Annotated in this window: 66 protein-coding genes (2 of these 66 only partly in view); 59 read left to right on the top strand and 7 right to left on the bottom strand. The window is 41.3% G+C overall.

Features of this window, described 5'->3' with window-relative positions; genetic code table 11:
- The 23 genes from HMPREF9965_RS06305 to HMPREF9965_RS06190 all read left to right on the top strand — a co-directional run.
- A protein-coding gene (locus tag HMPREF9965_RS06305) for a PBSX family phage terminase large subunit (RefSeq protein WP_000084408.1) crosses the window boundary here: on the top strand, positions 1–1,008 show its 3' portion. Its footprint begins 291 nt before the window's first position; only the last 1,008 of its 1,299 coding nucleotides appear in the window; its start codon lies beyond the left edge, outside the window; its stop codon occupies positions 1,006–1,008.
- An 11-nt stretch (positions 1,009–1,019) separates the two neighbouring features.
- Complete coding sequence (locus tag HMPREF9965_RS06300) at positions 1,020–2,432, top strand: phage portal protein (RefSeq protein ID WP_000284344.1); 1,413 nt, start codon at positions 1,020–1,022, stop codon at positions 2,430–2,432.
- Positions 2,395–4,410, top strand: a complete 2,016-nt coding sequence (locus tag HMPREF9965_RS06295; protein ID WP_000795725.1) for a minor capsid protein — start codon at positions 2,395–2,397, stop codon at positions 4,408–4,410. The genes HMPREF9965_RS06300 and HMPREF9965_RS06295 overlap by 38 nt, the downstream gene beginning before the upstream one ends.
- Before the next feature lie 10 nt (positions 4,411–4,420).
- Positions 4,421–4,636 (top strand): hypothetical protein, encoded by a 216-nt coding sequence (locus HMPREF9965_RS06290; protein ID WP_000466474.1) that lies wholly within the window; start codon positions 4,421–4,423, stop codon positions 4,634–4,636.
- 170 nt (positions 4,637–4,806) lie between these two features.
- A complete protein-coding gene (locus HMPREF9965_RS06285) occupies positions 4,807–5,121 on the top strand; it encodes a hypothetical protein (RefSeq protein ID WP_001078078.1) in 315 nt (104 codons plus the stop codon).
- Between the two features lie 295 nt (positions 5,122–5,416).
- The gene (locus HMPREF9965_RS06280; protein WP_001001560.1) at positions 5,417–5,929 is read left to right on the top strand and encodes a DUF4355 domain-containing protein; all 513 of its coding nucleotides are present in this window, start codon (positions 5,417–5,419) and stop codon (positions 5,927–5,929) included.
- A 26-nt stretch (positions 5,930–5,955) separates the two neighbouring features.
- Positions 5,956–6,972 carry a carbohydrate-binding protein gene (locus HMPREF9965_RS06275; RefSeq protein ID WP_000863376.1) on the top strand — a complete coding sequence of 339 codons (1,017 nt, stop codon included), beginning with the start codon at positions 5,956–5,958 and terminating at the stop codon, positions 6,970–6,972.
- Positions 6,973–6,982: 10 nt separating this feature from the next.
- On the top strand, positions 6,983–7,186 hold the full coding sequence (locus tag HMPREF9965_RS06270) for a hypothetical protein (RefSeq protein WP_000868431.1): 204 nt from the start codon (positions 6,983–6,985) through the stop codon (positions 7,184–7,186).
- A gap of 8 nt (positions 7,187–7,194) precedes the next feature.
- A complete protein-coding gene (locus tag HMPREF9965_RS06265; protein WP_000418186.1) occupies positions 7,195–7,506 on the top strand; it encodes a phage head-tail connector protein in 312 nt (103 codons plus the stop codon).
- Positions 7,487–7,825: a hypothetical protein gene (locus HMPREF9965_RS06260; RefSeq protein WP_000478874.1), complete on the top strand. Its 339-nt coding sequence runs from the start codon at positions 7,487–7,489 to the stop codon at positions 7,823–7,825. Before HMPREF9965_RS06265 ends, HMPREF9965_RS06260 begins: the two co-directional genes overlap by 20 nt.
- A complete protein-coding gene (locus HMPREF9965_RS06255; RefSeq protein ID WP_000015945.1) occupies positions 7,800–8,312 on the top strand; it encodes an HK97-gp10 family putative phage morphogenesis protein in 513 nt (170 codons plus the stop codon). Before HMPREF9965_RS06260 ends, HMPREF9965_RS06255 begins: the two co-directional genes overlap by 26 nt.
- Positions 8,309–8,677, top strand: coding sequence for a hypothetical protein (locus HMPREF9965_RS06250; RefSeq protein ID WP_000608231.1), 369 nt, complete (start codon positions 8,309–8,311; stop codon positions 8,675–8,677). Before HMPREF9965_RS06255 ends, HMPREF9965_RS06250 begins: the two co-directional genes overlap by 4 nt.
- Before the next feature lie 3 nt (positions 8,678–8,680).
- A complete protein-coding gene (locus HMPREF9965_RS06245) occupies positions 8,681–9,094 on the top strand; it encodes a phage tail tube protein (protein WP_000880673.1) in 414 nt (137 codons plus the stop codon).
- A 3-nt stretch (positions 9,095–9,097) separates the two neighbouring features.
- On the top strand, positions 9,098–9,487 hold the full coding sequence (locus HMPREF9965_RS06240; RefSeq protein WP_001207821.1) for a DUF6096 family protein: 390 nt from the start codon (positions 9,098–9,100) through the stop codon (positions 9,485–9,487).
- Between the two features lie 50 nt (positions 9,488–9,537).
- Positions 9,538–9,879, top strand: coding sequence for a hypothetical protein (locus HMPREF9965_RS06235; protein WP_000478004.1), 342 nt, complete (start codon positions 9,538–9,540; stop codon positions 9,877–9,879).
- Positions 9,880–13,128, top strand: a complete 3,249-nt coding sequence (locus HMPREF9965_RS06230) for a phage tail protein (protein ID WP_000539236.1) — start codon at positions 9,880–9,882, stop codon at positions 13,126–13,128.
- 11 nt (positions 13,129–13,139) lie between these two features.
- Complete coding sequence (locus tag HMPREF9965_RS06225; RefSeq protein WP_000113176.1) at positions 13,140–13,490, top strand: DUF6711 family protein; 351 nt, start codon at positions 13,140–13,142, stop codon at positions 13,488–13,490.
- Between the two features lie 11 nt (positions 13,491–13,501).
- On the top strand, positions 13,502–17,656 hold the full coding sequence (locus HMPREF9965_RS13340; protein ID WP_255264844.1) for a tail fiber domain-containing protein: 4,155 nt from the start codon (positions 13,502–13,504) through the stop codon (positions 17,654–17,656).
- Positions 17,653–17,862, top strand: a complete 210-nt coding sequence (locus HMPREF9965_RS06210) for a hypothetical protein (protein ID WP_001005194.1) — start codon at positions 17,653–17,655, stop codon at positions 17,860–17,862. The genes HMPREF9965_RS13340 and HMPREF9965_RS06210 overlap by 4 nt, the downstream gene beginning before the upstream one ends.
- A complete protein-coding gene (locus HMPREF9965_RS06205) occupies positions 17,852–18,460 on the top strand; it encodes a hypothetical protein (RefSeq protein ID WP_000996834.1) in 609 nt (202 codons plus the stop codon). Before HMPREF9965_RS06210 ends, HMPREF9965_RS06205 begins: the two co-directional genes overlap by 11 nt.
- A gap of 11 nt (positions 18,461–18,471) precedes the next feature.
- A complete protein-coding gene (locus tag HMPREF9965_RS06200; RefSeq protein ID WP_001153630.1) occupies positions 18,472–18,924 on the top strand; it encodes a phage holin family protein in 453 nt (150 codons plus the stop codon).
- Complete coding sequence (locus HMPREF9965_RS06195; protein ID WP_001186134.1) at positions 18,908–19,240, top strand: phage holin; 333 nt, start codon at positions 18,908–18,910, stop codon at positions 19,238–19,240. Before HMPREF9965_RS06200 ends, HMPREF9965_RS06195 begins: the two co-directional genes overlap by 17 nt.
- Before the next feature lie 4 nt (positions 19,241–19,244).
- Positions 19,245–20,246: a GH25 family lysozyme gene (locus tag HMPREF9965_RS06190; protein WP_000739157.1), complete on the top strand. Its 1,002-nt coding sequence runs from the start codon at positions 19,245–19,247 to the stop codon at positions 20,244–20,246.
- A gap of 99 nt (positions 20,247–20,345) precedes the next feature.
- On the opposite strand, the gene HMPREF9965_RS06185 is transcribed toward HMPREF9965_RS06190, so the two are convergent.
- Both HMPREF9965_RS06185 and HMPREF9965_RS13160 read right to left on the bottom strand, forming a co-directional pair.
- Entirely contained in the window at positions 20,346–20,525 is a 180-nt protein-coding gene (locus HMPREF9965_RS06185; protein WP_001233348.1) for a hypothetical protein, read from the bottom strand.
- Positions 20,526–20,666: 141 nt separating this feature from the next.
- The gene (locus HMPREF9965_RS13160) at positions 20,667–20,816 is read right to left on the bottom strand and encodes a hypothetical protein (protein ID WP_001030862.1); all 150 of its coding nucleotides are present in this window, start codon (positions 20,814–20,816) and stop codon (positions 20,667–20,669) included.
- Between the two features lie 392 nt (positions 20,817–21,208).
- Here HMPREF9965_RS13160 and HMPREF9965_RS06180 point away from each other — a divergent pair, with 392 nt between their 5' ends.
- From HMPREF9965_RS06180 to HMPREF9965_RS06155, 6 genes are read left to right on the top strand one after another with little or no spacing between them, the layout of a single operon-like run.
- Positions 21,209–21,583, top strand: a complete 375-nt coding sequence (locus tag HMPREF9965_RS06180) for a DUF1310 family protein (RefSeq protein WP_029745829.1) — start codon at positions 21,209–21,211, stop codon at positions 21,581–21,583.
- Complete coding sequence (locus HMPREF9965_RS06175; RefSeq protein ID WP_000193303.1) at positions 21,580–21,804, top strand: hypothetical protein; 225 nt, start codon at positions 21,580–21,582, stop codon at positions 21,802–21,804. Before HMPREF9965_RS06180 ends, HMPREF9965_RS06175 begins: the two co-directional genes overlap by 4 nt.
- Before the next feature lie 47 nt (positions 21,805–21,851).
- Entirely contained in the window at positions 21,852–22,250 is a 399-nt protein-coding gene (locus HMPREF9965_RS06170) for a DUF1310 family protein (RefSeq protein ID WP_000748673.1), read from the top strand.
- Positions 22,243–23,493, top strand: a complete 1,251-nt coding sequence (locus HMPREF9965_RS06165) for an Mbeg1-like protein (RefSeq protein ID WP_000588719.1) — start codon at positions 22,243–22,245, stop codon at positions 23,491–23,493. The genes HMPREF9965_RS06170 and HMPREF9965_RS06165 overlap by 8 nt, the downstream gene beginning before the upstream one ends.
- Entirely contained in the window at positions 23,475–23,879 is a 405-nt protein-coding gene (locus HMPREF9965_RS06160; RefSeq protein ID WP_000410985.1) for a hypothetical protein, read from the top strand. Before HMPREF9965_RS06165 ends, HMPREF9965_RS06160 begins: the two co-directional genes overlap by 19 nt.
- 5 nt (positions 23,880–23,884) lie before the next feature.
- A complete protein-coding gene (locus HMPREF9965_RS06155; RefSeq protein WP_000362940.1) occupies positions 23,885–24,187 on the top strand; it encodes a hypothetical protein in 303 nt (100 codons plus the stop codon).
- A gap of 47 nt (positions 24,188–24,234) precedes the next feature.
- Here HMPREF9965_RS06155 and HMPREF9965_RS06150 read toward each other — a convergent pair whose 3' ends face one another.
- Positions 24,235–25,203, bottom strand: coding sequence for an NAD(P)/FAD-dependent oxidoreductase (locus tag HMPREF9965_RS06150; protein WP_000081026.1), 969 nt, complete (start codon positions 25,201–25,203; stop codon positions 24,235–24,237).
- A 136-nt stretch (positions 25,204–25,339) separates the two neighbouring features.
- Between HMPREF9965_RS06150 and cdaA the strand changes: the two genes are divergently transcribed.
- From cdaA to HMPREF9965_RS06105, 8 genes are all read left to right on the top strand, one after another.
- The gene (gene cdaA / locus HMPREF9965_RS06140; protein WP_001010979.1) at positions 25,340–26,197 is read left to right on the top strand and encodes a diadenylate cyclase CdaA; all 858 of its coding nucleotides are present in this window, start codon (positions 25,340–25,342) and stop codon (positions 26,195–26,197) included.
- The gene (locus HMPREF9965_RS06135) at positions 26,184–26,969 is read left to right on the top strand and encodes a CdaR family protein (RefSeq protein ID WP_001230927.1); all 786 of its coding nucleotides are present in this window, start codon (positions 26,184–26,186) and stop codon (positions 26,967–26,969) included. Before cdaA ends, HMPREF9965_RS06135 begins: the two co-directional genes overlap by 14 nt.
- 30 nt (positions 26,970–26,999) lie before the next feature.
- On the top strand, positions 27,000–28,352 hold the full coding sequence (gene glmM, locus HMPREF9965_RS06130) for a phosphoglucosamine mutase (protein ID WP_000521453.1): 1,353 nt from the start codon (positions 27,000–27,002) through the stop codon (positions 28,350–28,352).
- A gap of 73 nt (positions 28,353–28,425) precedes the next feature.
- Positions 28,426–28,800, top strand: coding sequence for a DUF1149 family protein (locus HMPREF9965_RS06125; RefSeq protein WP_001050090.1), 375 nt, complete (start codon positions 28,426–28,428; stop codon positions 28,798–28,800).
- A 2-nt stretch (positions 28,801–28,802) separates the two neighbouring features.
- Positions 28,803–29,651: a DegV family protein gene (locus tag HMPREF9965_RS06120; RefSeq protein ID WP_000762153.1), complete on the top strand. Its 849-nt coding sequence runs from the start codon at positions 28,803–28,805 to the stop codon at positions 29,649–29,651.
- A gap of 39 nt (positions 29,652–29,690) precedes the next feature.
- On the top strand, positions 29,691–30,458 hold the full coding sequence (gene dapB / locus HMPREF9965_RS06115) for a 4-hydroxy-tetrahydrodipicolinate reductase (protein WP_000027883.1): 768 nt from the start codon (positions 29,691–29,693) through the stop codon (positions 30,456–30,458).
- Entirely contained in the window at positions 30,455–31,654 is a 1,200-nt protein-coding gene (locus tag HMPREF9965_RS06110; protein ID WP_080566871.1) for a CCA tRNA nucleotidyltransferase, read from the top strand. The genes dapB and HMPREF9965_RS06110 overlap by 4 nt, the downstream gene beginning before the upstream one ends.
- Positions 31,651–33,522: an ABC-F family ATP-binding cassette domain-containing protein gene (locus HMPREF9965_RS06105; RefSeq protein ID WP_001279086.1), complete on the top strand. Its 1,872-nt coding sequence runs from the start codon at positions 31,651–31,653 to the stop codon at positions 33,520–33,522. The genes HMPREF9965_RS06110 and HMPREF9965_RS06105 overlap by 4 nt, the downstream gene beginning before the upstream one ends.
- Before the next feature lie 36 nt (positions 33,523–33,558).
- On the opposite strand, the gene mntE is transcribed toward HMPREF9965_RS06105, so the two are convergent.
- Positions 33,559–34,743: a CDF family manganese efflux transporter MntE gene (gene mntE / locus HMPREF9965_RS06100; protein WP_001076583.1), complete on the bottom strand. Its 1,185-nt coding sequence runs from the start codon at positions 34,741–34,743 to the stop codon at positions 33,559–33,561.
- A gap of 377 nt (positions 34,744–35,120) precedes the next feature.
- On the opposite strand from mntE, the gene HMPREF9965_RS06095 reads away from it, so the two are divergent.
- The 7 genes from HMPREF9965_RS06095 (at position 35,121) to yaaA (ending at position 44,354) form a co-directional block, all read left to right on the top strand.
- Positions 35,121–36,509 (top strand): hypothetical protein, encoded by a 1,389-nt coding sequence (locus HMPREF9965_RS06095; protein ID WP_255264843.1) that lies wholly within the window; start codon positions 35,121–35,123, stop codon positions 36,507–36,509.
- Between the two features lies 1 nt (position 36,510).
- Positions 36,511–37,542, top strand: coding sequence for an acyltransferase family protein (locus HMPREF9965_RS06090; protein ID WP_000797215.1), 1,032 nt, complete (start codon positions 36,511–36,513; stop codon positions 37,540–37,542).
- Positions 37,535–38,521 carry a glycosyltransferase family 2 protein gene (locus tag HMPREF9965_RS06085; RefSeq protein WP_000086439.1) on the top strand — a complete coding sequence of 329 codons (987 nt, stop codon included), beginning with the start codon at positions 37,535–37,537 and terminating at the stop codon, positions 38,519–38,521. The genes HMPREF9965_RS06090 and HMPREF9965_RS06085 overlap by 8 nt, the downstream gene beginning before the upstream one ends.
- 210 nt (positions 38,522–38,731) lie before the next feature.
- Entirely contained in the window at positions 38,732–41,428 is a 2,697-nt protein-coding gene (locus HMPREF9965_RS06080) for a cation-translocating P-type ATPase (RefSeq protein WP_000032437.1), read from the top strand.
- 103 nt (positions 41,429–41,531) lie between these two features.
- Positions 41,532–41,942, top strand: coding sequence for a peptide deformylase (locus HMPREF9965_RS06075; RefSeq protein WP_000412249.1), 411 nt, complete (start codon positions 41,532–41,534; stop codon positions 41,940–41,942).
- An 11-nt stretch (positions 41,943–41,953) separates the two neighbouring features.
- A complete protein-coding gene (locus HMPREF9965_RS06070) occupies positions 41,954–43,549 on the top strand; it encodes a hypothetical protein (RefSeq protein WP_000821462.1) in 1,596 nt (531 codons plus the stop codon).
- 76 nt (positions 43,550–43,625) lie between these two features.
- Positions 43,626–44,354 carry a peroxide stress protein YaaA gene (yaaA, locus tag HMPREF9965_RS06065; protein ID WP_000697801.1) on the top strand — a complete coding sequence of 243 codons (729 nt, stop codon included), beginning with the start codon at positions 43,626–43,628 and terminating at the stop codon, positions 44,352–44,354.
- A gap of 31 nt (positions 44,355–44,385) precedes the next feature.
- Here the strand turns inward: yaaA and HMPREF9965_RS06060 are convergent, their stop codons facing one another.
- Both HMPREF9965_RS06060 and HMPREF9965_RS06055 read right to left on the bottom strand, forming a co-directional pair.
- Positions 44,386–44,934, bottom strand: a complete 549-nt coding sequence (locus HMPREF9965_RS06060) for an NADPH-dependent FMN reductase (protein ID WP_000039650.1) — start codon at positions 44,932–44,934, stop codon at positions 44,386–44,388.
- Positions 44,935–45,025: 91 nt separating this feature from the next.
- Positions 45,026–45,472: a MarR family winged helix-turn-helix transcriptional regulator gene (locus tag HMPREF9965_RS06055; RefSeq protein WP_000809184.1), complete on the bottom strand. Its 447-nt coding sequence runs from the start codon at positions 45,470–45,472 to the stop codon at positions 45,026–45,028.
- Between the two features lie 118 nt (positions 45,473–45,590).
- Between HMPREF9965_RS06055 and HMPREF9965_RS06050 the strand changes: the two genes are divergently transcribed.
- From HMPREF9965_RS06050 to HMPREF9965_RS05980, 15 genes are all read left to right on the top strand, one after another.
- Positions 45,591–46,067, top strand: a complete 477-nt coding sequence (locus HMPREF9965_RS06050; RefSeq protein ID WP_000776852.1) for a DUF5590 domain-containing protein — start codon at positions 45,591–45,593, stop codon at positions 46,065–46,067.
- A gap of 9 nt (positions 46,068–46,076) precedes the next feature.
- Positions 46,077–47,255, top strand: coding sequence for a pyridoxal phosphate-dependent aminotransferase (locus HMPREF9965_RS06045; RefSeq protein ID WP_000777444.1), 1,179 nt, complete (start codon positions 46,077–46,079; stop codon positions 47,253–47,255).
- Positions 47,256–47,407: 152 nt separating this feature from the next.
- Positions 47,408–48,751, top strand: a complete 1,344-nt coding sequence (gene asnS, locus HMPREF9965_RS06040) for an asparagine--tRNA ligase (protein WP_000167167.1) — start codon at positions 47,408–47,410, stop codon at positions 48,749–48,751.
- 148 nt (positions 48,752–48,899) lie between these two features.
- The gene (gene rpsF / locus HMPREF9965_RS06035; protein ID WP_001151782.1) at positions 48,900–49,190 is read left to right on the top strand and encodes a 30S ribosomal protein S6; all 291 of its coding nucleotides are present in this window, start codon (positions 48,900–48,902) and stop codon (positions 49,188–49,190) included.
- An 11-nt stretch (positions 49,191–49,201) separates the two neighbouring features.
- Positions 49,202–49,672 carry a single-stranded DNA-binding protein SsbA gene (gene ssbA / locus HMPREF9965_RS06030; RefSeq protein ID WP_000609596.1) on the top strand — a complete coding sequence of 157 codons (471 nt, stop codon included), beginning with the start codon at positions 49,202–49,204 and terminating at the stop codon, positions 49,670–49,672.
- A 31-nt stretch (positions 49,673–49,703) separates the two neighbouring features.
- A complete protein-coding gene (gene rpsR / locus HMPREF9965_RS06025) occupies positions 49,704–49,943 on the top strand; it encodes a 30S ribosomal protein S18 (protein WP_000068664.1) in 240 nt (79 codons plus the stop codon).
- 238 nt (positions 49,944–50,181) lie between these two features.
- Complete coding sequence (locus HMPREF9965_RS06020; protein ID WP_000858585.1) at positions 50,182–50,691, top strand: GNAT family N-acetyltransferase; 510 nt, start codon at positions 50,182–50,184, stop codon at positions 50,689–50,691.
- An 82-nt stretch (positions 50,692–50,773) separates the two neighbouring features.
- Positions 50,774–52,174, top strand: a complete 1,401-nt coding sequence (locus tag HMPREF9965_RS06015; RefSeq protein WP_000338996.1) for a bifunctional Cof-type HAD-IIB family hydrolase/peptidylprolyl isomerase — start codon at positions 50,774–50,776, stop codon at positions 52,172–52,174.
- Position 52,175: 1 nt separating this feature from the next.
- Entirely contained in the window at positions 52,176–52,535 is a 360-nt protein-coding gene (locus HMPREF9965_RS06010) for a S1 RNA-binding domain-containing protein (protein ID WP_000689588.1), read from the top strand.
- A 32-nt stretch (positions 52,536–52,567) separates the two neighbouring features.
- Positions 52,568–53,314, top strand: a complete 747-nt coding sequence (locus tag HMPREF9965_RS06005; RefSeq protein WP_000392506.1) for a tRNA1(Val) (adenine(37)-N6)-methyltransferase — start codon at positions 52,568–52,570, stop codon at positions 53,312–53,314.
- Positions 53,304–53,588 carry a GIY-YIG nuclease family protein gene (locus HMPREF9965_RS06000; protein WP_000349630.1) on the top strand — a complete coding sequence of 95 codons (285 nt, stop codon included), beginning with the start codon at positions 53,304–53,306 and terminating at the stop codon, positions 53,586–53,588. The genes HMPREF9965_RS06005 and HMPREF9965_RS06000 overlap by 11 nt, the downstream gene beginning before the upstream one ends.
- An 85-nt stretch (positions 53,589–53,673) precedes the next feature.
- Positions 53,674–54,609, top strand: a complete 936-nt coding sequence (locus HMPREF9965_RS05995; RefSeq protein ID WP_000036062.1) for a manganese-dependent inorganic pyrophosphatase — start codon at positions 53,674–53,676, stop codon at positions 54,607–54,609.
- An 85-nt stretch (positions 54,610–54,694) separates the two neighbouring features.
- Complete coding sequence (locus tag HMPREF9965_RS05990; RefSeq protein ID WP_000892230.1) at positions 54,695–55,207, top strand: YiiX/YebB-like N1pC/P60 family cysteine hydrolase; 513 nt, start codon at positions 54,695–54,697, stop codon at positions 55,205–55,207.
- Complete coding sequence (locus HMPREF9965_RS05985; protein ID WP_000614478.1) at positions 55,191–55,841, top strand: DUF1803 domain-containing protein; 651 nt, start codon at positions 55,191–55,193, stop codon at positions 55,839–55,841. Before HMPREF9965_RS05990 ends, HMPREF9965_RS05985 begins: the two co-directional genes overlap by 17 nt.
- A 101-nt stretch (positions 55,842–55,942) precedes the next feature.
- The gene (locus HMPREF9965_RS05980; RefSeq protein ID WP_000051180.1) at positions 55,943–56,143 is read left to right on the top strand and encodes a CsbD family protein; all 201 of its coding nucleotides are present in this window, start codon (positions 55,943–55,945) and stop codon (positions 56,141–56,143) included.
- 36 nt (positions 56,144–56,179) lie between these two features.
- On the opposite strand, the gene HMPREF9965_RS05975 is transcribed toward HMPREF9965_RS05980, so the two are convergent.
- Positions 56,180–56,227, bottom strand: partial view of a UDP-N-acetylmuramoyl-L-alanyl-D-glutamate--L-lysine ligase gene (locus tag HMPREF9965_RS05975; protein WP_000590330.1) — the end only. Its footprint extends 1,398 nt past the window's final position; the window shows 48 of its 1,446 coding nt (coding positions 1,399–1,446); the start codon falls outside the window, past its right edge; it ends in the stop codon at positions 56,180–56,182.

Genomic DNA, 56,227 nt, shown 5'->3' with positions numbered 1-56,227 from the left:
TTCAATGAGTCCTTGCCTGAAATCACAGTAAGAGAAACAGGACAGAAGATTCTATTTCGTGGTTTGGATGATGAACTTAAAATCACATCTATCACGGTTGATGTAGGCATCTTATGTTGGGCATGGTTCGAGGAAGCGTATCAAATCGAGACTGAAGATAAGTTCAGTACGGTAGTCGAGTCTATCCGTGGTAGCTTAGATGTACCTGATTTTTTTAAACAAATCACGGTCACGTTTAACCCGTGGAATGAGAGGCACTGGCTCAAACGTGTCTTTTTTGATGAGGAAACTAGACGAGCCGACACATTCGCTACTACGACTACTTATCGATGCAACGAGTGGCTGGATGAAGTCGATATCAAGCGTTATGAAGATTTGTATCATACGAATCCAAGACGTGCGAGAATCGTGTGTGATGGTGAGTGGGGCGTGGCTGAGGGCCTTATCTACAACAATGTGGCTGTCAAAGACTTTGACAAAGATGAGTTGTTGCAGAATCCTGCTAACAAGTTGTGTATCGGTCTTGACTTTGGTTTTACTCATGATCCAACAGCATTGTGTTGTTCGCTGATAAACGACACAACGAAAGAGATACACATCTTTGATGAAGCGTACAGAGTCGGTCTGATAACCAAGGAAGTCGCTAAGATGATAAAAGATAAAGGTTATCATCGCTCTCAAATCATCGCAGACAGCGCAGAGTCACGGCTGATTGAAGAGCTCAGATCAGAACACGGCATATCTCGAATTAAAGAGAGCCGCAAAGGTAAAGATAGTATTATGGCAGGCGTATCCAAACTCCAAGGATACGCTATTTATGTGCATCCGAATTGTGAGCATATCATGGATGAATTTTACAGTTATTGTTATCAACGAGACAAAGAAGGCAATTGGTTGAATAAGCCAGAAGATAAGAACAACCACTTGATGGATGCATTGCGATATAGCCTTCAATGTATCGAAGGTGGGAAAGCAACCGTCCGCAGACGTTCGCAATACGGCTTATAGAAAGGATTTAAATGTATCAGATTTTAACTTATCCACGGGATGGATACGATGAAACAGCTTTGAATAAAGAATTGATTTACAAGCTGATTCGCAAGCATACACAAGAGCGCAGCCACTTGCAGGATTTGAAGAAATACTACTTGGGTGAGCATGCTATCTTGAATCACAAAAGGCGCAATCAGAACGCTCCAAACTTCAAGACAGTAGCCAATCACGCAAAGGACATTGCAGACACGTCCACGGGATATTTTATGGGCAATCCTATCAAGTATAACAATACTGCTGAGAGCGACCTTGAGCCTCTGCTTGTAGCTTTTGACGGTGCTGAAATAGACCAAGTGGATGCGCAGAATGCTCTGAACATGGCCATCTATGGTCGTGCTTATGAGTACATCTATGCTAAAGAGGGGTTGACTGAGCTAGATTCGACTAGCGTAGACCCTGAAAATGTGTTCATCGTTTACGATGACAGCATCGAGCGCAAGGCCTTGTTTGCGGTCTATTACTACGAAATTAAAGACGACACGAAAGATGCGACTAAGTATCAAGCAGAAGTCTTTACGCAGAATTTGCATTATCACATTGTGCTGCGTGATTCGAGTATGGGAACAACGAAGAATGAGCAGGTAGAACCTCACAACCTCGGGCAAATCCCAATCATCGAGTACCGCAATAATCATTTTGCGATTGGTGATTATGAGCAACAAATCAGCTTGATTGATGCTTACAACTCATTGATGGGTAATCGTGTCAACGACAAAGAGCAGGCAGTCGAGTCTATTCTTGTACTTTACGGCGCGCAGTTAGCTGACAATCTAGAAGATGCCAGGGAAGCAATGAGCATCCTTGCTGAAGAAGGTCTTTTGGAATTACCAGCAGATGCCAAGGCTGATTTCTTAAAGAACGCCCTGGATGAGAATGCAACTGAAATCTTGCGCAAGGCTTTGAAAGAAGACATCTACACATTCAGCCATGTGCCGAATTTGACAGATGAGAACTTTGCAGGCAATAGCTCGGGTGTAGCTATGGAATTCAAGTTGCTAGGCCTTGAAATGATCACTAAGACCAAAGAAGCGAATTACAAGCGAGGTCTTAGACAGCGGATTGCTATCTTCGCTCATTATTTGGGCATGCAGCAGATTGCTCTTGAAGCATATTCAATCGTGCCACAGTTTAGCCGTGGATTGCCTAAGAACTTGCTCGAATTGTCACAGATTATCAATAATCTTGAAGGTAAGGTCTCACTTCGTCAGCTTATTTCGCTCTTGCCATTTGTTGAAGATCCTGACGCTGAAATTGAAGAACTCGAAGAAGAGAAAGAGAAGAATAAGGACCGTGTGCCATTCTTTAATCAGACTAACACGAAGCCAGACGACGAGGTGACAGATGAAGAATCAGGAGTACTGGACCAAGAGAAAGGCTAATCTCATCTATGAGCAGATGGACAAGGCTGAGAGGCAAGCGGACAAGTTCGACGGGATTTACAAGCAATCTAAAGCATATTTAGATAAGCAAATCAACAAGGTCTTTGATAAATTCCAGCGTGATTATGGGTTAAGCGAGCGTGATGCTCGTCAAGTTTTAAAGAACATGAAGGATCAAAAGGACCTGAACGGACTTCGTAAGGTTCTTGAAGCTAGACCAAATGACCCAAATATCCAACGGTTACTCGCTGATTTAGATAGTCCAGCTTATGCTTATCGCATGAAGCGACTAGAGCGTTTGAACGACGATTTAGACCGCATGCGTGAGTCGATCTATCATTCTGAGAAGGTAGGATCAGATGCCTTTTATAGCGACCTGATGAAGGATAGCTATTACAAGGCTACTTTTGACCTGCAACAGCAGACAGGACTCGCTTATAGCTTCTCTGACTTACCTGAAACAGAAATCAAGCGCTTGAGGGGGCTAAAATGGACGGGAGAGGCCTATTCGGATAGGATATGGGAAAACACAGGGGCGCTCGCTTCAAGCGTGAAAGACGAGCTTCTGGTAAGTCTCATGACGGGTAGGAGCGTAAGAGATACATCTAAAGCAATCGCTGAAAAATTCGGAGTAGGTCAAAACAAAGCTAGGCGTTTAATTCGTACTGAGTCAGCGTTCTTTCATAACCAAATGGAACTGCTCAGCTATGAAGATGCTGAAATCACCAAGTACAAATTTGTGGCAGTATTGGACAGACGGACGTCACACATTTGTCAAGAGCATGACAACAAGGTCTACGATACAGACAAGGCTGTCCCTGGTGTGAACTATCCACCTCTACATCCGTGGTGCAGGTCTACGACTATCGCACATGACGAGGACGCAGACTATAGCAAGCTGGAACGTAGGGCAAGAAATCCTAAGACAGGTAAAGTTGAGTATGTGCCTGCGGATATGTCTTATAACGATTGGTATAGCAAGTATGTAGCTAGTGATGAAGTTGGTAAGATTGACTTTTCTAAGCTTACTTCTGAAGAAATCAATAATCTTGATTTTGATGATCTTTTAAAATATCTTGATTGGGCAGCTGAGCAAGATGCTTTAAAAGAGAAAGCGGAGCAGGCTGCTTTGCAAGCACGAGAGGATAACGTTTCTTTGGCACGACGTGATCTGGTAGATCGTTTAGAAAAGAGACTTAGAACAACGAATTTTGTTGATGTCTTTGGAGAAGAAAATGCGCAAGGTCTTTTAAGAGAATTGCGGTTCTTCCCGAATGATGATTTTGTGCAATCCCTCTACGGTTCAATCGATAAATTATCTTTTGCTAAAGTAAAAGAAATGTCTTCTCATGTGTCTGGTACACAAGTTAATTTGGCAAAAGGCGATTTTATTTACAACAAGAAATTTAATCAGAAAGCACATTCAATCGTTCTTCATGAATTGACTCATGGCATCGATAATATCGCAACTTACTTCGGTGCCCCGGAATTGGGAGCTAAAGCATTTAGCAGTCAGTATGACTTGTACAATACCATAAAAAAAGATATGGACAATTATATTTTCGGGGATATGAAGCTCAAAAGAGGAGCGTCTATGGATGAGAAACGAGACTTCTTTAATCTTCGTCAAGCTAAAGTAAGAGATTTCAAATTGGAATTACTTGAACTAGCAAAGAAACTACACCCGGAAATTCGTCCCGAAGAAAATGCAGAGGTTGCCGCATTTGCATCAGATATGATGAGTTCTTTCAGAAGCGCAGAATATGGCTCTCAGACTTTCAATCATCCAGACTCATATTGGAACAATAAAACCCATCGAGGGATGGAATTTATTGCAGAATATACTCAAGCACAAATGACTCCTGAAATAAAAGCGTTTTATGACAAAGTTTTCCCAAATTCTGTTAAAATATACAACAAGATATTTGAAGATATTTCAAAATTGAAATTAGAAAACAAAAAGCCGATTGTTTGGTAAGGAGGTCAGGATGTTTTTTTGGAAGAATGAAAAAATTTATAATCAATTCAAAGAAATCAGCGAGAGATACAATAGTCATTTTGGTGAAGATTTTCCTGTGTATTTGATAATTCCTTTCGAGGTAGATGAGGAAGCTATTTCGAAATATAATTCAGTCGTGGATTCATGCATCAAAAACAATAAAATGTATAAGAAACCGATTGATTACGATGATAGAAAATATTAAGCACCTAGAGAAATTTAAGTGCTTTTTTCGTGCTTAGAAAGGAGTAAAAGCATGTTTATTTGGGAATGGGTATCAATCGCTTTCGGGTGGTTGGTATTTTTGTTTTTAATTTTTATTGTTTTAGCGTTAATTAGCGGGATAATTGGCGGCATAAAGAAAGGATTGAAGAAATGAATCGTGATAATAAGCCTAATATGGATAAGGTAAAAATAGGTGGTATCGTCTACGAAATCGAAAAAATAACTGATTTACAGGAAAAAACAGGAGAATGGGGACATATTGAGTACAAGACATGCAGGATTGTTCTTGACGACTCAGCTAGTCAACAAATCGAAGATCAGACGCTTATTCACGAAATTACGCATGGCATTTTAGTTGAAGCTGGCTATATAAATCATGAAGAAGAGCAGGCAGACCGAATCGGGAAAATTCTTTATCAAGTTTTGGTCGATAATGACTTCTCATGGCTCAAAAACAGAAAGTAGGTGATCCGACATCTTGACTTGCAGGAATAGACTGCTATAAATTACTGTAAATTGCTATAAACCGTGTCGAAATCGAGGCGGTTTTCTTTTGCTCTAACCGTATGGAATCCCGTACGGTTTTTATGCGCACAAAGGGGAGATAGTTCGATCCTATCTCACGGGTTAATCAAGTTCGAGTCTTGAAATCTGGCGGGTGGTTCGAGTCCACCGGTGCGCGTTATTGTCCAAGCATTGAAGACATAAAAAGCTATGGAATTATACAGTCGGGGACGACTTAAAAAATAGGAGGTTCGCAATGAACGAAGAAACACAAACAGTCGAAACGGTTGAAGTCCAAGAGGTACCTGCAGAACCTACGCAACAACCGCAAGACGAGAAGAAGTACACGGATGCAGACGTCGATGCTATCATCGATAAGAAATTTGCTAAGTGGAAATCTGAGCAAGAAGCTAGAGAAAACGAAGCTAAGAAGCTTGCTAAGATGAACGCTGACGAGAAACAGAAATATCAGTTGGATCAGCGTGAGCAAGAACTGGCTGACCGTGAAAAGGCTATTGTTCGCAAGGAATTGACTGCAGAAGCTAAGACGATGCTAAGCGAACGTGGCTTACCAGTCGAATTAGTAGCCGTGGTTGATTTGTCAAACGCTGAAGCCGTGACTGAATCAGTCGCAAGCATTCAGAAAACGTGGGAGGATGCAGTTCAGAAAGGTGTATCCGAACGCATGAAGGGTAGCGCACCTATTAAAACTGCGCCAACGAATCAGCAAGAAGTTGTAGAAAAATGGAAACAGGACTTTTTGCGCTAAAAATATAAATAATGAGGTAAAAATAAATGGCATTTGAAGCATTAAACACAGCAGAATCACGCAAGCGTCATCTTGGAATCATTGAAGATGTACTTGCAGTAAATTCATACGCAACACCGCTTTTGACACCAAGCGAAGCAGTAACTCTAAATGGTCGCTCTTTCACAGTCGCAACTGGTGACACAACTGAGTTGAAAGACTACAAACGTAATCAAAAGAATGAATTTGACAACGTTGAAGTTGAAGAAAAGATCTACACTCTTGATGAAGAAAAATACTGGGGCCGTTTCGTCGACCAGTTGGACGAACGTGACTCAAACGGTCAAGTAAACGTTGAATATGTGATTGCCCGTCAAGCTGCTAAAGTAGTAGCTCCATACCTTGATGAACTACGTTTTGGTGCAGCGCTTGGAAACGTAAGCGACAATGTGGTTATGGGTAAAACAGCAGGCGCAAACAACGCTTACAATGCAGTTCTTGATGTTTCTGAGAAATTGGATGAACTCGGAATCACTAAAGAACGTTTGCTCTTTGTTACACCAAGCTTCTACAAGGCTATCAAATCTGAAATCGTACGCTTGCCACAAGGTGACGCAGATAAGAAAGTCCTCGGTAAAGGCTATGTTGGTGAATTGGACGACTACACGGTCTACAAAGTACCTTCAAAATTCTTGCCAGGTGTAAACGCCCTTGCAGCTGTTCATGGTGTTGTGACATCTCCAATTCAAATTGACAACACTAAGTACAACGACAACGTGCCTGGTCGCTTTGGTGAGTTGGTGGAACAATTACTCTACACTGGAGCTTACGTCCTTGAACACTTCCAAAAGTACATCATCACAATTGCAGACACTAAACCTGCTGCTAAAAAATCAGCACAAGGCAAGACAGTGAATCGTGCTAAAAAATGGAAGACCGGAACAACATACAAAGAAGGCGACACAGTAACGCATGAGGACAAGGTCTACGTTGCTATCAAAGACATCACTAGCTCGACCGACGCACCAGACTCTGACTCTGCTAACTGGAAGGTCAAGAAATAAGGTCTGATCTATGAAAGTCAGAGTAAAGCAAGCCTTCAATGACTGGCAAGCGAAAGTGAGACGACATGAGAATGATGTCTTTGAGATGACAGACGAACGATTCAACGAATTGTCGCATAATCTCAAGAGTGAGTTCTCGGTCGATATTGCAGACGTTGTCGAAATCATTGACGAAACTGAAACCCAAGGAGACGAGACGACTCCTTACGATTAGGAGGTCTTATGGAACTTGAAAAATTAAAACAATTGACAGGCGAGAGTGACGAAACAGTCCTCTCGTCTTTACATTTAAGGGCTGAAAATATCATTTTATCTGAAACGAACCGGGACAAGCTGACGCCTGCGCTCGACAGGTTACTACCTGAACTTGTAATCGAGCTCTACAACCGCACAGGAAGCGAGGGAGAGCAGTCTAGGAGCGAAGGTGGTATCTCTGTTACCTATGCAGAGTCTGGCTTGTCTACGGGCCTTTTACAGCGTATTCGTATGCATCGATTAGCGAGGGTGGCAGGCCATGTTTTTGAAAAAGAGTAAACTGAAACCATATCCTATGAAACGGTTCGAGAAGACCGTGACGAATGAGGGTGTTGCTAAAGAAGGATATACGGATAAAGTTGAAGAAGTAAGGCTTGAATTGTGGCCAGCTGCTAGCAAGCTACAATCTGAGATTTACGGTGAACACTTGAATGATATCCTGAATGCGAATGCGAGCAAGTGTGCAGACATCAACGTGAAAGACGGTGTCTGTATCGATAGCAAGACAGAGGTCACGCATCGGGTTATCTCAAAGAAAGTATACAGTCATCATCAAGTTTTGGAGTTAGAACGTGTCAGGTTTACTCGGAGCAGATAGCTTAATCGCTAAATGTCGCAAGCTATACGGCGCAAAGAGCAACGAGATAGTAGGACAAGCGTTCTTGCATGCTGCTAAAACAGTCGTACAACCAGATGCTAAACTAAGAGCGCCAGCGAATGAGGGTGAGTTGAGAAACAGCATAAGGGTGCGATTAAAAGTAAACGGCAACAAGATATCAAGCGAAGTCTTTACAAACTCAGATCATGGCGCCTATGTCGAACTAGGAACGGGTCCAAAAGGGCAAGAGAACCATTCTGGCATATCACCAGAAGTAAGCGTGTCTTATCGCTCTAGTCCTTGGTATGTGCACGAAGACCAAATCAACGTAGGACCTTACCACTTTGCAAAAAGAGGGGAGTTTTACAAGATGTATGGTCAGCCTGCGCAACCTTACTTGTATCCAGCTTTGAAAGATAACCATGACCGTGTGTCAAGAAACATTTCAAAATACGTTAGTAGAAAGATAAGAGAACAGATAAAATGATTAATATTAAGCCAGTTATTTTTAAAGAATTGCAGAAGGTCGCAGATAACGTGACTGATACTTACCCGAGCGACTGGGAGAATGTTCCAGTCGTCATTTTTTTGGAAGAACAAAATAAACCTGGTGAATGGTTCGACGACCAAGAGAAGAAGTCGCATATTCGCTATAAAGTGGATATCTTCGACAAAGATAGCACAAGCGATTTGGCAGTTAAAATCAATGAAATCTTCGCATCTTTAGGATTGCGAAGAACAGATTGTCAGGACGTGCCTGATCCGTCGCATTTGCGTCACAAGTTGATGCGTTTCGAGGGAATCGTTGACCTTAATTCACAATTGGTTTATCAATACAGAATGGAGAATTAAAACATGTTAGCAAACGGAATCACGCTATCATTTAGCGAAACAAAAGGAAGCTATACCAAGCTTGCAGGCTTGAAAGAAGTCCCTGAATTTGGTATCGAACCTGAAAAAGTTGAAAATACGACCTTGGAAGATAAGGTTAAGAAATACGAATTTGGTATTGGTGACGCTGGAGAACTCGAGTACAAGTTTGCTTATGATAACACAACTACCACTTCACCTTACCGTGTTTTGCGCAAAGCAGCAGACGACAAGAAGAAACTCTTCTTTGAGCAAGCTTATCCAGACGGTACCAAGGTCAATTTTGAAGGTCAAGTATCCGTTAAGCTTGGTGGTGGCGGAGTGAACTCTGTTATCGAATTCACGCTCAAGATTGCATTACAGTCTGAACTTGTATTCACAGACGGAATTGGAGGTTAATAGATGGCTCTACCATACGCAACTTGGAAAGTTAGTGATGATAAGGAGTTGAAGCTCCGCCTCACTTCATTGCAAGCGACCAAAGTTGAAGAAAAAATCGGAGCAAACTTGCTCAAGATGTTCATGCCCGCTGAAGGCGAAGCCTTTGCTTTGCCCCCTCTAAAAGTCATGTTGCTGTTGACCCATGGTGCACTTCAAAAATTCGAGCATGGACTCTCATTTGAAGATGTATCTGATCTATACGATGACTACGTCGATAACGGTGGGGATCAGGCAGCATTCATGGCAGACGTCATCTTGCCAATGCTTCAAGTGTCGGGTTTTATGCCACGGGAGAAAACAAGCAAGAAAACTCCCAAGAAATCCAAAGCCAAAATGGAAGTAGTCGAGTAGAACAGACTACTGTACATTCAGTAAAAGAAATGGTCGAGAGGTTATACCCGATGTTTTTAGATATCGGGGGCAAGCCTCTCGATTTTTGGGATTTAACGGTACTTGAAATCAGAGATATGATTGAAAGCTATAATCGTGTCACAATCCAAAAGCAAAAAGAAAAAATCATTGAATCTTACAGACTTTCGCAGATGATAGCAAATAATGTATCCTTGTTGCTTTCAAAAGATGCTAAACCACTTGAAGCATGGGATTATGCTCCTGAGCTTTTCGAAAAAGAACGAGAGCAAGTTGAACAAGCAAGATTGGCTCAAGAATTGAAATTGCATAAGGAACGCATGCGCATGTTTGCTGAGAGTCACAATCGAAAATTAAAGATGAAAGGAGAATAGATGGGAGTTACTCTTGACGAGCTCAAGGTTATGATTGATGCTGAAATCGCACCTTTCAAGAACAAGATGAAAGAAGTCGAGAATAAGGTCAAAGATGCCTCTAACAAAGTACAGTCATCAACCGACAAAATCAAGGCACAGTCTGGCTCCATGCTAGGTGTGTTTGGTAAACTAGCAAAATTCGCTGGATTTGCCTATCTTGGTAAGAAAATGCTTGATGTCGGCATGTACTCAACTCAGATGGCTCTTGAAGTCGCAGCATCAATTAACCAAATTAAGCGTCAAATGGGCGAGAGCTCACAGACATTCTTAAAATGGGTCAACGATAACGCAAACGCTATGAATATGGGTGTTGGTGAAGCGACGAAATACGGGGCGGTGTATTCAAACTTATTTTCGGGTTTTATCAAAGATTCAAACAAGCTGAGTGCATACACTGCTAAGATGCTTCAGACATCGGCAGTAGTCGCAGAGGGTTCGGGTCGTAGCATTACGGACGTTATGGAGCGTATTCGTTCCGGTTTGTTAGGGAACACCGAAGCAATTGAAGATTTAGGAATCAACGTCAATGTGGCCATGATTCAATCTACAGAAGCGTTCAAGCGCTTTGCAAATGGCCAAAGTTGGGACCAACTCGACTATCAGACTCAACAACAAATTCGTCTCATGGCTATTCTAGAGCAAGCAACTGCTAAGTACGGCACGACTCTGTCACAGTCGGTCAATGGGCGTATTAGCTTGTTTAAATCGCTATTGAAGGATGCTGCCTTAAACGTAGGCAACACCTTCTTGCCGATTATCAATGCTATCATGCCAGTCTTGAATTCGTTCGCTATGGTCTTGAAGAGCGTGACTGCTAAACTCGCTGAGTTTATCGCGTTGATGTTTAACAAGAAAGCGACTGTTAAGGATGGTGTAGCAGGCGCAGTCGGTGACATGAACGGAGCCTTACAAGATGCAGCAGGTGGCGCAGGCGACCTCGCAGATGCTATGGGTGACGCAGACGATGCTTCAGGTGGTCTAGCTGATAACCTCGGAGACTCGGCCAAAAACGCTAAGAAAGCAGTCAAAGAATTGCTTGGTCTGATGGGATTTGATGAAATCAACCTTTTGAACAAGAAAGATGATTCAGACGACGGAGGCTCTGGCGGCTCTGGCGGTTCTGGTGGTGGCGGAGGCAAAGGCAAAGGCGGTAAAGGAAAGGGAGGCGGCGGACCTTTCAAAGACATCTTGCCAGAAGTTGCCTTAACTGATATGGACAACCAATTCAAGAGCATTTTTGACGGGCTAGGCGATAAGCTAAAAGGGTTGTTTGATCTCTTCAAAAAAGGTTTTAATGCTGCATTCAGAGCCGAAGGACTAGAACGTATCAAGAATGCTTTAGGTCGAATTAAGAAGACACTTGAAGAAATTGGAAGTGATCCAAGAGTAGCCAATGCTTTTAATGTCATGACCGAGAAAATTGCTTATGCATTGGGGCAGATAGCGGGTTCTATCGGCACAATTGGAGTTGGAATTGGTGTATTTCTTGCTGAAAGCATAGCAAATGGTCTAGAACGTCAAAAGGAACGCATTATTCGCTCGCTTGTGGCACAATTCGAGAATACGGGCAATATGTTTGCATCAGCTGGAAACATCGCTCAGGCATTCGCAGATGGTTTCTATGATGTAATTACATCCGATGGAGCGGTTCGTATTGGAAGTTCAATTGTTTCTGCCATTCTAGCAATTCAATCTAGCATTGTAGAGATTGGCTTCAAACTCGGCGGCGACCTCATGCAAGGAATCGAGCGAATTGTTACGGATAACATGCCTGGTATCGCTGACGCACTTTCGAATGCCCTATCTGCCGTTGCTCCTGTTTTTGAGAGTGCAGAACAAGCGATCAATGCTATGTCTGATTCTCTCAGCCGTGTGTATGATAATTACATTCGTCCAACGATTGAATCATCAACGAAAGCTATATCAAACATTATCGATTTGTTTGTAAGAGGCTGGAATAATTACATCCAACCAATTATCGAAAAACTCGGTCAAGGCTTCTCGGATACAATTGGCAAACATATCTCGCCAATGATTCAGAAGATTTTGGAGATGGTCGCAAGTTTCCAAGAAATGTCACAAGTCATTAACGCTTATGTAGGTCCTGCTATTGGCTTTATCGTTGAGGAATTGACGAGAGTTCTAGCTCCAACTCTTGAATATATCGGAGAAGTCTTTCGCGTATTATTCAATACGGTTGCTGATATATTCGGAGGCATAGCGGATTTTCTTAAGGGTGTGTTTGATATCATCACTGGTATTCTTACGAGTGATATGAGTAAGATTTTCGATGGTTTCACAGAAACGGGCGATGCTATCATGAACATCTTATCAACACTCCTCACAGCTTTGTTAGATTTAACAGTAGCGATTTTGAAAGTTATCTGGGATACGATTGTAGCAATCTTCCAAGGAATCTGGGATGGTATCGTGGCTATCTTCACACCGATTGGCGAATGGTTCGCAGAACGCTGGAACGATATCACAACTGTTTTAGCTGACGTAGCTAAATGGTTTGGGGACATGTTCCAGAAAGCTTGGAATGTACTGACAAACATATTCTCTTCAATCGGCACTTGGTTTAGTGGACGCTGGAACGATGTTACAAGTGCTCTTGCGAATGTATCTTCTTGGTTCGGGAATACATTTACGAATGCATACAATGCAGTCAGGAATGCTTTTAGCTCAATCGGCAGTTTCTTTTCTGGTGTTTGGAATACGGTTAAGGGTATCTTCGTAAACGCTGGTCAAATGGTTGGTAGTGCAGTAGGTGGTGCTTTCAGAAGTGCAGTCAATGCGGTTCTTGGGACGATTGAAAATGTAGTCAACGGCTTCATTGGCATGATCAATGGTGTTATTGGCATGATTAACAAAATACCTGGCGTATCCCTTGGCGGTATTGGATATGTGAGCCTGCCACGTTTAGCTCGTGGTGGTATTGTCGATAGTCCAACAGTTGCCATGATTGGTGAAGCTGGTAAAGAGGTCGTTATGCCTCTTGAAAATACTGGATTCTTGCAGACTATGGGGCGCATCGTAGGTGGTGCGGTAGTCAATGCCTTGGGCGGTGGCTTACCACAATCTGGAGGCTTCAGCGGTAGCGGTGACATCGTCATCATGATTGGCGGTCACGAGTTCGGTCGTGTAGCTATCCAAGAAATCAATCGAGAACAAGAACGTGCAGGACAAGTCTTGCTTAACATTTAAAGGGAGGTAAAATGGCACGCTTAATTATCAATGGGGTGGCTGTTAAGCCTCCCAAATCTTTTCAAGTCGGTATCCAAGATATTGACGGAGAAACAGGCCGAAATGCTAACGGTGACATGGTCCGTGACCGTATCACGACCAAGCGAAAATTAGATTGCGAATGGGGCATGCTGACTCAAGATGAAATGAGTCAGCTTTTAAATGCTGTATCATCTGAATTTTTTGAGGTGTCTTATCCAGATCCTATGGCTGGGCAAGTCACAAAGACTTTTTATGTTGGGGACAGAACAGCTCCAAGTTATTCGTTTGCCGAGAAGTTCAAGCCCTGGTCAGGCGCTAAATTTAATCTGGTAGAAAGGTAGGGTGGTAAAACATGGATATATTCAGACGTAAGAAATTCGATGAAGCAATGTTTGCTAAGAACCGCACCCTTGCTATCAGAGTAGGACAGTATCAGTCAAGTGATATCAAAGAGGCTAGTTTTGATTACGGCTATATCAAGGGTGACACATATAAGCCCGGCGGAACATGCGCAGGCAGTGCTAAAATCGTCTTTACGAGCATCATTACCACTTTCAATAAACTAGATAAGATTTACCCTGAAATTGGTCTTTTGGTAGACGGAGCCTACGAATGGGTCAAAATGGGTGAATACTTCATCAATGATATTGAAATTGACCGGAACCGTAAAACGACCAAGCTCGATCTTATGGACGGAATGTTCAAACTCAATCGTGAACATGTCACAGATTTGACTTATCCAGCAGAAATCAGGCATGTCATCAAAGAGATTTGTCTAAAAACAGGTGTAAAACTTGCAAACGAAAACATGGATATTGCATCCATGAATTACCGAATCGAAAGCATCCCTAAAGAAAAGAAAATGACATTCAGAGACGTTTTGAGTCTAGCCTCTCAAATGCTCGGGATGTCTTGTTTTTTCAATCGAGAAGGAAAACTTGAAATCAAGGAGTTGACCGACTCAGGTATCACGATCACAGCAGACAGCTACTTTATGCACGGATTGACCAAAAGCGAAGTCGAGTATCAGATTGCAGGGATAACTTGCAAGAAAGATAAAGAGACACTTACGGTCGGAATGCGCACTGGTCGCTCGTTAGAATTGGATAATTTGTTCATGTCTCAAGCGATTTTGGATAATCTCTATCATAAAATCAAGGATATTCGCTATTATCCGTTTAATTTGAATTACCAGGGACATCTCTTGCTTAACGTGGGTGAATGGGTGACTATCAAGACCAACACCGGCGAAACCTTCAAATCGCCCGTATTGAGTCAATCATTTACATTCAAAGGCGGTCTTCGTGGTCGTATCAGCGCAGACAGTAAGGCCGGCAATGATGCGCAGTATTCATACGCAGGAACCATTACGAAGAAGATTGTGCAATTCAACGAATTTGAAGCTCAAATCCAAAACCAAATCGAAGAAGCAGACAAAGGTTTTGACCAAAAGGTCGCTAAAATCAAAAAAGATTTTAGTGATCAAGTCGAACTTGCCAAAGCACGAGCAGAAGAAGTCAAGAGAGAGCTGTCTGACACTATTGATCAGCGCTTTAGTAGTTTTAACAATGGTTCTCTGCAAGAAATCAAGCGCAGGATTGAAGAAGCCTTACAAAATGCTGGCGCAAGTATCTCGCTCGCTCATGAAGCGAAGCGGATTGGTCTGGATTCTGTTGCAAGGCTTGAAGAGTTCAAGGCACAAGCTACAAGCGTTCAGACGGCTCTGTCGGGTGACTTGGACGCTCTGAAGCGAACAGTCACAAGTGAGGTTAATCAAGCTTCTGAGTACCGCAGAACGACCACAGAGGCCCTTAGTCGAATGACTGGTCAAATGGACGGCTTTGCGACGAAATCAGAGGTTAAACAAGGCATCGATGGGCTGACTCAGACCTTCGCTAAGATGAAGGTCGGGGGACGGAATTATGCTGAAGACTACGACTTTTCAAGAGGACTTTGGAGGTATAGCCAAGGGGATGGCAGTCCTGTCGACTGGAAAATCATCAACGGTGAATACCACGTAAAAGGCACAACAAAAACCTGGAAACAGATGCAAATTCATTCAAAAGAAGGAAGTCAAGCTTCAGGTAAGAGTTCGACAGCTCTTCTCGTTTTAGAGATTGGCGAAACATACACACTTTCGTTCCAAGCGATGTGTTACTCTGGTTCTCCAAACGTCTGGGTGTCATTAAGAGCTAATCGAACAGCACCTGGTAACCCTGAGATTATAAATGGCAATTTTAATCTCACATCTAGCTGGCAGACTTATCAAGTCACTATCCCAGCGCTGACCAAGCCTGATAATTTCGATTTCTGGCGAATTATTCTGGGTTATAGCGAGATTGGCCATGTAGCATTTCGTAAAGTCGAATTGACCAGAAGTTCGACTCGTATAGATGCAGGGCCTGCTCCTGAAGATGGGAAGACAGACCTTGTCGTAGCTAAGTCTGAATTTGAGAAGACGGCTGAAGGTCTATTTTCTAAATTGGCGACGGTTGAAACCTATGTCAGCCAAGACGGCCAGCGACAAGAAACCTTGCAGCGTTACACTCGTGAAGAGAGCGCAAAGCAAGCGACAGCTGTACGTGAGTTGGTCAATCGTGATTTTGTCGGAAAGGCAAGCTATCAGGAAGACGTGCGAGGCATTGAACGCAAGTTTGAAGCTATCACCAACCCTCAAAATGGCTCGATAGCGACTCAGATAGCGACCTACAAAACAGCAGTAGATGGACGATTTGCGGATATTATCTCTCAAATTGCTGGTAAGGCTAATCAAACGGATTTCCAACGTGTCAGAGAGACTAGTCAGCTCTATGAGCGAATTTTGGGCAATACTGATAATGGAATTGCTAACAATGTCGCTCGTATGGCTCTGACTAACCAGCTGTTCCAGGTTGAGGTTTCGAAGGCTGCGAAAGGTGGCCGAAACTATATCAGAGGAATCAAAGAGATGCGTGTAGGTTCAGGCTCATGGGATTCTGGGACATTTCGTGGCTCAGGCTCTGGAAGTGTTCGGACAATTGAGGTTTCAGATGGCCCTGTATCTGGTTTTAATAAAGCAGTACGTATAATTTCTAGTGATCCAAAAGGTCAAATTGGCGTTGCTCAGGACGGATTTGAGATTATGCCAGGAACCTATACGATGTCTGTTTGGGTAAAAGGTAATGCTGGACAGAGAGTTAGATTACAAAGTTATTGGTGGAGCGACGATTCAACAGGTATAAGCCCAGAATTCATCTTGAAAGATGATAAATGGACATATTTGACATTTTCAAGCGAACGAAAAAAAGCTGGAAAATTGTCAATCGGCTATGTTTACTTAGTAAATGGTGCAAAAGGAAGCTATATCGATGTTTTAGCTCCTCAATTAGAAGAGGGAAGCGTTGCAATGAGTACACGTCCTGCTATTGAAGATACAGACGAAGCGATTCGTACGGTTCAGAGTCAACTTGCTGGCTCGTTTGCGTTTCAAAATTTGACTAGCGCAGGTGCTATCATTTCTCAAATTAATGCGACGAACAATCAAATCTTGATTGAAGCGGAGAAGATTCGTTTGAAGGGTAAGACCTTACTTGATGAGCTGACAGCTATTCAAGGTTACTTCAAGCGCTTGTTTGTTGGTGAGGGTGCATTTGCGACTCTTAACACAGATATTCTGCGAGCAAACTCTATCACAGCTGATAAGCTGGTCATGGATATGGCCATGGCTCGGATGTTCGTCTCAAGCGATATCTTCACGGATACGCTTGCAGCTAAAGAAGCCTTCATTAACAAGCTTCGGTCAGTCGTAGTCACGGCGACTTTGCTTGAAGGTTACAAAGGCCGCATTGGCGGATTCCAGATTGGTACACACGAGAAAGACTCATCCGTATACTGGATTACTGGGCAAAATCAATTCTCAGTCGGTATGAGTAACGGTTCTGGTCACTGGTCACAGACGGCTTTGTGGGTCAACTGGGGAAACAATTGGGGATATCCTGGTGACTACGCTTGGTTCGTTAAGCATACAGGTCAAATGTATTGTTATAATCGCGCTGAATTTTGGAATACTCCAATTATTCACGGAGATTTAAAAGTAACCGGTCATATTTTCTACAACAATGAAAATTCAGGTAAATCTGGTTACTGGATTCACTCGTCTAAATACTCAAATTTCGAGCCTTCTAATAACTATCTTTACCTTTATTACAGCGGTTCTGGTTACGATTGGATCCCAATGAATAAAGAAATCTCAGACCGTCGATATAAGCACAATATCGAAGATAGTACAGTCTCAGGTCTCGATGTAGTCGAAAACTTGAAGACGTACAGCTATCGCAAAAAGTACGATGGTAAAATCGAAGATATCGCTTGCGGTATCATGGCGCAGGATGTCCAGAAGTACGCTCCTGAAGCATTCTTTGAGAATCCTGACGGCGCATACTCTTACAACACATTTGCTCTCGTGCCTTACTTAATCAAGGCCATTCAAGAACTTAATCAAAAAATAGAAAAATTGGAGAAAACATGAACGAACAAGACAAACAAATCAGCAGTTTAGCGATCAAATCGTTAGGTGAAAAAGTCGGTAATGAGGCTACTCAGTCAGCAACGCTCGAAGCCCTCTATACAGTAACTGCTATGGAACTCGAGCAGATGAAACGAATCATCGAATCTGACGAAGAGCTCAAAACAAAATTTGAAGAAGTGAAAGGAAAAATGACAAATGGCAATTAACAATTATGAACTAGCAAGCAAACCCTATACTCGTGGCTTTGGCGAAAATGTGGCGACCGTAGTAGAAATTCGTCTGTCTGAGGGTAATCGATACAGTACGAATATGCGTGAGCTAACAGGAGACCGTACGAATGAGCAAGAGGATGTCTTGATTCAAGCAGTATTGGATATCCTGAAATCTGAGTTGGACCCAGGTTCAGCAATCGTGAAGGCGCAAGCTGAGATTGAACAAGTAGTGCAATCTTTGGCAAAAGCTAAGACAGGCCTTTCAGCTAACAAAGAGAACATTGATAGCGTATCAGCGATTACTGAGGTTCTCATTGCGCTTGCGATTGGCCAGAATGGTGGCATGTCAACGAACACCTATAGCAAGGTTGCGCAGTTCATCAAACCACTTGTCAAGGACCGTCGCTATGTGAACGGTGATATCGTATCGATGCCTTACCCTTACGACACGAATCCGAAGTGGCCGAAGGAGACACAAACCATCTTGAAATTCCAGATGCAACCATCTGAAGGCTACACATGGAAAGAGCAACCTCTTGCTGAGATGTTGCAGAAGGGTATTTTGACAGTGGTAATGCCACGAATTGATTAGAAAGGAGATGTATGCAAGATTTAGTATTTCATGAACTAATTGAACATCTAAAAAACCTATCGTATAGTCCGTATATCCATTTCTTTTTCTGGTTGATGGTATTGGATATTGTGACTGGTTACATCAAAGCATTTAAGACTAAGCGTTTTGATAGCAAGGTAGGAACGATGGGATTGATTCGTCATTTCGTTGTATTTCTCGTCATCTTACTTGTTGCTATGTATTCACGTTCACTTGGTTTTCGTAACTTCGGTATTGCTTGGACGATGTTCTTCTCGTTCAATTATCTATTTTCAGTAATTGAAAATTGGGAGATGATTGGACTAGCATTTCCAGAATTTTTGAAACCATACATTAATCAGATTAAGAAAGACAATGCAAAAAAACTTGGTCAATTACTAGTTAATATCGACCAAAAAGACAAAGTAGAAGTAGAGGAGAAAGACAATGCAACAAATCAATGAAATTATCGCAAACGGAGCAATCAGCATCCTAGTCATTTTGGCTGGTATCGCAGTCAAAACCATTAAGGATTATCTTGTTCAAAAAGGCGGAGAGAAGACTATCAAGATTGTTGAAATCTTGGCTAAAAATGCGGTCAATGCCGTGGAGCAGGTCGCTTCTGAAACTGGCTATAAAGGCGAAGAGAAGCTCGAACAAGCTCGCACTAAAATCCGTGCTGAACTTACCAAATACAATATCAGTATGACTGACCGCGATCTTGATACATTTGTCGAGTCAGCGGTTAAGCAGATGAATGATGCCTGGAAAGGGGAATAAACAAATGAAAAAAAACGACTTATTCATCGACGTATCTAGCCACAATGGATACGATATTACAGGTATTTTGGCTGACATGGGTACACAGAACACTATTATCAAAATTTCTGAAAGTACAAATTATCTAAACCCTTGCCGACATGCTCAAATAGAGCAGTCCAATCCGATTGGCTTCTATCATTTTGCTTGGTTTGGTGGTGACATCGAAGAAGCCGAACGAGAGGCACGCTACTTCCTTGATAATGTACCTCAAAAAGTAAAATACTTGTGTCTTGATTACGAAGATCATGCTAGCGGAGATAAACAGGCAAATACAGATGCTTGTATTCGCTTTATGGAAATCCTCAAAGAAAATGGCTACGAGCCAATCTATTACAGCTACAAGCCATTCACGCTCAATAATATCTATTATGAGCAGATTCTTGCAAAATTTCCAAATAGCCTTTGGATTGCAGGCTATGGTTTGAATGATGGTACAGCTGATTTTGAATATTTTCCTAGCATGGATGGGATTCGATGGTGGCAATATTCTTCAAATCCGTACGACAAAAACATTGTTTTACTAGATGACGAAGAAGCTAAACCCAAATGGAAAAAGAATGATACCGGATGGTGGTATGAATATCCTGACGGATCTTATCCAAAAGAAGAATGGGAAAAGATCGATGGTACCTGGTATTACTTCAACGAGAGAGGTTATTCAATAGCTTCTCGCTGGTTGAAGGATGATGGTAAATGGTATTATCTCAAAGAAAATGGCGCCATGGCCATTGGTTGGGTGCTTGTGAATGGTAAATGGTACTATCTTGATGCTTCAGGAGCAATGGTCACTGGTTGGGTTCAATACAAGGATAAACTATACCATCTCAAAGAAGAGAACGGCGAAATGTCTTCAGAAGAACTTGTTAAAGTTGAAGGTGGCTGGTACTACGTCAACGAAGATGGTAGCCGCTCAGATAAACCAGCATTTACAATCAAGCCTGATGGCTTGATTACTACAAAATAAATTTAAATAAAGAAAGGAGATTCTATTTTTCTTCTTAACAGCCCGCAGGCTTGTGCTTGTGGGCTTTTTTGTTTGCAATAATAAAAGCAGTGACCGAAATCACTGCTTATCAGCTGTAGCAAATTCATAAAGTTTTTCTGCTGTGAGAAGTGCCATTTTGTCCATGCTTGTTTTTCCTTTTCTGAGATCAGAAACAGTAGTCCACGGAACTCCAGAGCCTTGCGAAATAGCAGATGTAGAAATAGAACTGTTAAGTAATTCTTGAATAACTTTTCTCATATTATTTGTCCTTTTTATTTTTTAGATAGATATATACATTGACCACAATTATAAAAATAGCTATTGCACTAACCATTGCTTTTCCTCTTTTCATTTGATAAAATAGAGGTGTAAGGGGCTTGCGCCCCTACCTCTTAGCGTTTACCTTTTCTTTTGCCGGAATTTGGGTTTACGCTTTTTGTTTTGCCTTGCGACCGTTATTGCGGTCACCAGACTTGCGATAGCTGTTACTGTTTCAGGGATATTGTCTATCGCCTTTTCAAGTAACCTAAGCCAATCTTCTTTGTTCAACTTCCTCACCTCCTTTCCTTATCTTGATTACATTATATCACGGTACACCGAGAAAGTCAAGCATTTTGATAAAGTTTTTTTGAAAAAATAGGGGGGCAAAAAAGGGGCAAAAATGTCGTAAATCTCTGTAAAATGATGTAAAAACAATTATTTTAGAGCTAAAAATATAGCTGATTTTTAAGGTATCGGAACTTGATGTAAATATATGTAATAGTATTTCTGAAAGCAGATGAACTATAAAACCACGAATTATTCAATCCGTGGTTGTTTTTCTTGAAGTTAGTAAATATGTGAGAAGAATTTTAAAGGAAGCCAACCCCATAATCTATGGTATACTATAGATAAGTTATACTGTAGCACAAAAGAGGCACCATGAAAAAACTAAAAAAAGTATGATTATTTTAATCAGTATTTTAGCAGTAATTGGAATAGCAGTAGGAGGTTGTAGCATGCACCGATACCAAAAGAAACAAGAAATGATTGCCATCGCGACCAGCGATGAGGCGAAGAAGGTTTATGAACATTTTATGAAATCGAAAGATCCTAATGCATTTACTAATGCAGGTGTCATCCAGGATTATGTTGTTGATGAAAGTAGCTTAGATTATAATCCAATGGGAGGATTGATGGTTTCGGTGGTTATCAACAAAGATAATGAATTAAATATAAATTATAATTTGATTGAAAACAAAGATGGTTCATACCATTCAGCATATTATTCTACTTCACCAAAATTATCCAAACTTTTGAAAGGAAATAATGAATGACACAAAATTATATTAAAGAAAATAACCTTCAAACTGCAATGGCAGAGTATCAGGATAATATGGGCGAGGAAAGAACTTTATATGACCAATATGAAAGAGAACTTGGCACTGTCACCCAAGTCTACAACAATACCACAGGAGCGGGCGAGCAGGTTTATGCCGTTGTAAAAAATCCTGATGAAAATGCTGAGGATGTAGAGGAAAATTATGCGATACTATGAGTAAGTTAGTCCCTAATTTATTGATAGGATAGCATAAAGGAGGCGCCATGAAAAAATCTAAAAAAAGTATGATTATTTTAATCAGTATTTTAGCAGTAATTGGAATCGCAGTAGGAGGTTGTAGCATGCACCAATATCAAAAGAAACAAGAAATGATTGCCATCGCGACCAGCGATGAGGCGAGAAAGGTTTATGAAGAATATTTGAAGAAAGAAGATCCCAAAGCACTGACCGAAGAGGGTATCATTAAGAGTTATGAAATTGATAAAGAAAAACTTTCCTATAATCCAATGGGAGGTTTAATGGTACGTTTATTTTTGAACGGGAAAAAAGATCTTAGGATGAATTTTAACTTAATAGATAATGGAGATGGTACCTATAGTACTGCATACTATGGATATACTGGTGACCTAAGCAGGATTTTGGAAGAAGGAAAAAATGATTAAGGACTATGTAAATGATAAAAATCTTCAAATAGCAATGACAGAGTATGACTCTGAAATGGATTTAGATCATGTTGTGAAAACTCAAAGTGGAGATCAAATTGGCACTGTCACCCAAGTATACAACAATACTACAGGAGCGGGGGAGCAGGTTTATGCAGTTGTAAAAAATCCCAATGAAAAAGCTGATAAGGTACAGGAAGTAACGGTCCTTTTTCGTGGTTCTACGGGTCCAGATCATTTTTGGGAAGAAACAGCGGATTTCTGGAATGACTGGGCAGAAAACGATGCAGTTATAGCCAAGAGAATTATGTTGCAAAAAGACCCTAGCTATCAAGACAAGTCTACCGAACAGCTAAAGGCTTCTGCAAGAGCATTAAAAGACATCATGGAAAAATATCCCAATGCCAAAATTAATGTCTATGGACATTCACTCGGTTCTATGGATGCTCAGTATTCTATGGCTGCCCTACAGGCAGACCAAGTCAAACGTATCCAACAGGCTTATATCTATAATGGGCCGGATGTCTATAGGATACTAAGCCCTGAACAAAGGAAAGTTGTAGACTCTATTAAGACGAGGATCCATAACTATGCTGATCCAGATGATCCTATCAGTATGGTTGGTAGGGATATGGTCAAGGGAAGTATCGGATCGGTTGGCTTAGTTTATTACGTGGATAGTACAAAAGAAGACTTTGTGAACCAACACATGACTTATGGCTACCAGCTGGATAAAAATGGGAAGATCAAAATACTGTCAAACACCAGTACGGTCATTTATAATGACTATTTACTCCAGATGGATAACTATACACTACTCAAGGAGAAACTATCAGAAGGTGGTTATACAAAGGAAGAGCAATTGTTCCTAGATTCGGAGCAAGCAGGTATTGCAGCAGCAAGCATCAGTCTAATGTCTACAGAGGGGAAAAGTATCATCAAAAGTATAAGAGATGAAGCAGTAGAAGATGCAAGAAAAGTATTTGCTTCCCGTAGACAAGTCCCTTGGGGCTTTATCCTTAGTCCATCAGAGATGGAAAATGCATATATAGAAGGAGGAGCTACCTATGAAACAACTATCGGGGTTATTGAGAAACTATTAGATCCAGTTGTTGATAAGGTGTCTCAATTGGAAAAAGATTGTATAGATTTAGAAACTCAGACCAAGAAAGGTATCCAAAAGAAATTAGAAACAGATAAGGAGTTGGCTGAAAAATTTAGACAATGGAAAAAATTGACATGATAGACCAAGAGATTTGGAAAAAGAGACGGCAATTAGAAGAATTGGAGGAAGACTATTATCACTCACGTAAAAAGATAGAGAATGAAAAAGAAGAGTGTGATTATAGATTGAATGATTTGCATCGGATGCTTGAGGAAAAGCATACAGTAGCAAGTCATATGCTGAGTCAGATAGAAGGAGACACTTCTATGCTACACTATCAGCTGAATCAACTGGCTACAGATTATAGTCAGCAAATGGATTTAGCATATAGAAAAAGACTTGATCAGCTAGAAACAGAAGAAAGTAATGCTAAACAGAAATATAGTCGTGAATACCGTGAGCTTGATGAAGAACTAACTCAAATTCTGGCTAAACAAAGACAAATACAAGATAAAAGAGAGTAACGCAGATGGATTTATTTAATTATATATTTGATTTTGTTTCTGGTGCGGATGATGGTTTTCGTGAAATAGAAAAAGAAATCGAGCGTTTATTTGTTAGGCAGATATTGGCTCCTGCTAAAAAGTATGAAATTAATCAAATCAAGCAAGAAGCTAAGAAAAATACTCGTTTAACCATTAATAGTATCCAAGGAAGTCTAAGTGCGGTAAATAATAAAATAGATGTATCTATGAAGGGCGAGTTTGCCTCAAAAGTTATTGAGACCATAGATAGCAAAAAGAAAGAATACGAGAAAGTGTTGGAGGAGTAAAAATAGGAAACTTAAAAACCACGAATCGTTGATCCGTGGTTCTTTTCTTATAAACTGGTCGAGTGTTTTGGTTGAACTTTTTGTTCTGGGTCAATGTAGTTAATGGCATTGTTAACAGCTGTTGGAGCTTCGCCCAGTCCTGTCGCGATTAAATCAATTTTACCTTCATAGTAGCAACAGTCTCCGATAGCGTAAATACCAGCTTGGCTGGATTCTTGCTTGCTATTGACGATAATCTTATGGCGGTTGAGGTCCAGACCCCAATTTTTAAGATTGCCAACAGATGATTTGAAACCATAGTTGACAAAGATGTGGTCTACTTCGATCGTTTCGACTTCATCAGATTTGACTTTGGTGATTTCCAGTTTATCAAGTGTTTTTCCATCTCCAAGGAGTTGGCTAGGGACGAACGGTGTCTTGATGGTCACAGATAATTCTTGCAAGGCTTGCACACTATGTTCCAAGGCGCGGAAATTATCTCGACGGTGAACGAGAGTAGTTGGGGCAATCTTTTCAAAAGCCAGAGCCCAGTCCACTGCTGAGTCCCCGCCACCAAGGATGGTCACTTTCTTGCCTGCGTATTGTTGAATGTTGGAAACGTGGTAGTGGATATTTTCATAGTCCTCAACACCATCTAATTCGAGTGGCCGTGGTTTAAAGGCACCACCACCCATGGCAATGATAACTGTTTTAGTCAGGTGGCTACCTTTAGAGGTTGTAATGGCAAATCCTTCATCTTGTTTTTCAATCTCAAGAACGGTTTCGTTGAGATGAACAGGTGTTTCAAAGCCGTTTAGCTGTTCAATCAAGCGATTGGTCAACTCTTCTCCAGTTAAGTTTGGAAAACCTGGCACATCAAGGATTTGCTTTTCAGGGTAGAGGATGGCTGGTTGGCCACCGAGCTGGGGAAGAGAGTCGATGATTTGGACTTTGGCTTGGCGTAGGTGGGCGTAAAAGGCAGCAAAGAGGCCGACAGGACCGCCACCTACAATGGTAATATCATAGAGTTGAGACATGATTTCTCCTTCGTTTTTTCTAGTCAGTTTATTTTATCATATTTTTAATCAAATTAAAATGAAGCAGGATAGGGAAAAAATTGTTAGAAAATGGTATAATAGGACGGAACGTGTTTTGATAGGGAGGGAACTAGGGATGAATTTTCAGCAATTTTCCAACTTGCAATACTGGACGAGTTTGTTTTCAAGCCCTTGGACTATAGTCATCAATCTGATTGATATTCTCATTGTGACTTATATTTTGTATCATTTTACAAAGGCCATTGCAGGTACCAAAATCATGATCTTAGTTCGGGGAGTTTTGGTCTTCATTCTAGCCCAGATTCTCTCTAATATGATTGGTTTAACGACCATTTCCTGGTTGATCAATCAGATCATCACCTACGGGGTCATCGCAGCGGTGGTCATCTTTTCACCAGAGATTCGGACGGGTCTAGAGCGGTTGGGTCGGGCAACGGATTTCTTTTCCAATGCTCCGATTAGTGCAGAAGAGCAGATGATTCGTGCCTTTGTGAAATCAGTCGAATACATGAGCCCGCGTAAGATTGGTGCTCTGGTAGCTGTTCAGCGAGTGAGAACTTTACAGGAATACATCTCGACGGGGATTCCCCTAGATGCCAAGATTTCAGCTGAATTGCTCATCAATATTTTTATTCCTAACACTCCCTTGCACGATGGAGCGGTCATTATCCGAGAAGATCGGATTGCTGTTACTTCAGCCTACTTGCCACTAACTGAAAATACAGAGATTTCCAAAGAGTTTGGAACACGGCATAGGGCGGCGATTGGTTTGTCGGAAGTATCAGATGCTCTTACCTTTGTGGTTTCGGAGGAAACAGGTGGAATCTCAATCACCTATAATGGAGTCTTTAAGCACGATTTGACCTTTGAAGAGTTTGAATCTGAACTGAGAAGAATCCTGCTTCCAACATCAGAGGAAAAACATGGTCTGAAAGAGCGCTTGCTAGGAGGATTGAAACATGAGAAAAAATAGTCTTTATATTATTTCTTCCTTCTTTTTCGCCTGCATTCTCTTTATCTATGCGACTTCTACGAACTATCAGAATAGTAATAGTGCCAGACAGGTGCGGACGGAAACCTATACCAATACAGTACTCAATGTACCAATTGATATCCACTATGACAGTGATCAGTACTTTATTAGTGGCTTTACGTCAGAAGTAACGGTTTTCTTGACAGGTTCCAATCGAGTTGCTTTGGCAAGCGAAATGCAGGAAAGTACGCGTAAATTCAAGGTGACAGCTGACTTAACCAATGCCAGTGTAGGGACCATCGAAGTTCCTCTAAACATAGAAAATCTACCAAGTGGTTTGACCGCTGTTGCAACACCGCAAAAGATAACAGTGAAGGTCGGTAAAAAAGCAAAACGAGGCAATGTAATCGTTGTGCCTGAGATTGATCCTAGCCAGATTGATTCTCGTGTGAAAATCGATACAGTTACTGTGTCAGATGAAAAAGTAACGGTTATTAGTGATGAGGAAACCCTCTCCAAAGTAGATCGTGTCATTGCCATCTTACCGACGAGTGAACGGATAACGGGTAACTACTCGGCTTCTGTTCCTCTACAAGCAGTTGATAAAAATGGTAATGTCTTGCCAAGTGTCATTATGCCGTTTGACACAACTATGAAAATTACAACAAAAACAGCAGCGTCTAGTTCGAGTAACTCGTCAACAAGTTCCTCAGAGGGCAATTCGTCTTCTACGAGTTCAGAAACAAAACCAGACTCGTCTAAACAAGAATAAACAAAATAGTAGAAAAGGATGATAAATAAAATGGGTAAATATTTTGGGACTGATGGAGTCCGTGGAGAAGCAAACGTAGAATTGACGCCAGAATTGGCCTTTAAATTGGGTCGTTTTGGAGGTTATGTCCTCAGTCAACACGAAACGGAAGCCCCTAAAGTCTTTGTAGGACGTGATACACGTATCTCAGGAGAAATGCTAGAATCTGCCTTGGTAGCGGGTCTCCTCTCAGTAGGAATTCACGTCTACAAACTCGGTGTCCTTGCAACACCAGCAGTAGCTTATTTGGTTAAAACTGAGGGAGCTAGTGCGGGTGTCATGATTTCAGCGAGTCACAACCCAGCCCTTGATAATGGAATTAAGTTCTTTGGTGGAGATGGCTTCAAACTTGATGATGAAAAAGAAGCAGAAATTGAAGCCTTGCTAGATGCTACAGAAGACACTCTTCCTCGTCCAAGTGCCGAAGGCTTGGGAACCTTAGTGGACTATCCAGAAGGCTTACGTAAGTACGAGGGCTACCTTGTTTCAACTGGAGCTCCTCTTGAGGGAATGAAAGTGGCCTTGGACACAGCAAACGGTGCAGCGTCTACAAGTGCCCGTCAGATTTTTGCTGATCTGGGTGCCCAGTTGACAGTTATCGGGGAGACGCCAGATGGTCTTAATATCAACTTGAATGTTGGTTCAACTCACCCAGAAGCTCTCCAGGAACTAGTCAAAGAAAGCCAGTCAGCTATTGGTTTGGCCTTTGACGGAGACAGTGACCGCTTGATTGCTGTCGATGAAAATGGCGACATCGTCGATGGTGATAAGATCATGTACATCATCGGGAAATACCTTTCTGAAAAAGGACAGTTGGCTCAAAACACCATCGTGACAACGGTTATGTCTAACCTTGGGTTCCATAAGGCCTTGGAGAGTGCTGGTATTAACAAGGCAGTGACTGCTGTTGGTGACCGCTATGTCGTTGAAGAAATGAGAAAATCAGGCTACAACCTTGGTGGTGAACAGTCTGGTCACGTTATCTTGATGGACTACAATACAACTGGTGATGGTCAATTATCAGCTGTCCAATTGACTAAAATCATGAAAGAAACAGGTAAGAGCTTGTCTCAACTGGCATCAGAAGTAACGATTTACCCACAAAAACTGGTCAATATCCGGGTGGAAAATGCCATGAAAGAAAAGGCCATGGAAGTACCAGCCATCAAGACAATCATCGAAAAGATGGAAGAAGAGATGGCAGGGAACGGTCGTATCCTTGTCCGCCCAAGTGGAACAGAACCCCTCTTGCGTGTCATGGCAGAAGCCCCTACAACAGAAGAAGTCAACTACTACGTAGATACGATTGCTGCTGTTGTTAAAGATGAAATCGGAATTGACTAAAGCCTAGAAAACTAGATGAAATGATAAAAATGTGGTACAATTGCATAGTAAATTGTAGCAATGGGAGAGAAAAATGAATCTTAAACGAGAACAAGAATTTGTTAGCCAGTATCATTTTGATGCTCGCAACTTTGAATGGGAAAATGAAAATGGAGCCCCTGAAACCAAGGTAGACGTGAACTTTCAGTTGCTCCAACATGACCAAGAAAACCAAGTGACTTCGCTTGTCGTTATCTTGAGTTTCATGATTGTCTTTGACAAATTTGTCATCAGCGGAACGATTTCCCAAGTTAACCATGTGGAAGGTCGTATTGTCAACGAACCAAGCGAATTTAACCAAGAAGAAGTCGAAAACTTGGCACGTCCATGCTTGAACATGCTCAACCGTTTGACGTATGAAGTAACAGAAATCGCCTTGGATCTTCCAGGGATCAATTTGGAGTTTTAGTCATGAAATTAGCTGTCATTACAGATTCTTCAGCCTATTTAGAGGAGAAGACGCTGCAAAGAGAGAATCTTTTTATCTTGGATATTCCTGTCAACATTGATGGGGAGGAGTATGTTGAAGGTGTCAATCTGATTGCTGAGGAATTTTATCAAAAAATGGCTCAGTCTGCAGAATTGCCTAAAACTAGTCAACCAAGTATTGCCAAATTGGATGAGATTCTAAGTTCCTTGAAAGGACAAGGTTATACCCATGTCTTGGGACTCTTTCTTTCGTCAGGAATTTCAGGCTTTTATCAGAATATCCAATACATGTTGGATGAGTATGATGGCTTGACCATTGCCTTTCCAGATACCCATATTACAAGCTTCCCTCTAGGATTTATGGTAGAGAGTGCCTTTAAATGGGCAGAACAAGGCGATGATTTTGCTCGGATTCAGGAGAAGTTGGCTATCCAAATTGCTGATAATTCAGCTTTTATCATAGTAGATGACCTCGACCACTTGGTTAAGGGAGGACGTTTGTCAAATGGGGCAGCCATCTTAGGGAATCTCCTCAGTATCAAGCCTATCCTCTACTTTAATGACCAAGGGGTGATTGAAGTTTACGAAAAAGTTCGTACGGAAAAGAAGGCAACCAAACGTTTGGTGGAAATCATTAAAGAGTTGACAAAAGATGGGGACTACCGTATTACAGTCATTCATGGGAACGCTCCTCAAAAGGCGGCAGATTTACGCCAACTTTTGATTGAGAGTGATGTGAATTCTGAGATCCCAATTGTTAGCTTTGGTAGTGTCATTGGGACCCACCTTGGAGAAGGCAGTATCGCCTTGAGCTATACACCAATCGTCTAGATTGTTCTTACAGGATTTGTATCTTAAATAGGAGTAGAGATGAGTATTCGAGTAATTATTGCCGGTTTTAAGGGAAAGATGGGCCAAGCTGCCTGCCAGATGGTCTTGGCTGATCCCGACTTGGACTTGGTCGCAGTTTTGGATCCTTTTGAGTCTGAGTCAGAATGGCAGGGAATTCCTGTCTTCAATGATAAGACTGACTTGGCTGGTTTTGAAGCGGATGTCTGGGTAGATTTTACTACACCAGCCGTTGCCTACGAAAATACACGTTTTGCTCTTGAAAATGGCTTTGCTCCTGTCGTAGGAACAACAGGCTTTACTAGTGAAGAAATTACAGAACTAAAAGCATTTTCCCGTGAACAAGATTTGGGTGGCTTGATTGCCCCTAACTTTGCCTTGGGAGCTGTCTTGCTCATGCAATTTGCGGCGCAGGCTGTCAAATATTTCCCAAATGTGGAGATTATCGAGCTCCATCATGACAAGAAAAAAGATGCTCCGAGTGGAACAGCCATTAAAACGGCTGAGCTGATGGCGGAAGTTCGAGAGTCTATCCAACAAGGTGCGCCTGATGAGGAAGAATTGATTGCGGGTGCCCGAGGTGCAGACTTTGATGGCATGCGCATCCACTCAGTCCGTCTACCTGGCTTGGTAGCCCATCAGGAAGTCATCTTTGGCAATCAGGGAGAAGGATTGACCCTTCGTCATGACTCCTATGATCGCAGCTCCTTCATGACAGGGGTCAATTTGGGAATCAAAGAAGTTGTCAAGCGTCATGAGCTTGTCTATGGATTAGAACACTTATTATGAGATTAACGCAAATGCCTTCTGAATTTCAGAAGGCTTTACCAGTATTAGAAAAAATTAAAGAAGCAGGTTTTGAAGCCTATTTTGTTGGAGGCTCTGTCCGAGATGCCATCCTCAATCGTCCCATCCATGATGTGGATATTGCGACCTCTTCTTATCCAGAGGAAACCAAGAAAATCTTTCCAAGAACTGTAGATATCGGAATCGAGCACGGAACCATCTTGGTCCTAGATGGGGACGAGGAGTATGAGGTAACCACCTTTCGAACTGAAGATGTCTATGTGGACTATCGCAGACCGAGTGCGGTTTCCTTTGTGCGTTCGCTAGAAGAAGACCTCAAGCGTCGTGATTTTACAGTCAATGCTTTTGCCTTGGATGAAGCAGGCGAAATCATTGACTTGTTCCATGGTTTAGAAGATTTAGAAAATCAAGTTTTGCGAGCAGTTGGAATTGCTAGTGAGCGTTTCAACGAAGATGCTCTGCGGATTATGCGTGGTTTCCGTTTTCAATCCAGTCTTGGTTTTGAACTTGAGCGAGAAACATTTGAAGCGATGAAGACTTTGACGCCCCTCTTGGAGAAGATTTCTGTGGAGCGCACCTTCGTTGAGTTTGATAAACTCTTGCTGGCACCTTTTTGGCGAGTTGGCCTGTCTTCCATGATTGAGAGTCAAGCTTATGATTATCTCCCTGATATGGCAGTCAGTCGAGAAAAGCTTCAAAAATTGTTTGATTTAGAGGCGGATTTCACCTTTGAGTCTTCTGAGCAAGCCTGGGCGGCTCTATTGTGGACTTTGGAGATTAAAGATGCACAGCCATTTTTGAAACATTGGAAGACCTCACGTCAATTTGCCAAGCAGGTTCAGGATTTGCTGACCATTTTGGCTTTGCGAGAAGAAGGAGAGTTGAGCAAGCGCGATTGTTACCGCTTTGACTTGGATTCCCTACTACAAGCTGAAAGGCTTCGTCAGGCCCAAGGAAAAGAAGTCAATCCACAAGCCATCACTGAAACTTACCAGAGTTTGACCATTCATGATAAGAAAGAAATCAAGATTAACGGTGGTATTTTAATCAAGGAATATGCTTACCAACCTGGTCCAGATTTAGGAGAGATTTTAACAGAGATTGAGTTTGCCATTGTCGATGGAGAATTGGAAAATAATCGTCAAGCTATCCATGCTTACCTGAGGGAGAAAAAATGAGTGATTTTATTGTTGAAAAACTAAGTAAATCCGTCGGTGACAAGACCGTTTTTAAAGATATTTCTTTTATCATCCATGATTTGGACAGAATCGGTCTGATTGGTGTCAACGGTACAGGAAAGACTACTCTTTTTGACGTCCTTTCAGGCGTTTCTGGTTTTGATGGCGATGTTAGTCCCTTTTCAGCTAAGAATGACTACAAGATTGGCTATTTGACCCAGGATCCAGAATTCGATGATAGTAAGACAGTTTTGGATACGGTTCTATCCAGCGACCTCAAAGAGATTCAGCTGATTCGTGAGTATGAGTTGATCATGCTCAACTATAGCGAGGACAAGCAGGCTCGTTTGGAACGGGTCATGGCGGAGATGGATTCTCTCCAAGCTTGGGAAATCGAGAGTCAGGTCAAGACCGTTCTCAGCAAGCTAGGGATTCAGGACTTGTCGACTCCAGTTGGTGAATTGTCAGGTGGTCTGAGAAGACGGGTCCAGTTGGCGCAAGTTCTTCTTGGAGACCACGATCTCTTGCTACTGGATGAGCCAACCAACCATCTGGACATTGCGACCATCGAGTGGTTGACCCTTTTTTTGAAAAATTCCAAGAAGACGGTTCTCTTTATCACCCACGATCGCTATTTTTTAGATGCACTGTCAACGCGGATTTTCGAGTTGGACCGAGCAGGCTTGACCGAGTATCAGGGCAATTACCAGGACTATGTTCGCCTCAAAGCCGAACAGGATGAACGCGATGCCGCTCTCCTTCACAAAAAAGAACAACTCTACAAACAAGAATTGGCCTGGATGCGCAGACAACCGCAAGCGCGTGCGACCAAGCAACAAGCCCGTATCAATCGTTTCCATGACTTGAAAAAAGAAGTTTCAGGCGGCGTTACTGAGACAGACTTGACCATGAACTTTGAAACCAGTCGGATTGGCAAGAAGGTCATCGAGTTTAAAGATGTTTCCTTCGCCTATGAGAACAAGCCTATTTTACAAGATTTTAATCTCTTGGTGCAAGCCAAAGACCGCATTGGAATCGTTGGGGATAATGGTGTTGGAAAATCAACTCTTCTCAATCTGATTGCAGGAAGTCTTGAGCCGACAGCAGGTCAAGTCATCATCGGTGAAACAGTCCGTATCGCCTATTTCTCTCAACAAATCGAAGGGTTGGATGAAAGCAAACGGGTTATCAATTACCTGCAGGAAGTAGCAGAAGAGGTTAAGACCAGTGGTGGTTCTACGACTTCCATCGCTGAGTTGCTAGAGCAATTCCTCTTTCCACGTTCGACACATGGAACCTTGATTGAGAAGTTATCTGGTGGCGAGAAAAAACGACTCTATCTCCTTAAACTTCTCTTGGAAAAACCAAATGTTCTCCTCTTGGACGAGCCGACCAATGACCTAGACATTGCGACTTTGACAGTCTTGGAGAATTTCTTGCAGGGCTTTGCAGGTCCCGTTTTAACAGTCAGCCACGACCGTTATTTTCTGGATAAGGTAGCAACAAAAATCCTCGCTTTTGAAGATGGTAACATTCGTACTTTCTTTGGTCATTATACCGATTATCTTGATGAAAAGGCCTTTGAAGAAGAAACAGCAAGTCAAGTTCAAAAGGCCGAAAAAGAGAAAGCGGTCAAAGTTCGTGAAGACAAGAAGCGTATGACCTACCAAGAAAAGCAGGAGTGGGCAAGTATTGAAGCAGATATTGAGGCCTTAGAAAATCGTATCGCTGCTATTGAAGAGGAAATGCAGGCTAATGGTTCTGACTTTGGTAAGCTAGCTACTCTCCAAAAAGAACTGGATGAGAAAAACGAAGCACTCCTTGAAAAATACGAACGCTTTGAATATCTAAGTGACTTTGATAGCTAGAAGAATAGAAAAATCCCGTCTCATGACAGGATTTCTCTATTCTTTTTTGGTTTCTTGATGAAAGATATTTTGCCAAGTTTCGTGGCGACGCCAGATACTGGTGTGGACGATACCATCTAACTCATAGCTGATGAGTTTGGTCTTTTGACTGATGGAAGTGATTTGAATATCCTTAATAGCAGCACTAAGTTCTTTTTCAGACTTATAAGCCTCTTTATCCATCTGCTCTCCATCTTGACGGATATAGAGAAAGTCCTCAGCAAGGAGTTCTTCTAGCTGATTTCCTTGGTCAATCAATTGTTCACGCATGAGCAGTTTTTTATAGACATTGTCCAAAATTTCGTCCTCAGGTATGGGAGCTGGCTCGATATGGACATCGGTATCAAAGACTCCAAAGCGCTCTTCCAGCATGGATTCGACCTGGTCTGCAATCTCATGACTTTCATAGACAGATAAGTCGGGATTCATTTCTAAGGTGATATCAAGGTAGATGTTGCTACCGTAGGTGCGCCCTCTTTGAGATTTGACCTTACTAATCTTTGGTATCTCCATGATGGCCTTTTGGTAGTCCTCTAGCAAACGGTCGTCAAAACCATCTGAAAGACTGAAGGAAGACTCGATAAAGATATCATAAGCTGTCTTTAAGATAAAGAAAGTGATAATGATAGCGACCAATTTATCCACGATAGGATAATTGAAACTGCTGGCTAGGATGGCAATGGAAGTCCCAAGTGAGGTGACAGCATCGGAAAGATTGTCCTTAGCAGCTGCCTTGAGAGCCTTGGACTTGGATTTCTTACTGAGGCGAGTATTATAGAGATAAACTGCGAACATGACTGCCGCAGAGACGACTCCGAGAGTTGCACCCAGAGGATCGATAACTGTCTGTTCCCGACTGAGGATTTTCTGAATGGTGTCACGAAGTACATCAAAACCAACGTAGAACATGATGATGGAAGTGATCAAACTAGCTAAATCTTCAATCTTCCAGTGTCCAAAGCGGTGGTCACGGTCTGCAGGCTGGCGAGCCATCCGAATACCGATCAGAAGAGCAACATTTCCGATAATATCGGATACGTTGTTGAAACCATCCGCTACCAAACTGGAAGAATGTAGGAGGTGGCCAGTCGCTAATTTTGCCGCAGATAAGAGTAGGTAGGTCGAAATGCTGATAATGGCACCACGTTCCGCCAACTTAAGATTTGACATGGATTGGTTCATCGGACTTCCTTTCTAGAGCTGAGATTCTGTTTTCATTATACTGGTTTTCATGGGAAAATTCAAACGATATAGGTTTACAAGATTGGGGGTGAGCTAGTTTTTTAGAAGGAAATGTGGTAGAATTGAAGAGTAATATTTATTTGAAAGAGAGCTTGTAATGATAAATAAAAATATGGTCAATAGGCTACTTAGCTTAAGTTTTTTATTTTTGCCATTTTTATTTTTTATCTCTATATATCCTTTAGAGGTTTTGAATATCCTGTAGTAGATGATATCATGGTGAATCAAACCATATTATCTGGGGAGAATATGCTATTGCCCTATGTAGGAATTTTATTATCTACAGGGTTGGTCTTTCTTCAAAAAATTTTTACTGATTGGAATATTTTTTTATCTTTTTAGTTAGTATTTATTGTATTAGTTTTGGTGTCTATGCTATCTTTTTTTATAAGAAAAAACTGTATCTTTTGCTTCCAATTGTGTTTTTAGCCCAATTGATACTTATTAAATATTTTTCTTTTTCCGTTATTGCATATTTATCAGCTACGGCAGCAACTTTTTTACTATTTGACAAAAGGTACATTTCAGGACTATCACTATTGTTCATTGGTTTATCCATTCGACCTCAAATTATATCAAGCTTTATTTTACTGTTATTCCCTTTTCTGCTGTTTGAGTGGATATCTTTTAAAAAAAGAAAAGAAATTGTTTTATTATTTAGCGTCATTTTACTGATTTTTGCTTCCAATAAACTATATACACTAGGGAAAGCTGACGTACAGGAGTATTTGACATGGAATGCCCTAAGTACGAATTTGAGAGATTATCCTGCTATTGATTATCAAAGACATGCGAATGAATTTGAAGTTTTGGGAGTAAGTGAGAATGATTTGAATGTCTCCACCTACTGGTTATTTGCTGAAAAAAAGGCCTTAAGCAATACTCTTTTAACAAACATTGAATCTGTTCGTTCCCTTTCAGAGAAATACTCGTTTAATCTGCCTCAGATGATATCAGATTTTTTTAAGAATAGTATACTGACAACCTTCTCTTTAGTATTGATTAGTTGGTTCTTGATTTTTAAGCCTAAGAAGCTATACGGATGGTTTGTGCCGATTTTCCCATTACTTTTAATTGGAGCTCTCTTTGTTAGACAGAGGGTAGTAGAGCGCGTATATATCCCTCTAATAGTATGTTTCTTATTAGTATTTATTTTTTATGCTCGATCATTTTATGAAAAAAGAAGTTTATTTGATAAGAGGAAGGTGTTCCTTAGCATACAAATAATGGGAATACTAGGAGGAGCAGTATGGATAAATAAGCTTGGACAAGAACTGTATTGGTTTCCCTATATTCAATCGTCAGTAGTATCAGAGTACCAAAATCTTGTACAGAGGAATTCGGATAAACTTATTGTTTTCGGTGGATATGGCACTTTGGTTTCTTCACAGCCTACATTGTCAACTTTTAAATTAAGACCCAATCAGTTAGTGACAAATACAACTACATTAGGAAATTGGCAAACTTTTTCTCCTCATTATTATCAACAAATGAAGAGATACGGAGTTGAAGAACCTGAAAATCTGTTATCCTCTGCAATCAACAATCAGAATATTCTCTTCTTTTGGTCCACTTCCTCAGGGAATATGGATAGTGTTAAAAAAATCATGAAAGAACATTATCAGAAGGATGTTTACTTTGAGGAAGTTGAATCTGTAACTTCAGATATGAGCGTTTATCAATTAAAATTAGGAACAGGAGGATAGTATGAAGAACCGAATTGGTTACATAGATATGTCTAAAGGTTTAGCGATTATATTAGTTATCATTGGACATAGTAGCTTCGTTCCAAATAATGCTAAGTTGCTTCTCTATTCATTCCACATACCGTTGTTCTTTTTCTTATCTGGTTTTACTTTGAATGTTAGAAAATACGAAACCTTCTCAGGCTATTGTTTAAATAAGGTAAAGAGTTTAGTTATTCCTTTTTTCTTGCTGAATAGTTTTGTTTTTCTGTTTCAACTTTTTGTCATGTATCCTGATAAAGTTCTGAGTTTTAATATTCTTCATTTTACAAAACAGTTACTGATTTCAGATCGTTTGCATATTTATTTTCAATTATGGTTTTTGAATGTGATGTTTTTGGCTCATGTTTTCAGTTATTTTATTTTAAAGAGAAAATGGAATTTGGCTCAGTGGATAATAATAATCTTATCTCTCTTGGTTTTAGTCTATATCGGACAGAAGGTATATGAGAGGGAGTATTATTTAATTTGGAATATTGATTTAGTTCCTGTTGCTCTGATTTTCATCTTGCTGGGAGTATGGACTAAGAATAATTTACATCAATTAGAAAAGTATTTTTCGATTTACTTTTTACCGATTGGACTTATTCTTACCAATTATAGTAGTAAACTAAACTATCGAGTGAGTGGCCATCAAATTGTTGATTTGTATTATCAGCAAATTGGGAATCATTTCTTATTTTACTTGGCAGCTATTTCAGGAATTTGGAGTGTTCTTATATTTTTTAAAACAATTCCAGAGAGTTCCATTTTGAAATCAATCGGACAAAAAACGTTGATTTATTATGGAATACATTCGCCGATAGTTCTGGTGTTAGTAGAAAAATTAGTTAAAGAATTGTCTACTAAATATACTGGAATTTTTGTTAATCAATATATAATAACAGTTTTTGTAGCTTTATTGACAATTTTAGGCTGCGAATTGATAGTCAGGGTGTTTAGAGGAACCAACTTTCCTTTTGGGATAAAAATATTAGGAGAAAAAGATGAGTAGACACAAGCCAATTTTATATATCGTTGTTCCATGTTATAACGAAGAGCAAGTCTTACCACATACTAATCCAATGTTTGTTGAAAAAATTGAACAATTAGTAAAGAAAGAAGAAATCCATCCTCTTAGCAAAATTATGTATGTAAATGATGGTAGTAAGGATCGGACTTGGGAACTGATAGAAAGTTATGCTAAAACCATCCCTTCTGTAGTTGGTGTGTCACAAAGTCGTAACAGGGGGCATCAAAGTAGTGTCCTTGCAGGTATGTATGAGGCCATTCAGTTTGCTGATATAGTTATTACCATTGATGCTGATGGACAAGATGACATTAATTGCATGGACAAGATGGTTTCTGAGTATAAAAGTGGTTCTGAAATTGTCTACGGTGTACGAGATAACCGTGATACGGATTCTACTTTTAAACGAATTACAGCTGAAGGTTTTTATAAAGTGCTACGCCTGTTTGGAGCAGATGTTGTTTTTAACCATGCAGACTATCGATTGGTTTCTAAAAGATTCCTGAAGGAGTTAGAAAAATTTACTGAAGTCAATCTTTTTCTTCGTGGTTTAATGCCTTTAGTTGGCTTTAAATATTCTTACGTTTCATATAAGCGCCATGAACGAATTGCTGGTGAAAGTCACTATCCACTATCAAAAATGCTTGGTTTGGCTATGGATGGTATTACTAGTTTATCAATCAAACCGATAAGGTTGATTACAAGTCTAGGAGTTCTGACCTCTCTCTTTAGTTTTTTATTGATTATTTGGGTTGTATGGAGCAAACTTGCTGGTACAGTCGTGGCTGGATGGGCGAGCACCTATGCAATAGTTAGCCTACTTGGTGGAGTTCAATTGATTAGTTTGGGCGTAATTGGTGAGTATGTTGGAAAGATTTATCTAGAAACGAAACGTCGTCCTAGGTATATTATCAGCGATCGTACTTTTGATACAGATGGTGTTTCATCGGATTTTAATTCTTGAAAATTTTTCAAATTTTGATATAATAGTACTACTCAAGGGAGTAGCTGGCAGAAACCTGTGATAGTGTCGTCATTCCGAATTTTATACTGAAAAGTATTCTTTCCGGCGCTATCTTAAACAGCGAGACTTGTTATGATTAACAGGTCTCTTTTTGTTTGTCATAAAACCAAAAGAGAGCTTGTTTTGCACACAAAGTCAAGGAGGAGACACATGTCAAAAGAACAAAAACGCCAAGCGTTTTATACTCAAAGTCCCGAAGAGGTCTTGAAGTCGGTTGAAGCAACTGAGCAAGGCCTTTCGTCAAGCGAAGCGCAGAAACGCTTAGCTGAATATGGGCGCAATGAACTTGAAGAGGGTGAGAAAAAATCTCTCTTGGTTAAATTCATCGAACAGTTTAAGGATTTGATGATTATCATCCTAGTTGTTGCAGCTATCTTATCAGTCATAACTTCTGGTGGGGAAGATATCGCAGATGCCATTATCATTCTAGCCGTGGTTATCATCAACGCAGCCTTCGGTGTTTACCAAGAAGGAAAAGCAGAAGAAGCCATCGAAGCCCTCAAGTCTATGTCTAGTCCAGCTGCTCGCGTTATTCGTGATGGGCACATGGCAGAGATTGATTCCAAAGAATTGGTGCCAGGAGATATCGTTGCCCTTGAAGCAGGTGACGTAGTACCAGCAGACCTACGTTTGCTAGAAGCCAATTCACTCAAAATCGAAGAAGCTGCCTTGACAGGTGAGTCTGTTCCAGTTGAAAAAGACTTGACAGTCGAGCTTGCTGCCGATGCTGGAATTGGTGACCGTGTCAATATGGCCTTCCAAAACTCAAACGTGACTTATGGTCGTGGTCTTGGTGTTGTTGTTAATACAGGTATGTACACGGAAGTTGGTCATATCGCTGGCATGCTCCAAGATGCGGATGAGACGGATACACCACTCAAACAAAACTTGAACAACCTTTCTAAGGTCTTGACCTATGCAATTTTGGTCATTGCCCTTGTTACTTTTGTAGTTGGAGTCTTCATTCAAGGTAAAGATCCACTTGGTGAGTTGATGACCTCTGTTGCGCTTGCTGTTGCAGCCATTCCCGAAGGGCTTCCTGCTATCGTAACCATCGTTCTTGCCCTTGGTACTCAAGTTTTGGCTAAACGAAACTCTATTGTTCGTAAGTTGCCAGCAGTTGAAACGCTTGGTTCGACTGAGATTATCGCTTCTGATAAGACTGGTACGCTTACCATGAACAAGATGACAGTCGAGAAAGTCTTCTATGACGCAGTCCTACATGACTCAGCTGATGATATTGAACTTGGCTTGGACATGCCACTACTTCGTTCAGTTGTCTTAGCTAATGATACCAAGATTGATGCTGAGGGAAACCTGATTGGTGACCCAACCGAAACAGCCTTCATTCAGTATTCCTTGGACAAGGGCTACGATGTCAAAGGATTTTTAGAGAAATATCCTCGTGTAGCTGAGTTACCGTTTGACTCAGATCGTAAACTCATGTCAACGGTTCACCCATTGCCAGATGGTAAATTCCTCGTAGCAGTCAAAGGGGCTCCAGATCAACTCTTGAAACGTTGTGTTGCTCGTGATAAAGCTGGAGATGTCGCTCCGATTGATAATCAAGTCAATGACTTAATTCACACAAATAACTCTGAAATGGCTCACCAAGCTCTGCGCGTGCTGGCTGGTGCTTATAAGATTATTGATAGCATTCCAGAGAACTTGACTTCTGAAGATCTTGAAAACAACTTGATCTTTACTGGTTTGATTGGGATGATTGACCCTGAACGTGCCGAAGCAGCAGAAGCTGTTCGTGTGGCCAAGGAAGCGGGAATTCGTCCAATCATGATCACTGGTGACCACCAAGACACAGCAGAAGCCATTGCCAAACGTTTGGGAATTATCGATGAAAATGATTCAGAAGACCATGTTTTGACAGGTGCTGAGCTCAACGAACTGTCTGATGAAGAATTTGAAAAAGTAGTTGGTCAATACTCTGTTTACGCGCGCGTATCTCCAGAACACAAGGTTCGTATCGTGAAAGCGTGGCAAAACCAAGGTAAGGTCGTTGCCATGACAGGTGATGGTGTTAACGATGCACCAGCTCTGAAAACAGCCGATATCGGTATCGGTATGGGAATCACTGGTACAGAGGTTTCTAAGGGAGCATCTGACATGATTCTTGCGGATGATAACTTTGCGACCATCATCGTCGCAGTTGAAGAAGGACGTAAGGTCTTTTCAAACATTCAAAAGACCATTCAATATCTGCTTTCTGCCAATACGGCTGAAGTTTTGACCATCTTCTTATCAACCTTGTTTGGTTGGGATGTCTTACAGCCAGTCCATCTTTTGTGGATCAACTTGGTAACCGATACCTTCCCAGCTATCGCTCTCGGTGTTGAGCCAGCTGAGCCAGGTGTTATGACCCACAAACCACGTGGACGCAAGTCAAGTTTCTTCTCAGGTGGGGTCATGAGTTCTATCATCTATCAAGGTCTCCTTCAAGGTGCCCTTGTTCTGGCTGTTTATGGTCTTGCCCTTCTTTACCCAGTTCATGTGGGTGACAATCAAGCTATCCACGCTGATGCTCTTACTATGGCCTTTGTAACACTTGGTTTGATCCAGCTCTTCCATGCCTACAATGTAAAATCTGTTTACCAGTCTATTTTGACTGTTGGTCCATTTAAATCTAAAACTTTCAACTGGTCCATCTTGGTATCCTTCATCCTTCTCATGGCAACAATCGTCGTAGAACCGCTTGAAGGAATCTTCCACGTAACCAAACTAGACTTATCACAATGGGTAATCGTTATGGGCGGAAGCTTCTCAATGATACTCATTGTCGAAATCGTTAAGTTTGTTCAACGCAAGCTTGGTTTTGATAAGAACGCGATTTAAAAAGAAAGTCATCTTCGGATGGCTTTTTTTGCATTTGAGGAGAATAGTTAGGAGTTATCCACTTTTGTGCTATAATAAAGTAAAATGGCAAGGAGTGAAAGAAATGGAAAAGAAAATTGTCCGAGATGTCTTATTCCTGTCGCAAGTTTCGAAAGCTGCAAGTCAGGAAGACCTTTATCTGGTTAGAGATTTACAGGATACCCTGCTTGCCAATCGCGAGACCTGTGTTGGTCTAGCGGCCAATATGATTGGTGTCCAGAAGCGCGTGATTATCATTAATCTTGGCCTAGTTCCCATGGTCATGTTTAACCCTATTCTCCTTTCCTACAAAGGACCTTACGAGACCGAGGAAGGTTGTTTGTCCTTGACTGGGGTACGGCCAACGACTCGTTACGAAACGATTAAGGTTTCCTATCGCGATAGCAAGTGGCAGGAGCAGATTATTACGCTGACAGGCTTTCCAGCTCAGATCTGCCAGCATGAACTGGATCATTTGGAAGGACGGATTATTTAGGAGGAACTCAGATGAAACGTATACTCTTTGAACTTGTTTTTATCGCAACGACTTGGTATATCTTTTTGCCACCCTTCAATCTTACCAGTTGGGAATTCATCTTCTTTCTCTGTGTGCATCTGGTGGTGATGGGGATTTTGTTTAGTTTTCGAAGGGATACCAATCTCCTCAAGACAGTTCATGTACGTCATGGAAAGGTTGCAAACGAACTCAATCTAGAAGGGCTTCATTTTAATAAATTAGGTGGAGGATTGTTGCTGGCTGCAGGCCTTATCTTTGCCCTTGCTGGTCTGGTAAGCTTAGTGACATCAAGCTTTTTCCAAGCAAAAAACTATGCTAATGTGGTCTCTATCACCGAAAAAGACTTTAAAGATTTTCCTAAGAGTGATACCAGTAAGGTTCCAATCCTAGATCGGAGCACTGCAGAAAAGATTGGTGATCGTTATCTGGGCTCTCTGACGGATAAGGTATCCCAGTACGTAGCAGCAGATACCTATACCCAGCTGACGGTCGATGGCAAACCCTATCGGGTAACACCTTTGGAGTATGCTGACCCGATTAAATGGTTTAATAATCAGTCCAAGGGAATTGGTGAGTATATCAAGGTTGATATGGTGACAGGAAATGCGGAATTGGTGGATTTGAAAACACCGATGAAGTATTCGGACTCCGAGTATTTTAACCGAGACGTCAAACGCCATCTTCGGATCAAGTATCCAACCAAGATTTTTAAAACCCCATCCTTTGAGGTGGATGATGAAGGCAATCCTTTCTATGTAGCAACCGTTTATCAAAAACAGTTTGGTCTAGGAGTACCTCGTCCTTCATCTGTTATTATCTTAGACGCCACCAATGGAGAAACCAAGGAATACAGCTTGGATGAGGTGCCAGAATGGGTGGACCGTGTCTATCCCGCCGAAGAAACCATCCAGCAAATCAACTACAACGGCAAGTATAAAGACGGTTTTTGGAATGCCTTGATTTCTAAGAAAAATGTTACCCAAACGACGGAAGGTTATAACTATCTTTCTATCGGAAATGACATTTATCTCTACACAGGGGTGACTTCAGCAAATGCTGATGAAAGTAATTTAGGATTTATCCTTGAAAACATGCGAACTGGTGAAATCACCAAGTACAATCTAGCATCAGCAACCGAAGAATCTGCCCGTGCTTCAGCTGAAGGAGCCGTTCAGGAGAAGGCCTACAAGGCTACCTTCCCTATCCTTGTCAATCTCAACGATAAACCGCTCTACATCATGGGCTTGAAGGACAATGCAGGCTTGGTTAAGGAGTATGCTTTAGTTGATGCAGTAGAGTACCAAAACGTTATCGTAGCAGCTACAGTAGATGAACTCCTCAGCAAATATGCCAATAAAAATGACCTCGAGCTGGATAATGAAACGGTAGAAAACATTAAGGGAATCGTCTCAGACCTTAAATCAGCTGTTATCAAGGGTGACACCGTCTACTTCTTTAAAGTTGATGGCAAGATTTATAAGGTCAAGGCCTCAGTGTCAGATGACCTTCCTTACCTTGAAAATGGCCAATCCTTTGAAGGTCTAGTTGGAAAAGATAATTATCTCAAAACCTTTAAAGTCAAGTAAAAGAAACCTCGGTATGAACTGAGGTTTTTAAGATGAAATTCTTGGTCGTGATTGAAAAATATGCTACACTAACAATATGAAAATTTTAATCCCAACAGCCAAAGAAATGAACACAAACCTTCCTTGTATCGAACCGCTCCCCTTGAGTGAAGAAAGTCAGGCAGTCCTTGACTCACTGGCGCATTACTCAGCTAGTGAATTAGAGACTTTTTATAAGGTTTCTGCCGAGAAAGCAGAAGAAGAGTACAGCCATATTCAAGCTCTAAAAGATCGAAGGGCTAAAAACTATCCAGCTTTGAAACTCTTTGATGGTCTTATGTATCGCCACATCAAACGAGATGGGTTAACCGAGACTGAACAAACCTATCTTGAAAATCATGTCCTGATTACCTCGGCTTTATACGGTGTTATCCCCGCCTTATCGCCCATGGCTCCTCACCGTTTGGACTTCTTGATGAAATTAAAAGTGGCTGGAAAAACCTTAAAGAGTCATTGGAAATCAGCCTACGATGAGGCACTTCAGGATGAGGACTTGATATTCTCACTCCTATCATCAGAGTTTGAAACTGTATTTTCGAAGGAAATCAGAGAAAAGATGGTGACCTTCAAATTTATGGAGAACAAGGCAGGTCAGCTGAAGATTCACTCAACCATTTCAAAAAAAGCCCGTGGCGCCTTTTTGACCGCCTTGATAGAAGGGCAAGTTCAAACTGTCGAACAAGCTCGCAAGCTCAGTTTTGCCGGCTTTGACTACCGACCTGATTTATCAAGTGATTTAGAACTCGTCTTTGTGAAACAAGCATAAAACCAGCTCATTCGAGCTGGTTTTTGCTGGATTAGTTGATGGCTGCAAGAAGGTCGTCCGCTTGTTTGGCAAGTGATGAAGCAGTTGCTTCTTCTAACACCAATTTTCCGTCTGCCCAAGCAGAGTCATTGACACGAGCGGCAGTAAAGTCACCAACAACTTGTGTACGGATAAATGGCAAGAGGTCTTTGTAAATAGCAAAGAGTTGATCGTGACCGGCATTGGCTACAGATGAGACAGTAACAAACTTGTCTTGGAGGGCAGAAGCACCACGTGTATCAGACAAGTCAATGGCACGAGAGAGCCAGTCAAGCAAGTTTTTCACTGTTCCAGGGATAGAGAAGTTATAGACTGGAGAGAAAATCCAGATGGCATCGGCAGCAAGGACAGCCTCGCGAGCAGCAGCTACAGCTGGATGAGTTGGAACTTCTAAATCTTGGCTGAAGAGAGGAACAGCTGAATAATCAAGATAGCTAACTTCCGCTTTTCCGGCAAGTACTTTTTCAGCTTCGAGGGCCATTTGGTGGTTGAAAGAACCTTGGCGAAGTGAACCGACGATAAATAATACTTTTTTAGACATGATGTGTCTCCTTTTGTTTAAAATTTAAAGAGCGAACTCTTTTGTTACCATCTATGTTACAACAAATGATACTAATTAGCAATAATTTTGCTCACAAATGTTTAAATTTTTTTAAAATGCGGATTAAGTCTTCCTTTTCGCCATCTTCCAAGATGCTGAGTGCTTCTACGATAGAATCAATATGATCAGGAAGAACCTCTTCGATTTTTCTGCGTCCTGCAGGTGTTAATTTCAGGAAAAAGGAGCGACGATCTTTTGGGTCACAAGTTCTAGAAATCCATCCATCTCGAACCATATTTCGAATGACAACAGTCATGTTTCCAGAAGTGGCTAGCATTTTTTCAATCAAATCCTGAATGCGTAGTTCCCCCTTGCTGTAGAGAGTTTCCAAAACTGAAAATTGAGTGGGTGTTAGCCCGTGTTCTTTGGCAGCCTTGGCTTCATATGGTTTAAAAGTTCGTATGGCCTTATTGAGGACGATAGCTGTTTTTAAATCTAATTGATTATCGGAAATTTTCTCTTTTAAATGTTGTTTCATAAGGCTATTTTATCAATAATGAGAGAGAAAAACAAGAACTTATATTTTATAGGAAAAGAATCTTAGAATGTTCCTGTCTTCACTTGTAATAAAAGAGGAGAGATGGTAAAATAGACGAGTGAAACTAAGACAGAAAAAAGCAAAAAACAAGCTACTTTTACAGTATGGAATCGGCATTGCTCTGGTACTACTAGTCATGACGACCTCCTTTCTTTATCTGATATCTCTCAGTATGAAACCCTATCAAGATGCTAGAGTTGAAGGAGAAAAACTAGCCAAGCAGTATGCAGAATTGGAAAAGGCGGATCAGGTTGATTTTTATAATGGACTCGAAGGTTATTACAGCGTTCTGGGACATAATAAAAAGCAAGAGGCCATTGCCGTACTGATTGAAAAGAATGACCACAAGATTTACGTTTATCAGCTAGATAAGGGGATTTCTCAAGACAAGGCAGCGACGATTTCGAGAGAAAAAGGAGCTAGCGACATTGACAAAGTCACCTTTGGTCGCTATCAGGACAAGTCGATTTGGGAAGTTAAGTCAGGAAACCAGTACTATCTGGTCGACTTTGAAACAGGAGCAGTGATCCGATAAGGAGGACATATGAAACTATCCAAACGTGTACTAGAAATGGAAGAAAGCGTCACTCTAGCCAGTGATGCAAGAGCCAAGGCATTAAAAGCTCAGGGAAAGGATGTTCTTTTTTTAACCTTGGGACAGCCTGATTTTCATACTCCTGAAAACATTCAGGATGCAGCGGTAGAAGCGATTCGAGATGGACGAGCTTCCTTTTATACAGTTGCTTCAGGCCTACCAGAGTTAAAAGCGGCGGTTAATACCTATTTTGAACGCTACTATGGGTATTCTGTAGCAGCCAACGAGGTTACCTTTGCCACTGGTGCTAAGTTCTCTCTCTACACCTTCTTTATGGCTGTGGTCAATCCAGGTGATGAGATCATCATCCCTACACCATACTGGGTCAGCTATGGAGACCAAGTCAAAATGGCAGAAGGAGTGCCAGTCTTTGTCCAGGCCAAGGAAGACAATCACTTTAAAGTAACAGTAGAGCAGCTAGAAGCAGCCCGAACAGATAAGACCAAGGTCTTGGTTCTCAATTCACCATCGAATCCGACCGGTATGATTTACTCTCGTGAGGAACTCTTGGCTATCGGAAATTGGGCTGTTACGCATGATGTCCTTATCCTAGCAGATGATATTTATGGACGTCTGGTTTATAACGGGAATGAGTTTGTTCCAATCTCTAGTTTGTCAGAAGCTATTCGCAGGCAAACTATCGTGATTAACGGTGTATCCAAGGCCTATGCCATGACTGGTTGGCGGGTAGGTTATGCTGTGGGAAATCCTGAAATTATTGCTGCCATGAGCAAACTAACAGGTCAAACAACCTCCAACCTGACTGCTGTATCACAATATGCTACCATTGAAGCCCTAACTGGACCGCAAGACTCTGTTGAAACCATGCGCCAAGCCTTTGAAGAACGTTTGAATACCATTTATCCACTCTTGTGCCAAGTCCCAGGATTTGAAGTTGTCAAGCCCCAAGGAGCCTTCTATCTCTTCCCAAATGTTAAAAAAGCGATGGAAATGAAGGGTTATACCGATGTGACAGAGTTTACAACGGCTATTCTTGAAGAAGTCGGTCTTGCCTTGATTACAGGAGCTGGATTTGGAGCACCAGAAAATGTCCGTCTCAGCTATGCCACAGACTTAGATACATTAAAAGAAGCTATTCGCCGTTTGCATCAATTTATGGAAAAATAAAACTTAGAATCTTCGCCTTTTTAGCGAAGATTTTTTGTATCGAAAATCTCATGAATTTTCTCTAGTCAAACCTAGCTATCGCAATCTATTTATGGTAAAATAGTGGGTAATGATGTCTTCGGACAAGTTAAACGAAAAAAGGAAGATAGATTATGACAAAACGTGTAACAATCATCGAAGTAAAAGACTACGTTGATCAAGAAGTGACCATCGGAGCCTGGGTTGCCAACAAATCTGGAAAAGGGAAAATTGCCTTCTTGCAATTACGTGATGGAACTGCCTTTTTCCAAGGAGTTGCCTTTAAACCAAACTTTATTGAAAAGTTTGGTGAGGAAATGGGTCTAGAGAAGTTTGATACGATTAAACGCCTAAGCCAAGAAACGTCTGTTTATGTGACAGGGATTGTCAAAGAAGACGAACGTTCTAAGTTTGGCTATGAACTCGATATCACAGACATCGAAGTGATCGGTGAATCTCAAGACTACCCAATCACTCCAAAAGAACACGGAACAGACTTCTTGATGGACAACCGTCACTTGTGGCTCCGTTCTCGTAAGCAGGTGGCTGTGATGCAAATCCGTAATGCAATCATCTATGCAACTTATGAGTTTTTCGACAAGAACGGCTTCATGAAGTTTGATAGCCCTATTCTTTCAGGAAACGCAGCAGAAGATTCAACAGAACTCTTTGAAACAGATTACTTTGGAACACCAGCCTACTTGAGCCAATCAGGTCAGCTTTACCTAGAAGCAGGAGCTATGGCTCTTGGCCGTGTCTTTGACTTTGGTCCAGTATTCCGTGCTGAAAAATCAAAAACACGCCGTCACTTGACTGAGTTCTGGATGATGGATGCTGAGTACTCCTACTTGACACACGATGAATCACTTGACTTGCAAGAAGCTTATGTAAAAGCTCTTCTTCAGGGTGTTCTTGACCGTGCGCCTCAAGCCTTGGAAACCTTGGAACGTGATACAGAGCTTTTGAAACGCTACATTGCTGAGCCATTCAAACGTATCACTTACGATCAAGCCATTGACCTCTTGCAAGAGCATGAAAATGATGAAGATGCTGACTACGAGCATCTTGAGCATGGAGATGACTTTGGTTCACCACACGAAACTTGGATTTCGAACCACTTTGGTGTGCCAACATTTGTCATGAACTATCCAGCAGCTATCAAGGCCTTCTACATGAAACCAGTTCCTGGAAATCCAGAGCGCGTGCTTTGTGCAGACTTGCTTGCACCAGAAGGATATGGAGAAATCATCGGTGGTTCTATGCGTGAGGAGGACTATGATGCCCTTGTCGCTAAGATGGAAGAACTTGGTATGGATCGTACAGAGTATGAATTCTACCTTGACCTTCGTAAATACGGTACAGTACCACACGGAGGATTCGGTATCGGTATCGAGCGTATGGTAACCTTCGCAGCAGGAACTAAACACATCCGTGAAGCTATTCCATTCCCACGTATGTTGCACCGTATCAAACCGTAAACTAGTAAAAAGAAGATATTTTCATCTTCTTTTTTCACTTTTATCTTGCTATATATCAGTTTTTCTAGTATAATAGTTAATTGTGAGCAAACCTCACTTACCCCTTGCAAAGACTAGGGGTCATTAGACCAAAAGGAGGAACATATCAATGGCTAAATACGAAATTCTTTATATCATTCGTCCAAACATTGAAGAAGAAGCGAAAAACGCTTTGGTAGCACGTTTTGACTCTATCTTGACTGACAACGGTGCAACTGTTGTTGAATCAAAATCATGGGAAAAACGTCGTCTTGCATACGAAATCCAAGATTTCCGTGAAGGACTTTACCACATCGTTAACGTTGAAGCAAACGACGACGCAGCTCTTAAAGAGTTTGACCGTCTTTCAAAAATCAACGCTGACATTCTTCGTCACATGATCGTCAAACTTGACGCGTAAGAAGGTAAATTATGATTAACAATGTTGTACTTGTAGGGCGTATGACACGTGACGCTGAGTTGCGTTATACCCCATCAAATGTAGCAGTTGCGACTTTTACTCTTGCAGTAAACCGTACATTTAAGAGTCAAAATGGCGAACGTGAGGCTGATTTTATCAATGTCGTTATGTGGCGTCAACAGGCTGAAAATCTTGCTAACTGGGCTAAAAAAGGCTCTCTTATCGGGATCACAGGCCGTATCCAGACTCGTAGTTACGATAACCAGCAAGGACAACGTGTCTACGTAACAGAAGTCGTGGCTGAGAATTTCCAAATGTTGGAAAGCCGCGGAGTGCGTGAAGGACATACAGGTGGAGCTTATTCTGCACCAACTGCTGGTCAATCAGCACCTGCAAACCCAGTACCAGACTTTTCACGTTCTGAAAATCCATTTGGAGCAACAAATCCATTGGACATTTCAGATGATGATTTACCATTCTAATGGACAATTAATACTATAAAGGAGAAAAAACATGGCTCAACAACGTCGTGGCGGATTCAAACGCCGTAAAAAAGTTGATTACATCGCAGCAAACAAAATTGAATATGTTGATTACAAAGATACTGAGCTTCTTAGCCGTTTCGTTTCAGAACGTGGGAAAATCCTTCCTCGTCGTGTAACAGGAACTTCAGCTAAAAACCAACGTAAAGTAACAACAGCTATCAAACGCGCTCGCGTAATGGCTTTGATGCCTTTCGTAAACGAAGATTAAAAAAGGGGTCCAGTGGACCTCTTTTTCATGAGCTCGGAAACAAGAAAGCGAATTAAGACCCCAACGGGTCTTTTTTTCACGAGCTGTGAAATGAGAAGGGGAGTTCGGTCCGGGGGACCTCTTTTTCAGACTTTTACAGAATTCTCTGTTGACCTAGTAAGATTCTTTTGCCTTACTAGGTCTTTTTCTTTTAATTATCGTGCTATAATGATAGGAGAAAGCTTTAAAGGAGCAACTTATGAAGACGACATGTTCAATTAGAAAAATGCAAGAATCTGACATTAAAGATCTATCTCGAGGATTTATCAGCCAAGGTTGGCCAGGTAGAGAGGAGATTTTAACTCGATATTTTAAAGAGCAGGAAAGTGGAGAGAGGGAAGTGTTAATTGCTGACCTTACTAGTGCTGTAGCGGGCTACATTACCATTTTACCAACTGCCAAGCAGGGTCCTTTTGCAGAAATCTATCCAGAACTCTCAGATTTTAATGTCTTTGAACCCTTTCAAAATCAAGGAATTGGAAACCTCTTGATGGAAGAAGCTGAAAATCGAGTTAAGCTCATATCGGATAAGGTGACCCTTGGTGTTGGGCTCCATTCAGGGTATGGCCCTGCCCAGAGATTGTATATCAGACGGGGTTACATTCCAGATGGTTCAGGCGTTTGGTATCAGAACCAACCATTAGAAATGAATGATACTATTCAAAATAATGATGATTTAGTTCTGTACCTATCCAAGAAATTCGAATAAGAGATAGTGAATTTCTTTGAAGATAGGGGATTTCTCTACTTTATGGTATAATGGAAAGAGTTAGATTGAAAGAGGTAGAGAGATGGATGCAAAATTAAAATACAAGGCAAAGAAGATTAAGATTGTCTTTTTTGATATTGATAATACCCTGCGTACGTCAAAGACAGGTTTTATTCCAGCTACGATTCCTACTGTCTTTAAGCAGTTGCGTGAAAAAGGAATTTTAACAGGAATTGCATCTGGTCGTGGCATTTTTGGTGTTGTTCCAGAGATTCGTAAGCTCAAGCCTGACTTTTTTGTAACCTTGAATGGTGCCTATATAGAAGATAAAAAAGGAAATGTCATTTATCAAAATCAGATTAAGAGGCCAGATGTTGAGGAGTATATCTCTTGGGCTAAGCGAGAAGGAATTGACTACGGTTTGGTTGGCAGCCATGACGCCAAACTCTCCACTCGGACAGAACTGATCAGTGAGGCGATTGACCCGATTTACCCGAACTTGGACGTGGATCCTGACTTCCATGAAAAAGTAGACATTTACCAGATGTGGACCTTTGAGGATAAAGGGGATGATTTGCACCTACCAGATAGTCTCTCAGGTAAACTTCGAATGGTGCGTTGGCATGAACATTCATCTGATATCGTTCCTATTTCAGGTTCAAAAGCCACAGGTGTAGCCAAGGTGGTGGAGCATTTAGGCTTGAAACCAGAGAATGTCATGGTCTTTGGAGACGGTCTCAATGACTTAGAACTCTTTGATTATGCAGGAATTAGTATTGCCATGGGAGTTTCCCACGAAAAGATCAAAGAAAAAGCAGATTATATAACAAAAACAGTAGAAGAAGATGGCATTTTTGATGCCTTAGAAGGATTTGGTATGGTAGAAAAAGAATTGCATTTCCCACAAGTAGACATTGAAACAGTAGAAGGTCCTCTAGCGACTATTAAGACAAATCACGGAGACTTGCGTATCAAGCTCTTCCCTGAACATGCTCCTAAAACAGTAGCCAACTTTGTTGCTCTGTCAAAAGACGGTTACTATGATGGTGTGATTTTCCACCGAATTATCAAGGACTTTATGATCCAAGGTGGAGACCCAACCGGTACTGGTATGGGGGGAGAGTCTATCTATGGAGATGCTTTTGAGGATGAATTTTCAGAAGAACTTTATAATATCCGTGGTGCTCTTTCTATGGCCAATGCGGGTCCAAATACCAATGGTAGCCAGTTCTTTATCGTGCAAAACCAACACTTGCCATACTCTAAAAAAGAGATTGCGCGTGGTGGTTGGCCTGAACCGATTGCAGAAATCTATGCGGAACAAGGTGGAACTCCTCACCTTGACCGTCGTCACACTGTTTTCGGGCAGTTGGTAGATGCAGAATCTTTTGCAGTCTTGGATGCCATTGCGGCTGTTGAAACTGGCGCTATGGACAAGCCGGTTGAAGATGTAGTAATTGAAACGATTGAAATTGAGGACTAGGATGAAAATTGGTGATAAGCTAAAGGGGCATATTACAGGAATTCAGCCCTATGGTGCCTTTGTCGAGTTAGAGACAGGGGTGATTGGGCTGATTCATATTTCAGAGATTCGGACAGGATTTATCGAAAATATCTATGAAGTTTTGAAAATTGGTGAAGAAGTGCAAGTTCAGGTTGTTGATTTAGACGAATTTTCAGGTAAAGCCAGTCTATCTATTCGCACTCTGGAGGAAGAAAAACACCAACTACCAAGACGGAGACGTTTTTCAAATGATCGTATCAAGCACGGTTTTGCACCACTTGGGCGAATGATGCCAATCTGGACAAAGGAAGCCCTCAACAATCTGAGAGAGAAAAACTAGTCTATTAGATTTCGTATTTTTAAAATCAATATATGGAAGAACAATTATTAAAACCAGGAGAGCGAATCAATCAGCTCTTTTCGACAGATATCAAGATCATCCAAAATAGAGAAGTGTTTAGCTATTCGGTGGATAGTGTTCTCTTGTCACGCTTTCCTCGCTTTCCTAAAAATGGCTTAATTGTGGACTTTTGTGCTGGAAATGGTGCAGTTGGACTTTTTGCAAGTAGTCGTACCAAGGCAAAAATTCTATCTGTAGAGATTCAGGAACGCTTGGCGGATATGGCAGAGCGTTCGGTTCAGTTGAATGGCTTGGAAGAGCAGATGCGAGTCATCTGCGATGATTTGAAAAATATGCCTGCCCACATTCAGGGAAGTAAGGTAGATATGATTTTGTGTAATCCACCTTATTTCAAGGTGGATCCGCATTCTAATCTCAACGAGAGTGAGCACTACCTTCTGGCCAGACACGAAATTACGACTAACCTAGAAGAAATCTGTCGAAGTGCTCAGAGTATTCTCAAGTCTAATGGCCGTTTGGCCATGGTCCATCGTCCTGATCGACTCTTGGATATCCTAGATATGCTCAAACGCCACAATTTGGCACCCAAGCGCTTGCAATTTGTCTATCCGAAACGTGAGAAGGAGGCCAATATGCTCTTAATCGAAGCTATCAAGGATGGATCGACTAGTGGCTTTAAGATCTTGCCACCTCTCATTGTTCACAATGATGATGGTTCCTATACACCAGAAATTCAAGAGATTTACTATGGATCATAAGGCCTATATGTATGTTGTGGAGTGCCGCGACGGTTCTTACTATACGGGCTATACAACGGATGTGAAGAGGCGCCTTGCCGTTCATAATAGTGGGAAGGGAGCCAAATATACCCGAGCACGCTTGCCAGTCAAACTCATCTATGTAGAGGGTTTTGCCAGCAAGGAAGAAGCCATGTCTGCAGAGGCTCTCCTCAAACGAAAGAAACGTCCACAGAAAGAACGATTTTTATCCGAAAATCAAGAGAAAAATCTAGTCAATCATATTGATATCTAATGAGGAGTCCTTTTACTCCTCTTACTTTTGTCAAAAGAGGAAAAAAGTGCTAAAATAAGATGAATAAATTTAAAGAGGTATTATCATGTCTAAGATTCTAGTATTTGGTCATCAAAATCCAGACTCAGATGCCATCGGGTCATCTGTAGCCTTTGCTTACCTTGCAAAAGAAGCTTATGGATTGGACACAGAAGCAGTTGCTCTCGGTACTCCAAACGAAGAAACAGCCTTCGTTTTGAACTATTTTGGTGTGAAAGCACCACGTGTTATCACATCAGCTAAAGCAGAAGGTGCAGAACAAGTCATCTTGACTGACCACAATGAATTCCAACAGTCTGTATCAGACATCTCTGAAGTAGAAGTTTACGGAGTTGTGGATCACCACCGTGTGGCTAACTTTGAAACTGCAAGTCCGCTTTACATGCGTTTGGAACCAGTTGGATCAGCCTCATCTATCGTTTACCGCATGTTTAAAGAACATGGTGTAGCAGTTCCTAAAGAAATCGCAGGTTTGATGCTTTCAGGTTTGATTTCAGATACCCTTCTTTTGAAATCACCAACAACTCACCCATCTGATAAAGTCATCGCTCCTGAATTGGCAGAATTAGCAGGCGTGAACTTGGAAGAATACGGTCTTGCTATGCTCAAGGCTGGTACTAACTTGGCTAGCAAATCTGCTGAAGAATTGATTGACATCGATGCTAAGACTTTTGAACTCAACGGAAACAAGGTCCGTGTTGCCCAAGTTAATACAGTTGATATTGCTGAAGTCTTGGAACGTCAAACTGAAATCGAAGCAGCAATGCAAGCAGCTAATGCAGCAAATGGCTACTCTGACTTTGTCTTGATGATTACAGACATCGTAAACTCAAACTCAGAAATCCTTGCTCTTGGGTCAAACATGGACAAGGTCGAAGCAGCCTTTAACTTCAAACTTGAAAACAACCACGCTTTCCTTCCAGGTGCCGTTTCACGTAAGAAACAAGTGGTGCCTCAGTTGACTGAAAGCTTTAATGGGTAAGTTCCTGAGTGATAATTGAAACGAGGAAACTTTAGTTTCCTTATAGCTAAAGGGGTCTCGGCTCCTTTTTTTCTAGGAGAGAAAGATGTTAGAAAATGGCGATTTGATTTTTGTGAAGGATCTTTCAGATATGGGGCAGGCCATCCAGGCTTCTACTGGGAACTATAGTCATGTAGCCATCTTTTTGGATGGTTTGATCTACCATGCTAGTGGGCAAGCAGGCGTCATCTGTCAAGAACCAGCAGACTTTTTTGAATCGACTCATCTCTACGATCTCTATGACTATCCAGAGATGGAAGCTGACTTGGTAAAGGAGAGAGCTAGAAAACGTTTAGGTGCACCCTATAATGCCTCTTTTTATCCAGATGGGTCTGGTTTTTACTGTTCCCAGTATATCGCGGAAATTCTTCCTATTTTTGAGACTATTCCTATGCAATTTGGGGACGGGGAGCAGGAGATTAGTGATTTCTGGAGGGAATATTACAGGAAACTCGAACTTCCTGTGCCTCTTAATCAACCAGGGACCAATCCCAGCCAGTTGGCAGCATCCCCCCTTTTAGAATGTAAAGAAAGGAATCTTCATGATTCAGATTTTTAATCCCTCCCGTTTGACTCGACAACCATTTTTTATAGATTTGGTTGACTATCTAGACCAGCATGATGATGTAATCCTCAGGGAAATCAAGGCTCAGTTTCCAGATGTAGCAGTTGATAAGCTCATGGAAGAGTATATTAAGGCAGGTTTGATCCTAAGGGAAAATAAACGCTATTCACTCAACCTCCCTTTTCTAGAATCGATAGACAATCTAGCCCCTGACCAAGAAATTTTTGTCAGAGAAGATAGTCCAGTTTATCATGCTTTATTAGAGCAGAGTTTTGAGACAGAATTACGCAATCAGACCAATGCAGCCATTTTAGTCGAATCTACGGACTTTGCAAGAGAAAAGATGACCCTATCCAACTATTTCTACAAGGTCAAGCACCAATATCCTTTGACAGAAAAACAGCAGGAACTTTATGCCATTTTGGGAGATGTCAATCCTGAGTATGCCCTCAAGTATATGACGACTTTTTTACTGAAGTTTCTCAAAAAAGACCAGCTGATACAGAAACGCCGTGATATCTTCGTTGAGAGTCTAGTCGTCTTGGGCTATGTTGTGCAAAACGAAGAAGGGAAGTATGAGTTGGCTGTTGATTTCGACAAGGAACGGTTGACTTTCTATTTACCTTAATTGTTTCATTTTGAGCAGATTGTTTGACTTTGCTAAAGAATAAGCATAAACTGAATGTAAGCGATAACCATTATCGTATTAAAAGCAAAGGAGACAGAGCTATGTCACTTGAAAATAAATTGGATCAAGCAACTGGTGCTATCAAAGAAGGATTTGGTAGAGTTACTGGCGATAGCAAGACAGAAGCAGAAGGTACTGTAGAAAAAACAGTTGCGAAAGCAAAAGAAGTTGTTGAAGATGCTAAAGGTGCTGTAGAAGGTGCCGTTGAAGGTCTTAAAAACTCATTTAAGAAAGAAGACTAAAAAAATCAAGGGAAAGCTTCCCTTGATTTTTTGATTTTATAGATAACGTTCTGCGATAGCTGCGTCTCCAGGATAGTCTTCTTT

This window comes from Streptococcus mitis bv. 2 str. SK95 (assembly GCF_000222705.1).
GTDB lineage: Bacteria > Bacillota > Bacilli > Lactobacillales > Streptococcaceae > Streptococcus > Streptococcus mitis_AY.
Note: the sequence above shows the minus strand (reverse complement) of the source record. Positions and strands in the feature narration are given on the sequence as shown.

Coding starts and splice junctions, on each gene's coding strand:
- HMPREF9965_RS06300 (WP_000284344.1), top strand. CDS start 1,020: ATGTATCAGATTTTAACTTATCCACGGGATGGATACGATGAAACAGCT.
- HMPREF9965_RS06295 (WP_000795725.1), top strand. CDS start 2,395: ATGAAGAATCAGGAGTACTGGACCAAGAGAAAGGCTAATCTCATCTAT.
- HMPREF9965_RS06290 (WP_000466474.1), top strand. CDS start 4,421: ATGTTTTTTTGGAAGAATGAAAAAATTTATAATCAATTCAAAGAAATC.
- HMPREF9965_RS06285 (WP_001078078.1), top strand. CDS start 4,807: ATGAATCGTGATAATAAGCCTAATATGGATAAGGTAAAAATAGGTGGT.
- HMPREF9965_RS06280 (WP_001001560.1), top strand. CDS start 5,417: ATGAACGAAGAAACACAAACAGTCGAAACGGTTGAAGTCCAAGAGGTA.
- HMPREF9965_RS06275 (WP_000863376.1), top strand. CDS start 5,956: ATGGCATTTGAAGCATTAAACACAGCAGAATCACGCAAGCGTCATCTT.
- HMPREF9965_RS06270 (WP_000868431.1), top strand. CDS start 6,983: ATGAAAGTCAGAGTAAAGCAAGCCTTCAATGACTGGCAAGCGAAAGTG.
- HMPREF9965_RS06265 (WP_000418186.1), top strand. CDS start 7,195: ATGGAACTTGAAAAATTAAAACAATTGACAGGCGAGAGTGACGAAACA.
- HMPREF9965_RS06260 (WP_000478874.1), top strand. CDS start 7,487: ATGTTTTTGAAAAAGAGTAAACTGAAACCATATCCTATGAAACGGTTC.
- HMPREF9965_RS06250 (WP_000608231.1), top strand. CDS start 8,309: ATGATTAATATTAAGCCAGTTATTTTTAAAGAATTGCAGAAGGTCGCA.
- HMPREF9965_RS06245 (WP_000880673.1), top strand. CDS start 8,681: ATGTTAGCAAACGGAATCACGCTATCATTTAGCGAAACAAAAGGAAGC.
- HMPREF9965_RS06240 (WP_001207821.1), top strand. CDS start 9,098: ATGGCTCTACCATACGCAACTTGGAAAGTTAGTGATGATAAGGAGTTG.
- HMPREF9965_RS06235 (WP_000478004.1), top strand. CDS start 9,538: ATGTTTTTAGATATCGGGGGCAAGCCTCTCGATTTTTGGGATTTAACG.
- HMPREF9965_RS06230 (WP_000539236.1), top strand. CDS start 9,880: ATGGGAGTTACTCTTGACGAGCTCAAGGTTATGATTGATGCTGAAATC.
- HMPREF9965_RS06225 (WP_000113176.1), top strand. CDS start 13,140: ATGGCACGCTTAATTATCAATGGGGTGGCTGTTAAGCCTCCCAAATCT.
- HMPREF9965_RS13340 (WP_255264844.1), top strand. CDS start 13,502: ATGGATATATTCAGACGTAAGAAATTCGATGAAGCAATGTTTGCTAAG.
- HMPREF9965_RS06210 (WP_001005194.1), top strand. CDS start 17,653: ATGAACGAACAAGACAAACAAATCAGCAGTTTAGCGATCAAATCGTTA.
- HMPREF9965_RS06205 (WP_000996834.1), top strand. CDS start 17,852: ATGGCAATTAACAATTATGAACTAGCAAGCAAACCCTATACTCGTGGC.
- HMPREF9965_RS06200 (WP_001153630.1), top strand. CDS start 18,472: ATGCAAGATTTAGTATTTCATGAACTAATTGAACATCTAAAAAACCTA.
- HMPREF9965_RS06195 (WP_001186134.1), top strand. CDS start 18,908: ATGCAACAAATCAATGAAATTATCGCAAACGGAGCAATCAGCATCCTA.
- HMPREF9965_RS06190 (WP_000739157.1), top strand. CDS start 19,245: ATGAAAAAAAACGACTTATTCATCGACGTATCTAGCCACAATGGATAC.
- HMPREF9965_RS06185 (WP_001233348.1), bottom strand. CDS start 20,525: ATGAGAAAAGTTATTCAAGAATTACTTAACAGTTCTATTTCTACATCT.
- HMPREF9965_RS06180 (WP_029745829.1), top strand. CDS start 21,209: ATGATTATTTTAATCAGTATTTTAGCAGTAATTGGAATAGCAGTAGGA.
- HMPREF9965_RS06175 (WP_000193303.1), top strand. CDS start 21,580: ATGACACAAAATTATATTAAAGAAAATAACCTTCAAACTGCAATGGCA.
- HMPREF9965_RS06170 (WP_000748673.1), top strand. CDS start 21,852: ATGAAAAAATCTAAAAAAAGTATGATTATTTTAATCAGTATTTTAGCA.
- HMPREF9965_RS06165 (WP_000588719.1), top strand. CDS start 22,243: ATGATTAAGGACTATGTAAATGATAAAAATCTTCAAATAGCAATGACA.
- HMPREF9965_RS06160 (WP_000410985.1), top strand. CDS start 23,475: ATGGAAAAAATTGACATGATAGACCAAGAGATTTGGAAAAAGAGACGG.
- HMPREF9965_RS06155 (WP_000362940.1), top strand. CDS start 23,885: ATGGATTTATTTAATTATATATTTGATTTTGTTTCTGGTGCGGATGAT.
- HMPREF9965_RS06150 (WP_000081026.1), bottom strand. CDS start 25,203: ATGTCTCAACTCTATGATATTACCATTGTAGGTGGCGGTCCTGTCGGC.
- cdaA (WP_001010979.1), top strand. CDS start 25,340: ATGAATTTTCAGCAATTTTCCAACTTGCAATACTGGACGAGTTTGTTT.
- HMPREF9965_RS06135 (WP_001230927.1), top strand. CDS start 26,184: ATGAGAAAAAATAGTCTTTATATTATTTCTTCCTTCTTTTTCGCCTGC.
- glmM (WP_000521453.1), top strand. CDS start 27,000: ATGGGTAAATATTTTGGGACTGATGGAGTCCGTGGAGAAGCAAACGTA.
- HMPREF9965_RS06125 (WP_001050090.1), top strand. CDS start 28,426: ATGAATCTTAAACGAGAACAAGAATTTGTTAGCCAGTATCATTTTGAT.
- HMPREF9965_RS06120 (WP_000762153.1), top strand. CDS start 28,803: ATGAAATTAGCTGTCATTACAGATTCTTCAGCCTATTTAGAGGAGAAG.
- dapB (WP_000027883.1), top strand. CDS start 29,691: ATGAGTATTCGAGTAATTATTGCCGGTTTTAAGGGAAAGATGGGCCAA.
- HMPREF9965_RS06110 (WP_080566871.1), top strand. CDS start 30,455: ATGAGATTAACGCAAATGCCTTCTGAATTTCAGAAGGCTTTACCAGTA.
- HMPREF9965_RS06105 (WP_001279086.1), top strand. CDS start 31,651: ATGAGTGATTTTATTGTTGAAAAACTAAGTAAATCCGTCGGTGACAAG.
- mntE (WP_001076583.1), bottom strand. CDS start 34,743: ATGAACCAATCCATGTCAAATCTTAAGTTGGCGGAACGTGGTGCCATT.
- HMPREF9965_RS06090 (WP_000797215.1), top strand. CDS start 36,511: ATGAAGAACCGAATTGGTTACATAGATATGTCTAAAGGTTTAGCGATT.
- HMPREF9965_RS06085 (WP_000086439.1), top strand. CDS start 37,535: ATGAGTAGACACAAGCCAATTTTATATATCGTTGTTCCATGTTATAAC.
- HMPREF9965_RS06080 (WP_000032437.1), top strand. CDS start 38,732: ATGTCAAAAGAACAAAAACGCCAAGCGTTTTATACTCAAAGTCCCGAA.
- HMPREF9965_RS06075 (WP_000412249.1), top strand. CDS start 41,532: ATGGAAAAGAAAATTGTCCGAGATGTCTTATTCCTGTCGCAAGTTTCG.
- HMPREF9965_RS06070 (WP_000821462.1), top strand. CDS start 41,954: ATGAAACGTATACTCTTTGAACTTGTTTTTATCGCAACGACTTGGTAT.
- yaaA (WP_000697801.1), top strand. CDS start 43,626: ATGAAAATTTTAATCCCAACAGCCAAAGAAATGAACACAAACCTTCCT.
- HMPREF9965_RS06060 (WP_000039650.1), bottom strand. CDS start 44,934: ATGTCTAAAAAAGTATTATTTATCGTCGGTTCACTTCGCCAAGGTTCT.
- HMPREF9965_RS06055 (WP_000809184.1), bottom strand. CDS start 45,472: ATGAAACAACATTTAAAAGAGAAAATTTCCGATAATCAATTAGATTTA.
- HMPREF9965_RS06045 (WP_000777444.1), top strand. CDS start 46,077: ATGAAACTATCCAAACGTGTACTAGAAATGGAAGAAAGCGTCACTCTA.
- asnS (WP_000167167.1), top strand. CDS start 47,408: ATGACAAAACGTGTAACAATCATCGAAGTAAAAGACTACGTTGATCAA.
- rpsF (WP_001151782.1), top strand. CDS start 48,900: ATGGCTAAATACGAAATTCTTTATATCATTCGTCCAAACATTGAAGAA.
- ssbA (WP_000609596.1), top strand. CDS start 49,202: ATGATTAACAATGTTGTACTTGTAGGGCGTATGACACGTGACGCTGAG.
- rpsR (WP_000068664.1), top strand. CDS start 49,704: ATGGCTCAACAACGTCGTGGCGGATTCAAACGCCGTAAAAAAGTTGAT.
- HMPREF9965_RS06020 (WP_000858585.1), top strand. CDS start 50,182: ATGAAGACGACATGTTCAATTAGAAAAATGCAAGAATCTGACATTAAA.
- HMPREF9965_RS06015 (WP_000338996.1), top strand. CDS start 50,774: ATGGATGCAAAATTAAAATACAAGGCAAAGAAGATTAAGATTGTCTTT.
- HMPREF9965_RS06010 (WP_000689588.1), top strand. CDS start 52,176: ATGAAAATTGGTGATAAGCTAAAGGGGCATATTACAGGAATTCAGCCC.
- HMPREF9965_RS06005 (WP_000392506.1), top strand. CDS start 52,568: ATGGAAGAACAATTATTAAAACCAGGAGAGCGAATCAATCAGCTCTTT.
- HMPREF9965_RS06000 (WP_000349630.1), top strand. CDS start 53,304: ATGGATCATAAGGCCTATATGTATGTTGTGGAGTGCCGCGACGGTTCT.
- HMPREF9965_RS05995 (WP_000036062.1), top strand. CDS start 53,674: ATGTCTAAGATTCTAGTATTTGGTCATCAAAATCCAGACTCAGATGCC.
- HMPREF9965_RS05990 (WP_000892230.1), top strand. CDS start 54,695: ATGTTAGAAAATGGCGATTTGATTTTTGTGAAGGATCTTTCAGATATG.
- HMPREF9965_RS05985 (WP_000614478.1), top strand. CDS start 55,191: ATGATTCAGATTTTTAATCCCTCCCGTTTGACTCGACAACCATTTTTT.
- HMPREF9965_RS05980 (WP_000051180.1), top strand. CDS start 55,943: ATGTCACTTGAAAATAAATTGGATCAAGCAACTGGTGCTATCAAAGAA.